At 38.1% G+C, this 57,671-nt stretch carries 46 protein-coding genes and 1 tRNA gene (1 of these 47 running past the window's edge); 42 read left to right on the top strand and 5 right to left on the bottom strand.

Annotation, left to right across the window (positions count from 1 at the left end; translation table 11 throughout):
- The 7 genes from yabN to ASE01S_RS09040 form a co-directional block, all read left to right on the top strand.
- Positions 1-49, top strand: the final stretch of a protein-coding gene (yabN, locus tag ASE01S_RS09070) for a bifunctional methyltransferase/pyrophosphohydrolase YabN (protein WP_067841264.1). The gene continues 1,403 nt to the left of window position 1, outside the view; 49 of the gene's 1,452 nt are visible here — the last part of the coding sequence; its start codon lies beyond the left edge, outside the window; its stop codon occupies positions 47-49.
- Between the two features lie 18 nt (positions 50-67).
- A complete protein-coding gene (locus ASE01S_RS09065) occupies positions 68-343 on the top strand; it encodes an RNA-binding S4 domain-containing protein (protein ID WP_067841262.1) in 276 nt (91 codons plus the stop codon).
- Positions 344-401: 58 nt separating this feature from the next.
- Positions 402-704 (top strand): sporulation protein YabP, encoded by a 303-nt coding sequence (yabP, locus tag ASE01S_RS09060; protein WP_067841259.1) that lies wholly within the window; start codon positions 402-404, stop codon positions 702-704.
- Positions 701-1,270 (top strand): spore cortex biosynthesis protein YabQ, encoded by a 570-nt coding sequence (yabQ, locus tag ASE01S_RS09055; RefSeq protein ID WP_067841257.1) that lies wholly within the window; start codon positions 701-703, stop codon positions 1,268-1,270. The genes yabP and yabQ overlap by 4 nt, the downstream gene beginning before the upstream one ends.
- 20 nt (positions 1,271-1,290) lie before the next feature.
- Positions 1,291-1,671: an FtsB family cell division protein gene (locus ASE01S_RS09050; RefSeq protein ID WP_067841255.1), complete on the top strand. Its 381-nt coding sequence runs from the start codon at positions 1,291-1,293 to the stop codon at positions 1,669-1,671.
- A 77-nt stretch (positions 1,672-1,748) separates the two neighbouring features.
- The gene (locus ASE01S_RS09045) at positions 1,749-2,159 is read left to right on the top strand and encodes a S1 domain-containing RNA-binding protein (protein ID WP_067841253.1); all 411 of its coding nucleotides are present in this window, start codon (positions 1,749-1,751) and stop codon (positions 2,157-2,159) included.
- Between the two features lie 432 nt (positions 2,160-2,591).
- Positions 2,592-3,119 (top strand): hypothetical protein, encoded by a 528-nt coding sequence (locus ASE01S_RS09040; protein WP_067841251.1) that lies wholly within the window; start codon positions 2,592-2,594, stop codon positions 3,117-3,119.
- A gap of 115 nt (positions 3,120-3,234) precedes the next feature.
- Here ASE01S_RS09040 and ASE01S_RS09035 read toward each other — a convergent pair whose 3' ends face one another.
- The 3 genes from ASE01S_RS09035 to ASE01S_RS09025 all read right to left on the bottom strand — a co-directional run bounded on the left by ASE01S_RS09035 (position 3,235) and on the right by ASE01S_RS09025 (position 7,536).
- A complete protein-coding gene (locus ASE01S_RS09035; protein WP_067841249.1) occupies positions 3,235-4,215 on the bottom strand; it encodes a polyprenyl synthetase family protein in 981 nt (326 codons plus the stop codon).
- A 20-nt stretch (positions 4,216-4,235) separates the two neighbouring features.
- Positions 4,236-4,772 (bottom strand): Gx transporter family protein, encoded by a 537-nt coding sequence (locus tag ASE01S_RS09030; protein ID WP_067841246.1) that lies wholly within the window; start codon positions 4,770-4,772, stop codon positions 4,236-4,238.
- Between the two features lie 901 nt (positions 4,773-5,673).
- The gene (locus ASE01S_RS09025) at positions 5,674-7,536 is read right to left on the bottom strand and encodes an FAD-dependent oxidoreductase (RefSeq protein ID WP_067841244.1); all 1,863 of its coding nucleotides are present in this window, start codon (positions 7,534-7,536) and stop codon (positions 5,674-5,676) included.
- Positions 7,537-8,113: 577 nt separating this feature from the next.
- Here ASE01S_RS09025 and ASE01S_RS09020 point away from each other — a divergent pair.
- Genes ASE01S_RS09020 through ASE01S_RS09000 form a run of 5 tightly spaced genes read left to right on the top strand, consistent with a single transcriptional unit; the run spans position 8,114 to position 12,618 of the window.
- The gene (locus tag ASE01S_RS09020; protein ID WP_067841242.1) at positions 8,114-9,160 is read left to right on the top strand and encodes an FAD:protein FMN transferase; all 1,047 of its coding nucleotides are present in this window, start codon (positions 8,114-8,116) and stop codon (positions 9,158-9,160) included.
- A gap of 9 nt (positions 9,161-9,169) precedes the next feature.
- Complete coding sequence (menA, locus tag ASE01S_RS09015; RefSeq protein WP_067841240.1) at positions 9,170-10,111, top strand: 1,4-dihydroxy-2-naphthoate polyprenyltransferase; 942 nt, start codon at positions 9,170-9,172, stop codon at positions 10,109-10,111.
- 19 nt (positions 10,112-10,130) lie between these two features.
- Positions 10,131-10,946, top strand: a complete 816-nt coding sequence (locus ASE01S_RS09010; protein ID WP_067841238.1) for an energy-coupling factor transporter ATPase — start codon at positions 10,131-10,133, stop codon at positions 10,944-10,946.
- Positions 10,937-11,794: an energy-coupling factor transporter ATPase gene (locus ASE01S_RS09005; protein WP_067841236.1), complete on the top strand. Its 858-nt coding sequence runs from the start codon at positions 10,937-10,939 to the stop codon at positions 11,792-11,794. Before ASE01S_RS09010 ends, ASE01S_RS09005 begins: the two co-directional genes overlap by 10 nt.
- Positions 11,791-12,618 (top strand): energy-coupling factor transporter transmembrane component T family protein, encoded by an 828-nt coding sequence (locus ASE01S_RS09000; protein WP_067841234.1) that lies wholly within the window; start codon positions 11,791-11,793, stop codon positions 12,616-12,618. The genes ASE01S_RS09005 and ASE01S_RS09000 overlap by 4 nt, the downstream gene beginning before the upstream one ends.
- 552 nt (positions 12,619-13,170) lie before the next feature.
- Here the strand turns inward: ASE01S_RS09000 and ASE01S_RS08995 are convergent.
- Entirely contained in the window at positions 13,171-13,836 is a 666-nt protein-coding gene (locus ASE01S_RS08995; protein ID WP_169793103.1) for a hypothetical protein, read from the bottom strand.
- Positions 13,837-14,167: 331 nt separating this feature from the next.
- Positions 14,168-14,244, bottom strand: a tRNA-Met gene (locus ASE01S_RS08990).
- A 669-nt stretch (positions 14,245-14,913) separates the two neighbouring features.
- Between ASE01S_RS08990 and ASE01S_RS08985 the strand changes: the two genes are divergently transcribed.
- From ASE01S_RS08985 to lysS, 30 genes are all read left to right on the top strand, one after another.
- Positions 14,914-16,635 (top strand): glycoside hydrolase family 35 protein, encoded by a 1,722-nt coding sequence (locus tag ASE01S_RS08985; RefSeq protein ID WP_067841230.1) that lies wholly within the window; start codon positions 14,914-14,916, stop codon positions 16,633-16,635.
- Positions 16,636-17,966: 1,331 nt separating this feature from the next.
- Positions 17,967-20,897, top strand: coding sequence for an extracellular solute-binding protein (locus ASE01S_RS08980; protein WP_169793102.1), 2,931 nt, complete (start codon positions 17,967-17,969; stop codon positions 20,895-20,897).
- A gap of 17 nt (positions 20,898-20,914) precedes the next feature.
- Positions 20,915-21,799 (top strand): carbohydrate ABC transporter permease, encoded by an 885-nt coding sequence (locus tag ASE01S_RS08975; protein ID WP_067841225.1) that lies wholly within the window; start codon positions 20,915-20,917, stop codon positions 21,797-21,799.
- Positions 21,800-21,814: 15 nt separating this feature from the next.
- Complete coding sequence (locus ASE01S_RS08970; protein WP_067841223.1) at positions 21,815-22,684, top strand: carbohydrate ABC transporter permease; 870 nt, start codon at positions 21,815-21,817, stop codon at positions 22,682-22,684.
- Positions 22,685-22,692: 8 nt separating this feature from the next.
- Positions 22,693-24,735, top strand: coding sequence for a hypothetical protein (locus tag ASE01S_RS08965; protein ID WP_067841221.1), 2,043 nt, complete (start codon positions 22,693-22,695; stop codon positions 24,733-24,735).
- Positions 24,722-27,091 (top strand): DUF5696 domain-containing protein, encoded by a 2,370-nt coding sequence (locus tag ASE01S_RS08960; RefSeq protein WP_067841219.1) that lies wholly within the window; start codon positions 24,722-24,724, stop codon positions 27,089-27,091. The genes ASE01S_RS08965 and ASE01S_RS08960 overlap by 14 nt, the downstream gene beginning before the upstream one ends.
- A complete protein-coding gene (locus ASE01S_RS08955) occupies positions 27,088-27,942 on the top strand; it encodes a carbohydrate ABC transporter permease (RefSeq protein ID WP_067841216.1) in 855 nt (284 codons plus the stop codon). Before ASE01S_RS08960 ends, ASE01S_RS08955 begins: the two co-directional genes overlap by 4 nt.
- A gap of 15 nt (positions 27,943-27,957) precedes the next feature.
- On the top strand, positions 27,958-28,959 hold the full coding sequence (locus ASE01S_RS08950) for a carbohydrate ABC transporter permease (protein WP_245630351.1): 1,002 nt from the start codon (positions 27,958-27,960) through the stop codon (positions 28,957-28,959).
- Positions 28,960-29,004: 45 nt separating this feature from the next.
- Positions 29,005-30,468, top strand: a complete 1,464-nt coding sequence (locus ASE01S_RS08945) for an ABC transporter substrate-binding protein (protein WP_067841214.1) — start codon at positions 29,005-29,007, stop codon at positions 30,466-30,468.
- Between the two features lie 578 nt (positions 30,469-31,046).
- Positions 31,047-32,540: a glycoside hydrolase gene (locus ASE01S_RS08940; RefSeq protein WP_067841212.1), complete on the top strand. Its 1,494-nt coding sequence runs from the start codon at positions 31,047-31,049 to the stop codon at positions 32,538-32,540.
- 65 nt (positions 32,541-32,605) lie between these two features.
- Positions 32,606-34,378, top strand: a complete 1,773-nt coding sequence (locus ASE01S_RS08935; protein ID WP_083512074.1) for a glycoside hydrolase family 43 protein — start codon at positions 32,606-32,608, stop codon at positions 34,376-34,378.
- Between the two features lie 27 nt (positions 34,379-34,405).
- Positions 34,406-35,554: a glycoside hydrolase family 43 protein gene (locus ASE01S_RS08930; protein ID WP_067841207.1), complete on the top strand. Its 1,149-nt coding sequence runs from the start codon at positions 34,406-34,408 to the stop codon at positions 35,552-35,554.
- A gap of 54 nt (positions 35,555-35,608) precedes the next feature.
- On the top strand, positions 35,609-37,978 hold the full coding sequence (locus ASE01S_RS08925) for a glycoside hydrolase family 2 TIM barrel-domain containing protein (RefSeq protein ID WP_067841205.1): 2,370 nt from the start codon (positions 35,609-35,611) through the stop codon (positions 37,976-37,978).
- A 495-nt stretch (positions 37,979-38,473) separates the two neighbouring features.
- Positions 38,474-39,652 carry a hypothetical protein gene (locus ASE01S_RS08920; RefSeq protein WP_067841202.1) on the top strand — a complete coding sequence of 393 codons (1,179 nt, stop codon included), beginning with the start codon at positions 38,474-38,476 and terminating at the stop codon, positions 39,650-39,652.
- Between the two features lie 657 nt (positions 39,653-40,309).
- Entirely contained in the window at positions 40,310-42,727 is a 2,418-nt protein-coding gene (gene spoIIE, locus ASE01S_RS08915) for a stage II sporulation protein E (protein ID WP_169793104.1), read from the top strand.
- Between the two features lie 102 nt (positions 42,728-42,829).
- Entirely contained in the window at positions 42,830-43,567 is a 738-nt protein-coding gene (locus ASE01S_RS08910) for a vWA domain-containing protein (RefSeq protein ID WP_067841197.1), read from the top strand.
- Entirely contained in the window at positions 43,533-44,465 is a 933-nt protein-coding gene (prkT, locus tag ASE01S_RS08905) for a serine/threonine protein kinase PrkT (RefSeq protein ID WP_067841195.1), read from the top strand. Before ASE01S_RS08910 ends, prkT begins: the two co-directional genes overlap by 35 nt.
- Positions 44,466-44,551: 86 nt before the next feature.
- Positions 44,552-45,952 (top strand): tRNA lysidine(34) synthetase TilS, encoded by a 1,401-nt coding sequence (tilS, locus tag ASE01S_RS08900; protein ID WP_067841193.1) that lies wholly within the window; start codon positions 44,552-44,554, stop codon positions 45,950-45,952.
- Positions 45,953-45,962: 10 nt separating this feature from the next.
- Entirely contained in the window at positions 45,963-46,505 is a 543-nt protein-coding gene (gene hpt / locus ASE01S_RS08895) for a hypoxanthine phosphoribosyltransferase (RefSeq protein WP_067841191.1), read from the top strand.
- Positions 46,506-46,660: 155 nt separating this feature from the next.
- Positions 46,661-48,628, top strand: coding sequence for an ATP-dependent zinc metalloprotease FtsH (gene ftsH / locus ASE01S_RS08890; protein ID WP_067841188.1), 1,968 nt, complete (start codon positions 46,661-46,663; stop codon positions 48,626-48,628).
- Positions 48,629-48,847: 219 nt separating this feature from the next.
- Positions 48,848-49,615 (top strand): type III pantothenate kinase, encoded by a 768-nt coding sequence (locus ASE01S_RS08885; protein WP_067841186.1) that lies wholly within the window; start codon positions 48,848-48,850, stop codon positions 49,613-49,615.
- A gap of 16 nt (positions 49,616-49,631) precedes the next feature.
- On the top strand, positions 49,632-50,516 hold the full coding sequence (hslO, locus tag ASE01S_RS08880) for an Hsp33 family molecular chaperone HslO (RefSeq protein ID WP_067841183.1): 885 nt from the start codon (positions 49,632-49,634) through the stop codon (positions 50,514-50,516).
- The gene (locus ASE01S_RS08875) at positions 50,513-51,427 is read left to right on the top strand and encodes a peptidylprolyl isomerase (protein ID WP_067841180.1); all 915 of its coding nucleotides are present in this window, start codon (positions 50,513-50,515) and stop codon (positions 51,425-51,427) included. Before hslO ends, ASE01S_RS08875 begins: the two co-directional genes overlap by 4 nt.
- 67 nt (positions 51,428-51,494) lie before the next feature.
- Positions 51,495-52,418 carry a cysteine synthase A gene (gene cysK / locus ASE01S_RS08870; RefSeq protein WP_067841178.1) on the top strand — a complete coding sequence of 308 codons (924 nt, stop codon included), beginning with the start codon at positions 51,495-51,497 and terminating at the stop codon, positions 52,416-52,418.
- A 134-nt stretch (positions 52,419-52,552) separates the two neighbouring features.
- Complete coding sequence (gene folP / locus ASE01S_RS08865) at positions 52,553-53,380, top strand: dihydropteroate synthase (protein ID WP_067841342.1); 828 nt, start codon at positions 52,553-52,555, stop codon at positions 53,378-53,380.
- Positions 53,380-53,745 (top strand): dihydroneopterin aldolase, encoded by a 366-nt coding sequence (gene folB / locus ASE01S_RS08860; RefSeq protein ID WP_067841175.1) that lies wholly within the window; start codon positions 53,380-53,382, stop codon positions 53,743-53,745. The genes folP and folB overlap by 1 nt, the downstream gene beginning before the upstream one ends.
- Positions 53,742-54,254: a 2-amino-4-hydroxy-6-hydroxymethyldihydropteridine diphosphokinase gene (gene folK / locus ASE01S_RS08855; protein WP_067841173.1), complete on the top strand. Its 513-nt coding sequence runs from the start codon at positions 53,742-53,744 to the stop codon at positions 54,252-54,254. Before folB ends, folK begins: the two co-directional genes overlap by 4 nt.
- A complete protein-coding gene (locus tag ASE01S_RS08850) occupies positions 54,224-54,454 on the top strand; it encodes a helix-turn-helix domain-containing protein (RefSeq protein ID WP_067841171.1) in 231 nt (76 codons plus the stop codon). The genes folK and ASE01S_RS08850 overlap by 31 nt, the downstream gene beginning before the upstream one ends.
- A 2-nt stretch (positions 54,455-54,456) precedes the next feature.
- Entirely contained in the window at positions 54,457-55,440 is a 984-nt protein-coding gene (dusB, locus tag ASE01S_RS08845) for a tRNA dihydrouridine synthase DusB (protein WP_067841169.1), read from the top strand.
- A 468-nt stretch (positions 55,441-55,908) separates the two neighbouring features.
- A complete protein-coding gene (lysS, locus tag ASE01S_RS08840) occupies positions 55,909-57,396 on the top strand; it encodes a lysine--tRNA ligase (protein ID WP_067841167.1) in 1,488 nt (495 codons plus the stop codon).
- Positions 57,397-57,671: the final 275 nt, after the last annotated feature.

The raw sequence follows: 57,671 nt of genomic DNA, 5'->3' as shown, positions 1-57,671 counted from the left end.
ATTAGAAGAGTTGGATCAGATTTGGGAAGAAGCAAAAAGATTCGAATGAGAAAAGAGGTTAATATAAATGCGATTAGATAAGTTTTTAAAAGTTTCTCGATTAATAAAAAGAAGGACACTGGCCAAGGAAGTGGCTGACCAAGGTCGGATAACCATTAATGGAAATCAAGCTAAGGCTGCAACTAATGTTGCGGTTGATGATCAATTGACTATTCAATTTGGCCAAAAATTATTAACAATCAAAGTAGAGTCTTTAAAAGAAACCGTTCGTAAAGATGAAGCGAATACACTTTATACGATTATTAAAGAAGAACAGATTAAAAATTCAGATTCAATGATTTAATAGGTTCTAAAATGTTCCCTCCTCACATATCCTACTAATGATTAAAGGAGGGGCTAGAATGAAACAAGAATTAAACCACTATTCAAATACTTCGACGCAAGTAGAGCATGAAATTAAAGTTCGTAATAGAAGAATGATTGATATTACAGGTGTTAAAGAGGTTGACAGCTTCGATAATGAAGAATTTTTACTAGAGACAGTCCAAGGATATCTCATGATTAGAGGAGAGAATCTGCAGATTAAAACGTTAGACGTTGCACAAGGCAGGGTTGAGATTAAAGGTAAGCTTGTCGATTTTTCTTATTTAGATGACCACAATCATAATCAAACGAAAAGCTTTTTTGGAAAACTATTTAAATGAGCATTGATACACAGCTGTTATCTTTCCTTATCATGAGCGTTGTGGGCATTTACCTTGGCTGTATGTTTGATACCAATGAACGTATCGTTAAAGCTATTAAAGAGAAAAAGCTGTTATGTTTACCTTTTCAATTCATGTTTTGGCTAGCTCAAGGCTTTATTGCCTTTTATATTCTAGTAAAAATAAATGGTGGACAAGTTCATTTGTACTTTATCCTATCATTAGTGGCTGGTTTTTTACTCTATAATTTGTTATTTCGAAGGCTTTATCAGCAACTTCTAGAGGGTATGATAACACTAGTAAAGTATATCGTTAGGCTAATTAGCCAATTAGTCTATTTTATTCTAATTAAACCGATTATGTTGCTTTATAAGCTAATCATGTTTATTTTGGGTTTGATCCTAGCAGCTGTAAATGGGCTAATTCGACTGATACTAAGACTAATTACCTGGTTTTTTAAGTGTATTTGGGCTTTGTTACCTAAAAACACGAAAAAATACTTAGTTTCAATAGCAGGACTTTATAGTAAAATAGAGAATATTATAGTAAAACGTTTTAAGAGATAAGTTAAGGAGGTTATCCAACAATGGAAAGTCAGCAGCGGAAAGTAACACGACTTCAATCATCATATATGAATAAATATGATGCGCATATGGAAAGACAACAAAAAAGAAAAAGACTTTTACGTAGACGTCTGATATGTTTTGCTGTTATTGCTGTGATAACCTTCTTTAGTTTGTTTACTTTTCATATGAAGCAACGTGCGTTACATGCAGAGAAACAAGCAGAGTATGAGGAGAAACAGACAGAAATAGCTGCCTTAAGAGCTGAAGAAGCTTCCTTATTAGAAGAAATTAGCCTATTAGAAGACGAAGCATACGTTCTGCAAATTGCCAAGACGAATTACTTTTTCACTGAAGAAGGTGAAATTGTCTTTAAACTGTTGGATGAGGCTCCTGCTTATTGACATTGCTTTTATCGCTTAGCTATAATATAGGGGAGTAGTATATCTTTTTTTAAATTCTAAGGAGGAGCATTTTTTTTATGTCAATTGATGTAGGCAGCAAGTTGCAGGGAAAGGTAACCGGTATTACAAATTTTGGAGCTTTTATCGAGCTACCGGAAGGAAAGACCGGACTGGTTCATATTAGTGAAGTTGCCGATAACTATGTTAAAGATATTAACGAACATCTTACTGTTGGAGATGAAGTGACGGTTAAAGTCATTAATGTTGAGCAAGACGGGAAAATAGGCTTATCGATTAAAAAAGCTAAGGAGACGCCTAACCAAAGTCGTCGTAAGCCCAATACTAGCCAACCAAAGGGCAGTCGCGAACGAACTGAGAACTTTGAAGCAAAGATGAATCGTTTTCTAAAAGATTCTGAAGATCGCTTAGCTTCTTTACGCAAACACACCGAATCCAAACGTGGAGGTAGAGGTGCTAGAAAAGGCTGATTTGCTGCCAGATTATATGCTAAAATTGCAACTAAGCCAATGCTTTTGAACTTTTAATGATATTATTTTATATAATCGTATGGAAAGCTACTGAATGAGTTATACTTAAACCAGTAGCTTTTTTGGGCTTTTTAGCTTTTATCATATTGTGGTGTCTTTCTATTAACCAAACATGCTAAGGGGATATTATACCACTATATATTGATAGAGTGATCCTTTGCACAGAATAAGGATAAGTCAGTCCAAACCACTGTATGGTAGTTTTAAAAGTCATACTTGGGAATTACTTAGGATGAAAAGGCCATCAATATGACTATAATGTGAACAGGTTCACGAAATATTACACATTTATATACACTAAGTTTAGAAAATATGGTAAGATAACATTGTACGTGAATGTACAAACTTATGAAATATAGGGGGAAGACAACAGTGAAATTTAAATTGTTTTTAGCGATGATTTTAACCATTGGTCTGCTAGCTGCTTGTGGAGGAGCTAATGATACCGACAAAAGTGATGACAATGACGCTGATACAGTGACAGCTGCTTCATTCGCTGATGATGGCGAAGCATTAAAATTAGCAGCAAGTGAAAATGGAACTTGGATTATTATTCCTCAAAGTGATATGACGCTTGAAGAAGATTTAGTTGTGTCTGGAACATTCCATGATGGTGGAGAAGAGAGCGGAGATATCTATCGAAAAATTGCAGCCTACACACAAGATGATGATCGCAATATTGTTGATCAATGGAAAATAACCGTACCTCAGCTTGTTGTACAGAGCGAAAACTTGAACTTCCAAGGCGGAACCCTTGATGGTGATGTCTATGTTGAAGCTGATGGTTTCTTATTACATGAGACAGCAACTGTAACTGGAACTATTACTTTTGCCAATGCTGATTATCAAGCATCTGCGCAAATTGATGGTACAGTAGAAGGCGATGTAGTTGTAGAATAGTTGGACAATAAAAAAGCTACCTCATTTAAAAGTTATCCTTCATGTTAAAGAAGTCTAACATGGGAGACTGATTAAGGAGGTAGCCTTTTTTATTTTTAAGCTTAACTAACTCTCGTCACGAATTTCGCTTCAAGATATTAGCTATAATTTGATAGAGCTGCTCTTTATAATGACCATTTGGTAATTTATTTAATTCATTTATGGCTTTATGCGTATAGCGTTCTGCTATTTTTAATGCTTTGTTAATCCCGTCTTGTTTTTCAATAATCTGATAAAGCTGCTTAAGATCCTCAGAAGAAAAAGGGCGTTTCTTTTCTAATATTGGTAGGGCAGCTTTAGCATCACCTAACACCGCATAAATTAAAGGAAGTGTATAAATACCTTGTTGCACATCTGACATTACAGGCTTCCCTACAACTTGATAATCACCCTGATAATCCAAAATATCGTCGATAATTTGAAAAGCCATTCCAATATAGTGACCCATGTTCCAAGCATTACGTGCTTGACGCTTTGTTGCTTTACTTTCCACGGCACCTACATAGCAGCTTAAAGCAAAGAGTTGAGCTGTTTTACCGGAGATTCGTGACAGGTAGTTCTTCACACTATTCGGTGTTTGAAACCGTGAATGAAGCTGATCAAGTTCACCTGTTAGCAGTTTCTCCATACTTCTAGCGTTATACTCCAAATGTGCTAATGAATTTGAATGCTTTGAAAGTATCGTAAAGCAAACAGATAAAAGGTAATCACCAGCATAAATGGCAAACTTGTTGCCCTGTAGCGTTTGTAACGTTGCTTGTCCCCGCCGCGTCATGGCATCATCGATGACATCATCGTGAATAAGGGTAGCCATATGTAATGTTTCAAGTGCAGCTGCGATCGCAAGAGCCTTATCCTTATCTTGCGCAGGTCCTATTTCATGACATAGCAGTGAAAAGGCAGGTCTTAGAAGCTTTCCGCCTGAGTTAACAGCCTTTTTTAAAGTAGCCCGAATATCTTTGTCCTTGATTCTTATATGATTATCAATTAATAGTTTAACCCTTGGTAGATCTTCTTGTAAACTTGGGTAATCCCGCCACATTGGATGTATTTCCATAAGTGAAAACCTCTTTCGTTCTATATCTTTTCAACTGCTTGTAAATCCATGTAATAATACAGCTTTTCAACATGCGTAAGTAAGTAGTTGGCTGTAATTCCGATTGCGATACCTGTTAAAATACCAATGAGTGAAAGAATTGGGAGGTAAAGCATGACACTCCATGTCTGAGCAACCCAACTAGCAATTAAAAGCTGCCCGATATTATGTAAGACAGCACCAGTCGCACTGACACCAATTAAGCTAACTTTGCCAAAGCTAAGTTTTTTGATGGTAAGCATCCCGATAAAACTTAATAAGGATCCAGCGGCACTATATAAAAATGTTGAAATTGTACCACCTAATAAAGTAGCTAGGATAAGTCGAATCATAATTACTTTACTTGCATCTCTTACCCTAAGCGTATAGATTGCCATACAAGTAATAATGTTGGCGAGCCCAAGCTTTGCCCCGGGCGCAAAAAAGAATGGAGATGGGATTGCACGCTCAATTAAGCTAATAATAACAGCTTGGGCAGCAAGTAGTGCTATATAAACGAGTCGTTGATTTTTGGTCATCATAAGCCACCTCTGTTAACGTTAGGAGCTTCCTCTTGATCTCACGTATGCTAATGGCAGTGTGTATGCTATTGATAACTGCCGTGAACGAGATGAGCAATCGTGTTCCGAGTTTAGAGCGCCATTGGCTACACCACACTCAGAATCGATTGGAACACATTACTCCGAATCGTTCGGTTAAATTCTTTATTCTGTTAAACACTCACTTTTCAGATTACGCGACCAAATACACTGGTACCCTGAACTCAGCTAAAATTATTTGATAACGGATCTGATGTCTAGCATGTTACCGTCATTTAATCCATTCGTTAAATTTTCGAGTCAAAGACAGCAAAAGGTAAAAAAGAAACGATAATAAGTAATGCTATTAAAATCCAACTGTAAGCTTTTTTATATACGCCTTCATTTCTTATCTCCCTTTCAATGTCTTTATAATCTAGTCAAGGAGCCGATAAGTTAGGACTTGAATGTGAATCAAATGCGCTTTGGCGTATTTGGACGCAGATTTTATCGAGCCTGGCTGTGGCATCCGCCGGAGACTTAACTTTATTCTGTTCAGCCGGGTTTGAACCTCCATTGAACGGAATACAATTAAGCACCTCACCACTTAAAGAAGTGGGACACTACTGCAGAATGAAGTTAAAAGACTTGATTGATTACTAACAGTTAATTAATATGGGTAGATCATAACATAACCGCAAAATGAAGTCCTTATTCACAGCAGACAGCTAGTCACATCATTTGAAGGTATTGTCAGAAAAAAGAACGCAATGATCATGAAATCTGCGTTCACTCTAATAAAATGTATCCTCTTAATTCTTTATTATACTACGATGCACATAGGTATAAAAGAGGATAGCGACCTACCTTTTCAAAGAATAAATCGCTAACCCTCAAAATTTTATTTATCCTGATATATAGCCCGTTCTTTCCCGTACCACCAATTACCAAGCTTTTTCTGAATAAATGGTACTACCCAGTAATCAAGACCAAAGGTGCGACCAGAACCATTCATTAATGCAATTGAAGCAGGAAGTGCCCAGACTTTATCCCAGCCTAGCATGGCTGTTAAAGTAAACATTAATAGGAAGCCAACACTTGCTGCATTAGCAATCCAAGTGAAAAGACCAGCTATAATAGCAAGACCAATCGCAATTTCGATAAAAACCATCATTTTTTGCATAAAAAGTGCAATTTCAGGTGTTGGCATCATAATTTGCATAATCCATGAGAACCAGCCTGGCATTTCACTTAAGATTGGTGTTGCATATTCTGTGGCTCCCTCAGTAGCAGCAGATGTTGCATCTTGAAGCCAAGGGAAATCCATTTGAACGGTAGACGATAGTAACCAGGAGTCTTGGCCAATCCCTTTAAATAACTCACCAATATTAGATAGACTAGAGGTAGCTCTCTCCCAAATCTCATAACCCCATAGCTTAGATCCACCTTCAACTAACCAGAAACCACCGACAAAAATACGAAGTGGCAAACTCCATAGTACGTTCCCATAACGTGTTAAGAAATCACGGAAAATATTACGCTTATCTTTAGTATGGAAAAATTCGTGTTCAATATATTTAAACATATAATAGCCGCTACCAATACCAAAGAAATAATAAAGGTTAACCATGTGCTTAACAAAGTTAGCAAACCAGCCACTTAAGTGAAGCCCCATAAGATCAGCTACACCATAGCGTGCACCAATTGAGACCATTACACCGTGATACTTCCCTTTATAGGCAACTTTCTCCTCACCTTTAATATCAGCAATAATGTTCTTAGCAGCAGTTGTTCCTGTCTGCTCAGCTGCTTCAACAATTTGTGGTGTTGGTTTTCCAGGCTCTTCTTCAAAATAAGCGAGGTCTCCGACCACATAAACATTATCATATTGTTCAGATTCCATATATTGATTTACTTTTAGGCGACCGGCACGTGCTTGCTCCATTCCATATTCTTCAGTATCGGAATTAGCTTTAACCCCGCCAGTCCAAGCTAAAGTATAAGTTGGGATCGTTTCACCGCTCTTGAGTACAATTTCGTCAGGACGTACTTCTACGATTGGTGATTCTTTTAATACTTTAACCCCTTTTTTCAAGAGGTAGGCCTCTGCTTTATCTGCATCACGACGTTCTAACATGTTTAAAATGGTAGGCGCAGCTTCTACAACATAAAGCGTAATGTCCTCTGGGTCAATTTTGTTATTCTTTGCCAAACGTGCTTTCCATTCTATCATTTCACCTACAAGCTCAATCCCGGTGAAGCCAGAACCACAAATTACAAATGTAAGCATGGCACGACGTGTTGCTTGATCATGGACAGTTGCCGCTTTAGCTACAGTATTTTCAATGTGTTCTCGTAGTTTGACAGCATCTTCCCAAGACCATAGTGTAAAGGCGTGCTCTTTTACCCCTGGTGTACCAAAGTCATTTGGCTCACCACCCATACCTAAAATTAGGTAATCATAATCAAATTCACCATGTTCGGTTACGACTTTTTTGGTATCGTGATCGACATGTGTCACATTGTCTGTGATAAGTTTCACTTTTGTACGATTAAATAAACGACGTAAATCAAATTGGATGGCATCAGGTTCAACACGATGTGCAGCAACTTCGTGCAATTCAGTCATCATCGTGTGATAAGAATGTCTATCAATTAATGTAATCGAAACTGTGTCATCTTTTTTGAACTTTTTTGCTAGTTTTTTTGCAGCATGAACTCCAGCGTAACCAGCGCCAATGATGACGATATTTTTGTTTGCCATTTATGTTCACTCCCTTTTGATAGTCTAGAATACTTGAAATTTGAGATTTGTTGTGAATACTTGAACAACCGACTTCTATTGTAACCCTGTTTTTCATTCGTGTCTAGGGCTTTTTATAGATTATATATAAAAAAATCTCTAAAGTTTGAGCAAATTTTGAGCAAATTATCATACAAAAAAGTTCAATAAGTATTCACAACTAATAAGAAAACAGATAGAATAAGGTCTATAAACAATTTTCCGTCAAGTTTATCCCGTTTTAACAGATAGACAGGGTAATCATGCGATGATATACTCTTTTCAGAGTCATCCAATGTGAAGGTCTTCACATTTTGCGGAGCTAGATGTTTGTATTCTAGCAGATCATTAATTTGAACGACGATAAAGTGAAACTTCGTTCAGTGGGGGCTATTCCATCCCCCACTGAACGTTAGTTGAACCAATCGGGCCATTATTGGCTTTGGATCTCCCACTAGATTGACGTGTTCCCTTATTGTTAAAGTAGGAGTCTTATAGCCAGTTACACTGCGATAAAATTTGAATCTAACATGATTTTTTAAAAGAAAGGTTGTTAACGATGCGATTAAAAAATAAATGGTTTATAGCCGTAGTGGCACTGTTAGTTTTATCTGGGTGTTCATCTAACCAATCTGGACTGCTTGAATCGCCGTATCGTCAAACAGAGTTCTTGTTAGGAACTGTTGTTAATTTAAGTGTATACGATGAAGATAAAGAATATGTTATTGAATCTGCCATGTCTTTAATTGAAGAATTAGAACAAATAATAAGTGATGAGATAGCAAGTTCGGAAATATCAGAAATTAATCGTCAGGCAGGTATTGCTCCTGTACCAGTTTCAGAGGAGTTATATTATTTAATCGATAAAAGCCTAAACTATGGCAAGTTATCAGATGGTGGGTTTGATATTAGTGTGGGACCATTAACACATTTATGGCGAATTGGTCATGATGATGCGCGGAAACCTGATCAGGAGGAAATTGATCAAGCTATCGCCGTGATTGATTATGAGAAGGTGATCTTAAATCCTGAGGAACAGAGCGTGTATCTTGAGGAGCCGGATATGCAGCTGGATCTAGGGGCAATAGCTAAGGGATATATTACTGATCAAGTCAATGCACTATTTGAAGAAGAAGGTGTCACCTCCGCGATTATCGATCTAGGGGGCAATATTTATGTTAAGGGGAATCGTCCGTCTGGAGAAGAGTGGACAGTGGGGGTTCAAAATCCTTTCTTAGCACGGGGCGAATTAGTCGGTCGTATTCAAGCCACAAATAAATCTGTCGTCACTTCAGGGATTTATGAGCGCTATGTCGAGGTTGATGGTATTAAATATCATCACTTGCTTGATCCGGATACAGGCTATCCATTTGATAATGAGATTGCAGGTGTTACAATTATTAGTGATTACTCGATAGACGGAGATGCCTTATCGACAGTCGTTTTTGCGAAAGGATTAGAGGCTGGAAAAACATTTATTGAATCACTCGATGATGTAGAAGCAGTTTTTGTCACTAGAGATCAAGAGATTATCCTAAGTTCTGGCTTAGTTGATACGTTTGAGCTGGTTAATGATAACTTTAAACTCGTTGATGTTGAAGGATAAGGTGAGCGTATGAATATCATATCTTTTTTAAAATTAGTTGAGATTCAAACAAAAATAGCCAGCCTATTTCCCTTTTTAATAGGTTTATTATTCGTTATCTATCGCTATCAATCTTTTAGTTTAGTTAATACCCTTATTTTCTTCTTTGCTATGCTTATTTTCGATTTAACAACAACTGCGATTAATAATTATATGGATTATCGCAAGGCTAGCTCAGATCTTTATCGTCAAGAACGCAATATAATTGGTCAAGCTCAAATTCCTGAACGTACGGTGATCATCACTATCTTAACCATGCTGATCACATCAACAGGGCTTGGAATCTGGCTAGTTGCGCGCACCGATTTATTTGTCCTATTAATCGGTATGCTATGCTTTGGTATTGGTATCTTTTATACCTTTGGTCCGATTCCGTTATCTAGAATGCCACTCGGAGAGGTCTTTTCTGGTGTTACAATGGGCTTCGGTATTGTGTTCTTGGCTGTTTATGTTAATGCATATGATCAGGGAATTGTTCAACTGACATGGGATGGACATATGATTCTATTTCAGGCTAATCTATTGTTATTATTAGAGATTGCACTCGTTTCCGTTCCATCAATTTTTACAATTGCTAACCTGATGCTAGCTAACAATATATGTGACTTAGAAGAGGATATTGTCAACCATCGCTTTACACTACCCTATTATATAGGAAAGAAAAATGCCGTTATCCTATTTAATGCACTTTATTTTCTATCATTTGTCGCATTGATTCTAGCAGTTGCTTTACGCCTACTTCCGATAATGCTGTTAATCGCTTTACTGATTGTCTACCCTGTTTATCGGCAGGTAAAGTTGTTCAATAAGAAACAGGTTAAAGCAGAGACATTTTCGGTTGCTATAAAAAACTTAGTATTAGTGAATGGTTCTGTGGTAATTATGCTGATAATTTCTTTATTACTTATTTAATGGATAGGGGGCAGATAGCATGGACAATCCTCCAATGTTATGTGTCGATCAGGTCACGTATCGTTATCATGTAACGAAAAGTCACTATGCGTTATCAGATATATCGTTTACAGTGAACGCTGGTGAATGGTTAGCGGTTATTGGTAACAATGGTTCAGGTAAATCAACTTTGGCTCGATTAATCGTTGGCTTGGCCGAGCCGGAAAGTGGTTCGATTTTAATTAATGGCAAGAGGTTAACCGAACGTACTAAGTGGCAATTAAGACAACGAATAGGCATTGTATTGCAAAATCCTGATAATCAATTCATAGGTACGACTGTTCAAGATGATGTGGCATTTGCTTTAGAAAACCTAAACATAGACGATCATGAGATGCAAGAAAGGGTCTTTCGAGCATTAAGGCTTGTTCATATGTATGAGCTTCGAGAAAAAGACCCCTCTCAATTATCGGGGGGACAAAAGCAACGGGTTGCGATTGCCGGTGTCTTAGCATTAGAGCCTGATTTAATGATCTTTGATGAAGCTTTTGTTATGCTTGATCCGAAGAGTAGACGCGAGTTGTTAGCTTTATTAAGAGAACTTCAAGCAAAGCTGGGCTTAACGATTATCTCTATAACCCATGATCGTTCAGAGGCTGCGCAAGCAGATCAGGTTATTGTTCTGAAGGATGGTGTACTTATTGACCATGGCCCTCCTGCTGTGATTTTTGAGGCTCATCCGGACTTTACCCCGCCTTTTGCTGAACAGTTGAAGCGAAAACTAATTGAGCTAGGTGGGTCGATGCCTGATGCGTATATGTCCGAAAAAGAATTGGTGGACTGGTTATGCAGGTGAATTTTAGATCAGTTAAAGCCGACTATCAGTTGGGGCCAATCCGCGCAAGAAATATTATTGATGATGTCACGTTTAGCTTAGAGTCCGGATCGTTTACAGCGGTGATTGGAAGAACGGGAGCAGGGAAGTCTAGTCTATTAAAGCTAATGAACGGCCTGCTTTTACCAGCTAAAGGAGAAGTAAGCATAGGGGAATTGGAGCTTAGCCAACAAGCCAATAAGAAAGTTATCAATCAAATCCGTAAGCGAGTGGGCATGGTTTTCCAATTTCCCGAACACCAGCTCTTCGCCGAAACAGTTGGCAAAGACATTGCTTTTGGACCGAGAAACTTTGGTTTAAATGAACAAGAAACGAAAAAAGCCGTTCAAGAAAGCATTCGGTTAGTTGGCTTAGATCCAGACATACTTGAACGCTCACCCTTTTCTTTATCTGGTGGTCAGCAACGTCGCGTTGCGATCGCGGGCATCTTAGCAACAAATCCTGATGTGCTTATTCTTGATGAGCCTGGAGCAGGATTAGACCCTGAGGGTAAACAAAAAATATTAACGATGATTAAAACGTTACATGTACAAAAGAGGTTAACGACCGTTTTGGTTACACATGACATGAATGATGTGGCGACATATGCAGATGACGTGCTCTTGATCGATCAGGGAAAGCTAGTATGTCATCAACCCGTTCGCACCTTTTTTCAAGATAATCATCTAACCTCAGCTTGGCATATTGATTTACCAGAACCTTTGAGATTACAACGTAAAATTGAACGGGCTAAAAATATGACCTTCAAGCAAACCTGCCTAACCTTAGATGAATTATCACAAATGCTTATAAGGGAGGGCTTGGTATGAATAAGCTAATATTAGGACGTTATTTCCCAGGCAATTCTGTCTTACACCAATTAGATCCTCGTGCTAAGCTAATGGCAGCCCTCTATTTTATTGGTTTATTATTTTATGTGGAGAATGGTCAAGGCTACCTTTATTTATTTATTTTCACACTTATGATGATGCGGCTTTCAAGAGTAGCATTAATGACCTATATTAGAGGCGTTAAGCCGTTAATTTGGTTAATCTTATTTGCTACCTGCCTGCGCGTTCTTTTTACAGGTGGCGGAACGGTATATTTTAATATGGGCCCATTTATTATTTCCAGCTTTGGGCTGCTAACAGGGATTTACACCTTTAGTCGCTTTGTTATGATCATCTTTGTTTCTACAATTGTTACCTTAACGACTAAGCCAATTGATTTGACTGATGCGATAAGCTTCCTATTACATCCACTTAAGTATGTCAAGATTCCAGTAGAGGATTTTGTCCTAATGCTGACGATTGCTTTAAGATTTATTCCCAATCTGCTAGATGAAACACAGAAAGTGATGGATGCGCAACGGGCACGAGGAACGGTGTTTGGAGAAGGGAATTTGCTTCAACAGATGAAAAAGCTTGTTCCGATCATATTACCTTTGTTTGCAAGTTCATTAAATCGGGCAGAGGCAATGGCTGATGTGATGGAGGTTAAGGGCTATCAATCAGGAAAAAAACGTTCCAGCTTTCGCCAATTATCTTGGTCTCGCCGAGATAGCCTATGTCTAATGGGGATGGTAGTGTTAACCTTAGGCTTACATGTTTTAAATGAAGTGAACGTATTGTTATTAATAGCTTCTATTTATTAAAAGCTGGAGTGTCTGGGTAGTGTGTATTTTTTCGCTTCTTTAAAAAAAACAACTTTAGAACAATAAAAAAGAGCCACATTTTATTTGTTTTGGCTCTTTTTTATCGCAGTGTAACTGTCTGGGGCTGCGATTACTCACCCCATCGAAGGGCTTTTGTAAGACTCCCACTTCAAGAAATAACGGAACACGTCATGTCTAAGTTGGAGAGCCAACAGCCAGTAACGGCCCGATGGGTTTAACTCACGTTCAGTGGAGGAGAGAGGTAGCTGACTAAGTTCGCGATGTCGCGTCGTAATGTCTGCACGAGCACATCCTATCCGTCGAGACCCCCGCTGAACGAAGTTTCACTTTATTGTTTACCTTTTTCTTTTAACTCTAACAAAATTAAATAAAGTAAAGTAATATTGGTACAAATGATAGTACTCACGATTAATGTCATCATAATGTCTCCACCTAAACTGAGAGGTAAAACTATAGGTAGTAACCAATACAACCCAAGCGTTATAACTATACAAATGATGATTAAAGGTAAAATAATTTTAACCCTCTCCCCTACCAAGATAATGTTTCAGATGTTGTTCTTAAGTTTTTCCCTCCACCAGAATAGGATACAGAAAAGATACCAATACTTACACTATATGATAGATTACCACTAGAAGTAGTATCATTTCCATAACTCAAAATAATTCGTTTATCTACCTTGCTTTTTTTACTTTTTGCTTTAAAATGAGCATGCCCTTCATAATGTTTGTGGTTAGTCTTTCCATGATTCTGCGGTATTTGAAACCTGTGTCCTGAATAACTAGAAGACGATGGTCTATCATAATAAAACTTATCGGTAATACCAGGTGTAGCATTTACCATATGAATATTCAATCCAACATTACCAGCTACCGTTGTCCAATTATTATTATCCAACACAAAAGAAAATGTATCATTTCTTAATCTATTTTTTGTTTTCCAAATAAAACTCGGATAGATAGAATACGTTCCATCACTGTTTTTAAACCCCGAAACTTTTAACTGCAATTGACTTTTTGGAATAGAAAATAAAGATATATCACCATCATTTTCTTCAGGTAGATACACATCTTCTTCTGTATACCCATCAAAAACTGCATCTTCATCAACAGTATTGAAAATCTCCAGCTTACCAAAATACGTTAAATTCTCAATTGTACCTGAAGGCATACCCAGATCAAGCAAAAAACTATCCATCTCTGATTCTGATGGTAATGAATCGTCCTCATTGGCAGATACAGTGCTAATACCCTCCAATATTATTTTTATCTTACGTTTTATATGATTCGATAAAGGAGGTACATTTCCCTTTTTCTTTTGAGAAAAAATCCCACATTTTTTTTAAAATGTTAACAATATATTGACCAACTGCTTCTTAACTTCTTGCTTCCGTCCGTATTCTCTTTTCTGTTGCTAGGCTAGCTAATCAGTTTAAAATCATAAATCCACTCTACGGATTATTAAAAAAGAGAGAGAAGCAGATGCTTCTCTCTCTTTAAATATAATTATGTACATGGTTTGGTCATAATGGTAGCGGCGGAGGGGATCGAACCCCCGACCTCACGGGTATGAACCGTACGCTCTCGCCAGCTGAGCTACACCGCCAAAATCAAAATATTAAAGTCACAAGTGATATAATACAATAGCCAGAGCGTGGTGTCAATCCTTTTTTTATATTATCTTAGACGAGTTAATAGGTAGGTTCGACTAAAACCTTGGCATAAGGTGATATCATTAAAAACAATCATATAGTGCTGTAATAGTCGCATGTTTATCGTCAATTAATCAATCCCATTAACATTCTATGAAAGCAGAGAGGTTTTAAGCATATGGCCTTTCTAGAGAGACTATCTGAAATAAATAGATGAAGTCTGTTTAAACACAAGCGAAATGGTTGAAGTATTCGTTGACACGTTCGTTTACTAAAACAGTTCAACTTTAAATGGTCGGATAAACAAGGTATGATCAAAAATATTTGAAATTAATTTCTTTCACTAACAAGTCTGAATGCGTTTACTTTTTAGTTAAATTTACTTGACTAAAATAGTAATAACAATTAAAATCAACATGTGTAAGGATTGTTAAATAGTTCTTGAATCAGTACATTATGGGGGAATAAACGTCAAAAAAGCCTTTGCTTTACTAAATATTATTTGTTTTTGAGCTAAAATTACTAAAAGATCAATCGCATAGCAAAGGGAAAACGATGGAAATCTCCTAAGTTTATTTGGTTAAAAATTGAAAAGAGTATGTATGATCTAGAGGAGGGACGACATGCTTACAGTAAATAATGGTAAGTTTTATTTGGAAGGTCAACCATTCCAGATATTATCAGGAGCGATACATTATTTCCGGACAGTGCCTGAGCATTGGGAAGATAGACTGCTCAAATTAAAAGCTTTAGGATTAAATACGGTTGAGACATATATACCTTGGAATCTTCACGAACCGAAAAAAGGAGAATTTTATTTTTCTGGTTTAGCAGATGTTGAAGCGTTCATTGCATTGGCACAAAGCTTAGACTTATATGTTATTTTAAGACCATCACCTTTCATATGTGCAGAGTGGGAAATGGGCGGATTACCAGCATGGTTGCTTAAGGATAAAGGGGCCATTTTAAGAAGTAGTCATCCTGTTTTTTTGAAGCATGTTGAAGAATATTTTGATGTTTTATTACCAAAGTTTGAACGGTATCTATATCAACATGGTGGTCCGGTCATTGCTATGCAAATTGAAAATGAGTATGGTGCATATGGGAATGACCTGGAATATTTAAGTTTTTTAAAAAATCAATATAAAAAGCATCATTTAGATACTTTCTTATTTACTTCGGATGGACCAGAGTTTATTGAACAAGGTTCTTTACCTGATGTAACCACAACCGTGAATTTTGGTTCAAGAGTAGATGAAGCGTTCGGGAAGCTTAAGAAATTTAAACCAAACTCACCTAAAATGGTTATGGAATTTTGGATAGGCTGGTTTGACCATTGGAATGGAAAGCATCACACACGTAGTGCCAGCGATGCTGCTGAAGTTTTTAAAGATTTAATGAAGACAAAAAGCTCTGTAAACTTTTATATGTTTCACGGCGGTACAAATTTTGGCTTTATGAATGGTGCGAATTACTATGATCTTTATTATCCAACGATCACAAGCTATGATTATGATGCTTTATTAACGGAGAATGGTGAGATAACAGAAAAATATAAAGCGATTAAAAAAGTATTAAGTAATTATATCGATGTTCCGGATGATTATAAAAGTAAAATCACAACACATACGTATGGTGATGTTGAGTTAACAGAGTCAACGAGTTTGTTTGATGTTTTGAGTGATTGTAGTAAAAAGGTTAACTCTATTACTCCGCTATCAATGGAAGAGCTTGATCACCCATATGGTTATACGCTTTATCGGACAACAGTTAATCGCCAAGGAGAGTTGTCGTTTAATTCCGACGCTATTCGTGATCGATCCTATATCTACATCAATGGTGAATATGTATTAACCACATATATAAATGATCAGAACAAGGAATTAAAATTAAATTTCACGGAAGAGAGTAATGTTCTAGAAATCCTTGTGGAAAATATGGGACGGGCAAATTATGGTGAACATTTAAGTGATAAAAAAGGGATGGTTAAAAATATTTGGTTAGGTCAGCAGTACTGGTTTAATTGGGAAATGTATTTAATCAATACAGATCATTTACCAAAGGAGTTTGTTTCGAAGGATAGCCGGTTCCCTAAATTCTACCGTGGCTTCATAGAAGTAGAGGATGCCTGTGATACTTTTGTCGACGTTGAGGGATTTGGTAAGGGGAATGTATTTATTAATGGATTTAACTTAGGAAGGTACTGGAATACAGCTGGTCCCCAAAAAAGATTATATCTACCAGGGCCATTGTTGAAAAAGGGTAAAAATGAGATCGTTATCTTGGAATTAGAAGGGACAAACACAAATAGAGTTAAGTTAGTAGATAAGCCTAAATTGGGCTAACGATCCAAGTTTAATTTTAAGCGGTTCTAAAATGTCATGGCTTGATGGCGTTTAGAGCTGCTTTTTTTGATGTTGCTCTATTGTCTGTTGTGACCGAAATTCTTTATTCTATATGGCTCGTTAACAGCTGTTTTATAAGATGTTTATATTTTAATAGTTAAAGCCTTGCTTTCAAATGTTATGTATTTCAAAATCAAATGAGCCTTACACATTTTCATCCATATTTTACCAATATTCGCACGATGAATTTGCACTGAAAATCTGTGGCTTTCACTGAAGGGGCTCTAACTTTATCCACTGAGGTTTGAGCCCCACTGAATGGAAGGGAAATAGACGTTCATCTCCATTCATAGAAGTAGGAGGCTTCTGCTGGATGGAGGTAAACAAACATGAAATGATAAACAAAAGAGATTGATAGTTAAGTCCTGTATGTTTAATGGTATTTACTACTAATTATATTTAATTTTATTACTAAAAATTAAGTGTTTAACATTGTAATTAATCTAATCAACTAGAGATACTAATAGTTTAAGGTAGATTTGAAAAGCCCAATTGGTTCAACTAACGTTCAGTGGGTGAGAGAGGAAGTTGATTAAACGTCTGCACTAGCACAGCCTATGCATCGAAACCCCCACTGAATGAAGTTTTATTTTATATGGCAATTTCAACAATAGTTAAAGGCTAGTTAATTTTACCCTAAAAAAGATTGACAATAAAGAGGGTGTTATATATAATTTTAGTTACAAAGATAAAATTTAAGTAAAATATTTACTCTGCTTGTATGTTTATGATAATTGTTGGGATAATTAAGTGCCTCTCCGCGGGCTCTTGGCAAGGTATGTAAGCGTACAAGATCTACTTAGTGGAAGATTAATTGTACACTGTGGTAGTGTCCTTACGACGCAAAAGGAATGTAAAGTTTAACCAACCTTATCCTATAAGGAAATGACCTTAGCTGCTCGTCCCAACGAAAAGACGCGCTGATGGCTAAGGAACTAAGATAAAGAAGATTATTTTTTGTGGACTTTACGTGAAAGTAAAGATCCCACCCTGATACGACTCATTAACAACACGGTCCATCCTGTTGGAAAACCCCTCATTATACAAACAGTCATAAACTAACCTCGTATAATGTTTGTTTTTCATACAGAATTGAAGTTATGAAATTCTCTCACACGACAAGTATTTCAGATTAAAGTTGCGAGAGATGGAATTAGCTTTTACTTGGTAAAATAGCCACAATTATGTTAGCGCTTACTTTATTGCGAAAAGGGGATTTCTGATCTTACCAATAAGAAGATGTGCATAGAAAAATTGTAGAGGTGATGAGTTTGCGGATTATTAATTATAGAAAAGTATTTCTAATGATCTTGTTTAATATGTTAGTCGGCTCGTCTATCTTCCTACCGTCACTTAGTGCTGATGAGGAAGACTTGGAAATGACCGATGCTGAATCGATTGATTTGGATGACATTATTTCAAGTACGGATCATGAAAGGTCTGATCGCTATTCAACCTATATTAGTGGAACAGAATCAGAGCATTATCAAGGTGAACCGATTCGATTTGAAGATATGACTGAACTTAGCTCTGATGGTCATACCACTTATGAGGGAGAGGATGTCATTTATGTCGGTCAAGATGAAACAGTCAACTTCACGATTGAAGCACCAGAGACGGCCTATTACTATATCGGATTTGACTACAAAATCGAAGGCCATAATGTTTTGCCGTCACAATTGGAAATGCGTGTCAACGGTGCAATCCCTTTCTATGAGGCACGTAATTTAGTTTTTGAAAGTAGTTGGGAAAATCCTGAAACCTTCCAAACTGATAAATATGGCAATGAAATTATTCCGCAGCCAATCAAATCAGATACATGGGAATTTAAGTATTTAATTGATTCCGGTTACCGTCTTAGCTCTCCATTACTTGTAAAACTCAATCAAGGTAACAATGAAATTGAGTTAGTCATTTCAGAGGGTAATCTCGTTATACGAACGATAGAATTAAGTGGTAAGCAAATCTTACCTGAATTTGAACCAATCGAAATGACAGGTAATCAGTATATCGAGGTGGAAGCAGCAAATGATTTGGTCAAACGTAACAACTCTTCAATTCGCGCCAATGCTTCCTATAACGTCAACCTAATACCATATAGCGATCATAAGCGTGTGCTTAATCATATTGATGCCGATTCTTTTAATTCAGCGGGGGATAAAATTTATTATGATGTAGAAGTAGATCAACCCGGCTATTATTATTTGGGAATTCACTATCAACAAAAGTCTAAAGTTGACTTCCCCATCTTTATGAATATCGAAATCAATGGCAGAGTACCTTATCAAGCATTACAAAATCACCCATTTTTGTATCAGTCGACATTTGTCCACTATACACTAGCGAATGATCAGGAACAGCCGATTCCAATCTACTTAGAAGAAGGGGTCAATACGGTTGCTTTTCAAATCGCAATTGAGCCCCTAAAAGAGACGATGGAGCAAATTGAACGTTTGACAAGTGAAATTCAGAACCTTTCTTTAGAGCTAACAAACTTAGTTGGGCCAGATGTTGATCGGCACCGTGATATCAATGTGGAGGATTATATTCCAGGTGTAACGGATCTTATGTTATCTTGGGCTGATGAAATGGCCGATATTTATGAAGAAATGAAAGCGTTTAACCCAAATAAGGATACAGTCGGTGCATTTTCTGGATTAAAAATTGCAGAGGAACAATTAAGGAGCTTAGCAGAAGAAGTTAAAAAATTGGCTCAGCGAAAAGATGAGCTGTCGACGGGAGGAAATTCTGTTACTGCATACTTAAGTAACCTAATGCAAGATATAAATGATAGCGGCATTGCGATCGATCGATTTTACCTTTATCAGGATGAAGCAGATATCCCTAAGAATGCAGGTATGTTTGCTAGAGCCTGGGGAAGCATTAAACGGTTTATCAATACCTTCGGTGAGCAAGATTATGAAGTGAATAATATTAATAAAGAGCATTTACAAGTTTGGGTCAATCGTCCCCGACAATACATTGAGATTATTCAACGATTAATTGACGAGACCTTTACTGCCGAAACAGGTGTGAAGGTGGATATATCCATTATGCCTGATCAAAACAAACTGATTCTTGCTAATGCAGCAGGTGATGCACCTGATGTCGCCTTAGGTGTGAATTATGCTATGCCGTTTGAAATTGGGATTCGGGGAGCTTTACAAGACTTAACGTTATTTGATGATTATGAAGAAGTTGTCAGTCATTATTCGCCAGGGATGCTTGTCCCGGCAACGATTCAAGACGGTGTTTATGCGATCCCGGACACGATGAATTTTTGGATCATGTTTTACCGGAAAGATATTTTAGCGGATATGGGATTAGACATTCCTGACACCATCTTTGATGTTCGCACATACTTACCTGAACTGCAAAGAAGAGGAATGAATTTCTTCTATCCAACGGCAGGGATGGGAGGAATGAAGACCTTTGCTGGTACAATGCCATTAATTTACCAAAGTGGAGGACAATTGTATGGCGATACGATTCATCGAACGGAGTTAAATAATAACGATACGATTGAGGGAATGCGGTTATTAACCGAGTTGTTTTCTATTTATAACGTCCCTTACGACGTCCCGAGCTTTTATCAGCAATTCCGTGATGGATCCATTCCAATTGGGATTTCCGATTATCACATGTATAACTTAATTTTAAATGCGGCTCCGGAAATTGCGAATGTATGGGATGTTGCTCTTGTCCCGGGAATTGAAAATGAAATGGGTGAAGTTGAACGTTGGTCAACCGGAGGGGCAGAAAGTAACATCATGTTCAGCGATACAGATAAAACCGAAGAAGCTTGGGAATTTTTGAAATGGTGGTCATCTACTGAGACTCAAGTCGCCTTTGGAAACACCCTTCAGACGACTTATGGTCCAGAGTATATGTGGAATACAGCAAATTTATCTGCCTATTCAGAGTTACCGTGGCCGCACAGTCACAAGGCAACGATTCTTGATCAAGCCAAATGGATTGCTGAAGTGCCACGTGCTCCGGGGAGTTATTTGCTTGAGCGTGAGTTAAGTAATGCCTATAACTCTGTCGTTCTGGATGGAGAAAATTTAAGGACAGCGATTGATTTAGCGAGTAAGCGTGTCAATCGAGAAACAGAGAGAAAGCTGGAGGAGTTTGGGTTTATGAAAGATGGCGAGGTCATCGAGCACTATCCGAATCCAGAATTTTCACTTTTAGAAGAGTAACGAAGGGGGATCAAGTGATGCGAGACAATCATAAAAATGCTTATCTGTTCTTACTACCGTATATCTTACTGTTTACGTTGTTTATCATCGTACCAGTTTTAATGGCGATCTTCCTATCGTTTACAAACTTTAACACGATTGAAACCCCTGAGTTTGTTGGGTTCTTAAATTATATTAACCTGTTAACACAGGATGAAATATTTATGCAATACGTTTTACCGAACACCGTTTTATTCGCTGTTATTGTCGGACCAGGGGGCTATGTTTTATCTTTTCTCCTAGCCTGGGTATTGGCTCAATTGCCAAAATTACCGAGAACCATCTTTGCACTAATCTTTTATTCACCATCCATGACTGCCGGGATAGCGATGGCCGTTGTATGGAGAGTTATTTTTAGTGGTAATCAGTCTGGTTATTTTAACAACCTTTTAATGCAGGTAGGTCTAATTACTGAACCGATTATTTGGTTACAGGATACACGTTTTATTTTACCGATCATGATTGTGGTTGCGTTATGGAGTAGTATGGGTGTCGGTTTCCTGGCGATGATATCTGGCGTTCTTAATGTTGACGAGACCTTATATGAGGCTGGAGCCATTGATGGGATAAAAAATAGATTCCAAGAGTTAATCTATATTACGATCCCTTCAATGAAACCGCAAATGCTATTTGGTGCTGTTATGGCGATCGTAGGTACTTTCTCAGCCGGTGCGATCGGTGTTCAGTTAACAGGTGCCAATCCAACACCTGGATATGCCGGTCAACTGATGGTAAATCACGTTGAAGATTATGGTTTTATTCGGTTTGAAATGGGCTATGCAGCAGCCTTGTCTGTTGTACTATTACTGATTATTTACTTGTTTGCCTATATAGCGAAAAAACTATTCAGTGAAGAAGCATAAGAAAGGAAGGTTGAGATGGCACTTAGAAATAGTGGCGTTAACCCAAGAGGGTTTCACCGAAGCCAATTAAAGTTTTATATCTTTTTAATTCCGTTTGCGGTTTTTATGGCACTACCCATCATTTTTATTTTTAATCACGCGTTTAAGCCACTTGATGAACTTTATGCATTTCCACCAAGATTCTTTGTGGTTAATCCAACGTTTGAGAATTTCCGGAATTTGTACCAACTAGCGGAGTCATCAGGAATACCGCTATCGCGTTATCTATTTAATAGCATTTTTGTCACAGTTATTGTTGTTTTTCTTTCTATTGCTTTATCGACCTTAGCAGGATATGCCTTATCGAAGAAAAGATTTGTAGGCAAGAAAGCTCTATTAGAAATCAATAATACAGCCTTAATGTTTGTTCCGATCGCTGTTATGATTCCGCGTTTCTTAACGATTTCGTTTATTGGGGTCGAAGATTCGTATTTCGCTCATATTCTACCACTTATTGCAATGCCGGTTGGTCTGTTCTTAATCAAGCAATTTATTGATCAAGTCCCTGATTCATTAATAGAAGCCGCCGTGATTGACGGTGCCAGTGATCTAAAGATTTATTGGCGAGTGATCTTACCATTGATCAGGCCAGCAATTGCAACAGCAGCCATATTAGCCTTCCAGTTAGTCTGGAATGACTTAGAAACCTCAACCCTATATACAACCAGTGAAAATATGAGAACATTGGCCTTCTTTATGAATACGCTTGCAGCACAAACGAACGTTGTGGTGGGTCAAGGGATGGCAGCCGTCGCCTCTCTTATTATGTTTGTGCCAAACCTAATTTTATTTATCATCTTACAAAGTAAAGTGATGAATACCATGGCACACTCGGGATTAAAGTAGGTGTTAACATGAAAATGATTAATCGGATAAGTCTCATTTTACTTTCTATTTTTCTACTTTTTGTATCGACGGCACAAATTGTAGAGGCAACTACGGCATATAAAACATTTACAGAAGACGGTTATGGTCGTTATGTAGAAACGCAAACGGCTTATACAGTCACCGACACGATAGTTAGGTTTGATGATGAGCTGTTTTCTCAAGCTCAGGATATGAAAGTTGGCGAAGATGGCCTACTCTATATCGCGGATACAGGGAATGGCCGTATTCTAGTCGGTGATCGATTTGGAAACTTTGAACGGAGTATTGGTGATGAAGAGTTAAGTAAACCAACTGGTATTTTTCTCTCTCATGATCAAAAAGTTTATGTTGCGGATGAAACAAATGCAAAAATCTTTGTCTACACATTAGAAGGAGAATTACTGCAAGAATTTGGTCGGCCAGAAAGTCTTTTGTTTGGAGAATCAGCAAACTTTATTCCATTAAAGGTTGCCGTTGATCAACGCGATAATATCTATATTATCTCACGCGGGAATTCTAATGGAATCATTCAGATTAATGCTAATACGGGTCAATTTCTCGGTTATTTTGCCCCGAATCAAACGGCTGTCACACCATTGACTATATTTAGAAGGGCCATTTTTACTGAGGAGCAATTAAGTCGTATGATTGATATCGTTCCACCGACGTCAACCAATATCAATATTGATGAAAAAGGCTTAGTTTACTCTGTCTCACAAGGTGATCGCGTTGAAGCAGTCCGCAAGTTAAACGTAGCTGGTCAAAATATAATCGAAACTCAGGTTGCAGATGACTTCCCAGCAGCGATTGAAGTAGGCTCCTTAGATAATATTTTTGTTGGAAGTGAAGACGGTTTCATTTATGAATACACGAGTGAGGGAAATCTCCTCTTTGTATTTGGTGGCCAGGATGATGGCCGACAACGGGTGGGTTTATTTAGACGCCTATCTGCAATCGCTGTTGATGAACAGGATCGTATTTACGCACTAGATCAAGACCGTAATCAAATTCAATTGTTTCAACCAACTGAATTTGCTAATCTCGTTCACCAATCTTTAGAGCTTTATCAAAATGGCGATTATGAAGCAAGTAAAGGCCCATGGGAAGAAGTCATTCGTTTAAATAGTTTATTTGACTTTGCCTATCTTGGTCTAGGAGAAGCCTACTTCAAAGATGAAGAATACAATGAAGCTTTAGACGCTTTCCGTCAAGCTAAATATCAAGAGGGCTATTCTGATGCCTATTGGGAAGTTCGTAATGTATGGATGAGAGAAAACATCATGACTTTAATCTTTGTCATTATCGGTCTAGTTATCTTTTTTAAAGGACTTGGGTGGCTGGAACGTAAGAAAGGGTATAGGAAACGATTGGCTGATCAAATCAACAGCCGTTACCAATTGAAATTCTTACGAGATGTGATCTGGATTAAAAACATGATTAGACATCCAATTAATACGTTTTACGGTATTCAGTACGAAAATAAAGGGAGTACCTGGTCAGCGGGATTTTGGTTATTTATACTCTATGCTCTATTTATATTAGATAAATACTTCACTGGATTTATTTTTAGATACGTGCGAGACGGTGAGTATTCCTTGTTCATGGATTCAGTACTGTTTTTGGCGGTTGCCGTTTTAGTGATCGGATCAAATTATTTGATAACGACCATTAACGATGGCGAAGGGAAATTAAAGCATGTTTTTATCGGCTTTATCTACGCCTTTGCACCATTCTTTATATTTAAACCTTTTACGATTTTAATTAGTAATTATTTAACGTTAAATGAAGTGTATTTATTAAATTTGGCAAATACAATCATTTATGCTTGGGTAGCCATTTTAATCTTTGTCATGATTAAAGAGATAAACGACTATACCATTCGAGAGACGTTTAAAATTATATTTATCACACTATTTATGATTTTAATTGCCATTTTGTTCATCTTTATTATTTATATTTTAATTGTACAAATGCTCCAGTTTATTGTCTCAGTGTTCAATGAGGGGGTTTATCGCATTGAAAACCATTAAAATTAGAACAATCATAAAAGCGATTGTGTTTCTTAGCTTGCTGAGTGGGTTTATCTACTTCTTATTGTCTGGTGACGAGGAAGACATGGACATTACCGGACCAGATACACCGGTTATCGATGCCCCCTCAGAAGAGGAAGAGGAGCCAGATGAAGATGAAACCGAGCTTCCACCGATAGAAGAGCCTCCACAAGTCGAATTAGATGACGACGAATTACAAGAATTATTAGATGACCAGAAAGAACGGGATCTTGTCATTGAATCGAAGCGTTCTTCTATTGAAGAGCATGATTACCTGATAGAGAACGATGATTATGAGCTCTACTTAAAAGAAGAAAATTTGTCACTTATTTTAAGGGAAAAAAATACCGGAGCGGTTATGTATTCAACCGTTGAAGAACCTGTTGGTAGTAATGAAACATGGCAGAACTTTATGCGCTCAGGGATCATCATTGAATATATTGTTGGAACGAATATTGTCACGAATCGGGCAGATATGTATTCACAAGATCCAGAAAAAACGGTGACGAAAACGAGTGATGGATTTCAAGCAGAGATTTATTATCCAGAGCTGGAAATCGGTTTTGAAGTTAAGGTTAGCCTAACGGATCAAGGGATTACGGTTGATATTCCACAGGATTCAATTATTGAAGAGAATGATCGCTATCAAATGGCAAGTATTTATGTCTATCCTTTTCTCGGTCATACCTTGTTAGGGGGGAGAGAGGGCTATATGTTTATCCCGGATGGATCAGGTGCGCTAATTTATCTAGATGATAAGGATGGAAAGTTTTCACAGCCCTATTCAGCCATGGTGTATGGGGAAAATGCGGGCATTGACGATCCTTATGTACTCTCATTATTCAACAGAATGAATCCGTTTAATCAGCCAGAGAAAATTCTCGCTCCAGTCTTTGGCATGGTTCATACCGATAATCAATTTGGTTTCCTTGGCATTATTGAAGAAGGGGAATTTAGCGCCAGATTAGAGGCTTACCCAAATGGAGCGATCCTTCCTTACAACTGGATTACAGCAAAATTTATTTATCGACAAGTTTATAACCAGCCTACTAGTCAGGATACCGGAACGATGGTTGTTCGGCAGCGCGATCGAAATGAGTTTGACATTAAAGTGCATTATCATTTTGTTGCTGAAGAGGAAGCAAATTATATCGGGCTTGCATCTGCCTATCGCGAGTATTTGTTAGATAGCGAATTACTTACAGCGAAAGAGGATAAATTTCATTTAAGAGTTGATCTTCTCGGAGCGGAAATTGAACAGGGTTTATTAGTCAAAAGCGATGTCCCAATGACGACGTTTAGTCAAGCCTATGGTATTTTGACAGACATCAAAGCAAAAGGGGCCGAAAATATTCTGTCTATTTACAAAGGTTGGAATCAAAAAGGCTATCATGGTGGATTACCGATCCGCTCATTCAATCCAAATTCATCTTTGTCAGATGGTAGATCGATCAATCAATTAATTGATCAGTTAGAAGAGGAACAGATCAATCTCTTTCTTTATCATGATGCCCTTCGAATGAATACGGAGGAGTTGGGTTTCACTCAGCATAAGGTCATGAAAAAATTCAATAAACGAACTTATAATGAAGCGGTGTTTGGCAAGGTGTATAAAGAATTTAATTATCTACATCCACAATCCACCGTAAACATAATGGAAGAGATGCATCAAAAATATAAAGAAGAAGATATCGAAAGGCTTGTGATTAGCGGGATATCAAATACACTGTTCTCTTATAGTGAAGGCAATCAAGAATTTGATCGCATCTCAACCAAAAATTACTATCAGCCATTAATTGAGTCCTATGCCGATACGTTTAATTTATTATTGGAGCAGCCTTTTGCTTATCTTTGGGATCAAACAGATGCGATGGTAGATGTTCCGACACGCTCTTCAAACTATATATTTGTGGATGAAGACATTCCATTTATTGCATTAACACTAAAAGGTATTGTTCCCATTTACGCGGAGTATGTAAATTTTCAGGCGAATCAAGAAGACTTTTTCTTACAGATGGTTGAACAAGGCTTTAACCCGTCATTCCTGATCACGCATGAGAGTCCGGCTAATTTAATCAATACAAATTCTTCACATATTTATAGCTCACAGTATGAGCGCTATGAAGACATGATTCAAACATACTATCGCGATTTATCAGATGTATATATTCAAACGGCTGGTTCGGTTATTGTCGATTATCAGCGCCAAGGTCCAACGACGAAAGTCAGCTATGCCAATGGTGTAGATGTTTACGTCAACTATGCGGACCAACCGCAAACGATCGACGGCTTCCAAATCGATTCAAAGTCGTATCAGGTGGTGAACAACCGATGAAGATCAAACGAGAAACCATATACGGATATGTATTTATACTACCTTGGTTAATCGGTTTTTTAGGCTTAGTTTTTTATCCGATGATTCAATCCTTTTATTTTAGCCTAAATGATATGCGGATTACTCCACAAGGGTTGCGCTTTGTCTATACAGGCTTTAATAACTATTTGAATGTGTGGCTCCAGGATATGTTTTTCATTCAGGAATTATTAGCATTCTCTGTCGACACACTGATTCGAATACCTGTCATCGTTGTTTTCGCCTTGATTATCGCGATGCTGTTAAATCAGGATGTTAAATTTAAAGGCTTATTTAGAACCATCTTTTTCTTACCTGTGATCGTTGCAAGTGGCCCTGTAATCAATCAATTGGTTGATCAAGGAGCCACGGCTATACCGATGCTTGATCAAGATGTGATTATGAGTTTATTAAACGCTATATTTCCAGTCTGGTTTGCAAGTGTTTTAAGTGATTTATTTAATCAAATCATTACGATTCTTTGGTACTCAGGGGTTCAGATTCTATTGTTTTTAGCCGCCTTACAGAAGATTGATCCAAATTTATACGAGGCTGCTAAAATTGATGGCGGTTCAAGTTGGGAATGCTTTTGGAAAATTACATTACCTACGATTAAACCCTTAATCTTGATTAATTTAGTTTATACGCTCGTCTCATTAGCGAATAGTGGGCAAAACCCAATTATAGTACTTATTTATCAGAACATGTTTAATGCTACCCGCGGTTACGGATTTGCTTCTGCAATGGCATGGATGTACGCCATTATTGTTGGATTCATGTTGTTGATGATTTACTTAGTGTTTAGAGAGAAAAAATCGAAGAGATTTTCTTAAGGGAGGGGGACAACTGTGTCAATTAAAAGCGCAACACGTCTAATGGTGGTTCTAAAAAACGATCAAATGCCGTTTAAAGTTAAAGCAGAGATAATCAAAAAAAAGGTAGAGCGCTTTCTTTTCGGCTTTAATGATCGAAAAGGATTCCTGCTTAAATTTGTCATTTATTCACTCTTGCTAGGAATTGGCTTTGTTTATCTGTATCCGATGCTTTATATGTTTGTAACTAGTATGCAATCATTAGGTGATTTGCTGGATATGTCGATTAATTGGATCCCGTCTTCCTTTTACATTGATAATTACCGACAGGCTTACTCAGTATTGAATGTACGCCCTGCCTTATTGGGAAGTATGCAAATTGCTTTCTTTCCAACGCTTTTACAGGTGGCCATTGCATCTATTGTCGGATATGGTTTTGCTCGCTTTGAATTTCCCTTGAAAAAGGTCTGGTTTGGCTTAATGATTTTCAGCTTTGTCATACCACCACAAATATTAATGATGCCTAAGTATCGTTTGTTTAGTGATTTAGGGTTAACTGGTTCGCTAAGTGCCTTTACAATCCCAGCTCTTCTCGGCCAAGGGTTAAATAGTACAATTTTTATTTTAATCTTTTACCAATTTTTCAGACAGACACCCAAATCACTTTATGAAGCAGCTGAAGTAGATGGAGCGAATCAAATCGTTAGCTTTTTCAAAATAGCTGTACCGATGGCCATTCCCGCTTTTATTGTTTCATTTCTATTTTCATTTGTTTGGTATTGGAATGAAACGTATTTAACGACACTTTATTTAACAAGTTCTTCAACAGATATAAGCACAATATTGATTCAATTGCAGCAATTCGAAACTAGCTATGAATCACTATACCCAGCGACTGAAGCAAGCCCGAATCGAATAAATGAAGGGATACGAATGGCAGGAACAGTAATTAGTATCCTCCCATTATTAATTACTTATTTCTTTTTGCAGCGCTACTTTGTGGAAAGTGTCGACAATACAGGTATTACCGGTGAATAATCACCGTAATTTAAAATTAATCAAATGAAACGGGGGAAGAAAAAAATGAAAAGAAATGCAATGTTTAGTCTCTTGTTTGTTGTATTAGCAATGTTTTTGTTGGTAGCTGGCTGTTCATCAGATGATGGTTCGACAGGTGGATCTACAGAAAATGACAATAATACTGGGGAAGGGGATAGTGGAGAAGAACATGATGATTCTGGTCTACCACCGATGACTGATGAAGAGATTACACTTACATTTGGCTCATGGCTAACTGGGGAAATGAATACCTACTTAGCAGAAAAATTCATGGAAAAGTACCCGAATATAAAGGTAGAAGTAATAGAGGCATCTGGTGATTTAGGTTGGAATGATTTTTTAACTAACTTAGCTAGTGATGGAGATTTGCCAGATGTATTTTGGTATAACGGTAATTTAGATGTTGCTATTCGAAATATGTGGTTAGGTGATTTTACTGAATACTTTGAGGCAGATCCCGAAACAGACCGATTGTTAGATACCCTAGTTGATGTGGGATACTTTGACGGGGAAAGAAAATTAGCGGCTGCAAGTGCACAATTCCCATTTGCGGTTTTCCTAGATGAAAATTTATTTGAGCAACAAAATGTAGAGATGCCATCTCCAGATTGGACATACAGTGAAATGTTAGACTTAATTGAAGAGATGACAATTCCCGAGCAAGGTATTTATGGCGTTAATATGGGCACGAATCTAGTTACAATGGCACCGATTGTTAATGAGGATGCCTATGGCGAATTTGGTTGGGATGGCGAACGATTTGATATGACCGGAGAATGGGCAGATTCAGTAACAAAACGTGCTGAATTCGTTCGTAATGGTAATCATGCTCCCTTTGGAGGTACAGACGAAGCTGAGGCGGCATTTGGCGATAGAGATATATGGGCAGCAGAGACTGGAAAAGTAGCGATTCACTTTGATGCATTTTGGACAATTGGCCAGTTTAAACTGGATGCCTTTACTGATAAAGGAATAAATTTTGTTCCGTATCCAGTGCCGAGAGGGGATAATGCGGAAACATTAAATAAGCCAGCATATGTTGACCTATCATCCATTTCACCGGTTACTGAGCATCCACGTGAAGCTTATGAACTAATGAAATTCATGGGTTGGGGACGTGAAGGATGGGAACATAGATTGGAAGCTTTTAGATCATTAACGTATGATAATGGTGAGCGAGTCTTTAATCATCCAGAGGGTCTGCCTCTATTAAAAGACGAAGAATTGTGGGAGGAACTTCGCAAGTTATTACCAGAAGGCCATTATTATGACGATTATTTAGAAAGAGTAAAACACCCTATCTCATTAGGGGGCAGGGTTCTTCCAGGTTTTGATTGGTTTTTAGATGAGGTCTATTTTGGTGGAGAGTATGGCAATGTAGAAGATGCTGTTATGAATGGTGAAGTCAATGCCCATGATGTAGCTGGAGAGCTTACTGACTTATTAAATTCATACCATCAAAAGTCATTAGACGAATTATTCTATTAAATAACAGTTAATCATTCAATATGAAGAAAGGCGCCTCAATCTTATATTTATTGAGGTGCCTTTATACAAGTATTTGCGTCCAGAATTTATCGAACGAAGCTCGATAAATTCCTTCTGAAAATCTGTGGCATTCTCTAGAGGCTATAACTTTATCGCCGTGTAACGGGCTGGGGCTGCGATTACTCGCCCCATCGTAGGGCTTTTGTAAGACTCCACTTCAAGAAATAAGGGAGCACGTCATGTCTAAGTGGGAGATCCAAGAGCCAGTAACGGCCCGATTGGTTCAACTAACGTTCAGTGGGTTTTGCCTCCATACAAATAGGCCATTGATCTCACCACTTATAGAAGTGGAAGAATTCTGCTGAATGAAGTTAAATAATTGATGACAGAGTAATCATAACAATCTGCCTCTATTAATAAAATAAAAGTTATGATAGCATTAAAAAAGCTATAGAACATCTGTGACTTAATCCCTTTAAGAACGCCGTAGAATGATTGGTCTTGTCTTATAGAACTATGTTTTTGAGAAGGATATTGTGACTTAACATGTTTTGACTTAATATCAATAAGGAGTAGATATGAATACTTATCAAATTAATGTAGATTTATCTCAAACATTTCAATCAATTGAGGGCTTTGGCGCATCGGGCGCATGGTCATTAGATCGGGTTGGGTCCGAATGGACTGAAGAAAATAAGAATAAGCTTGCCGATTTGCTATTTTCGAATGAAAGAGGAATTGGCTTATCGATGTGGCGCTTCAATATAGGAGCAGGCAGTATTGAAACGGATCAGGAAATAATTAAAGATCCATGGAGAAGAGCAGAGTGTTTTAAGGCAGGTAAGGATCAAGCTTATGATTGGTCTAAACAACAGGGTCAACAATGGTTTCTCCGTGCTGCAAGAGCAAGGGGGGTTGAACGGTTTATAGCTTTTGTCAATAGCCCGCCGGTTTGGATGACTAAAAATGGGCATGGACAACCAGATCAATTTGTCGGTAGTACCAACTTGCGAGCAGAGTGTATCACTGATTTTGTTGAATTTCTCGCTGATGTTTTAGAGCATTTCCAGCAAATGAATCTACCGTTTCAGTATATTAGTCCAATTAATGAACCAACATGGAGCTGGGATTTAGCCAATCAAGAAGGTAACCGGTATAATAATACAGATATTAAAGCTGTTTTGAAAGCGCTTAACGATGAACGAGTTAAACGGAGACTAGATGTGGAGATTGATGCGGCAGAAGCTGTAGAATATTTAGCATTACTCGATGATGACTTATATGCTAAGTTTATCAAGAATGACTCTACTTACCGTGGAGGAAATTCAGCTGGTTCCAACGGGGAATACAGACAATATATTAAAACACTTCTTGGCGATCCCGAAATGAGAGAAATAATCGGTAATAAAGTGAGTGCTCATGCCTATTGGTCTGACCACTTTGCAGGCGACGAGCGGTTAGTCCAGTTAAGGAGATATGTTCGAGAAAATTTAAAAAGGTATCACTCTGACGCTAAGCTATGGATGTCTGAGTATTGTGTGTTGAATGAAAATGGACCAGGTAGAGACTTATCGATGGAAACAGCACTAAGTATTGCTCGCCTTATTCATTTTGATTTAGTTGAAACAGAAGTGACATCATGGCAATGGTGGCTTGCTTTATCCCCGTATGACTATAAAGATGGATTAATTTACACGGACTATTTAAATAATGGTGACCAACAAACAATTATAACGAGTAAGACTTTATGGGCGCTAGGAAACTATAGTCGCTTTATAAGACCGGGAAGTGTAAGAATTAATCTGCAAGGTGCGGATAATAAAGATCGGCTAATGGGCTCAGCCTATTATAATAAAGATGAGGACCAATTATCTATTGTATTTATTAACTATAGTTATGATGATGAAAAAGTAAAAATGGTGCTAAATAACCTATCAAAGAGAATAGATCTTCTAACATTAAAAGCCTATGTGACATCAGAAACCCAAGACTTATCTGAGCTAGAAATCAAAGACGCTCAGAGTGTGGTTGATATTCCAGCTAGATCTGTTGTTACTTTAGTATATTGTTAAATCTATTACCAATTGATAACAAAAATCGCTTAATGTAATGGATGACTAAGAAAGGGAGTGAGGCAATGTCGGCCTATTTATTTGTTCACTTTACTGGTGAAGAAAGAAATGGCGAGCAAGTCTATTTTAGTGTTAGTCAAGATGGGTTGCACTTTCAAGATCTTAATCAAGGGCTTCCTGTTTTGTACTCGAATATTGGTGAAGAAGGTGTTCGGGATCCTTTTTTAATTCGTGATCCAAACAAAGAGAAGTTCTATTTAATTGCGACTGATTTGAGAATCGAAAAGGGCTTAGGTTGGTCACATGCCCAAAATCATGGTAGTCGTGACATTATTATTTGGGAATCCAATGATTTGATTTATTGGGATGGACCAAGAGCCGTAACAGTTGGTCTAGCTGAAGCGGGTAATGTCTGGGCTCCGGAAGCTATTTACGATGAAAAGGAAGGTGCTTTTCTCGTTTTTTGGGCTTCGAAAGTTGAAGATAAACACCAGATGTATGCCGCATATACGCAAGACTTCAAAGTATTCGGAAATCCTTTCATCTTTCTAACTAAGGAAAGCGATGTGATTGATAGTACAGTGGCTTATGATAAAGGGTATTACTATCGGTTCACAAAGGATGAAACAGATAGTCGAATCCTTATGGAGCGTTCAAAAGCTTTAACCGGTGATTATGAAACGATCTATTCTCCAGTTCTTGCTGAGTTAGCTGGTGTGGAAGGGCCCCAAATCTATCAGTTATCTGATGGAAAGACTTGGTGTCTAATTGTTGACCAGTTTGCAGAAGGAAAAGGGTATATGATTTTACAAACAACCGATTTGTCTAGTGGGGAATTTAAAGTGCTTAGCTTGGCAGACTATCATTTCGGTCAAACAAAAAAACGTCATGGTAGTGTTTTACCGATTACGGATCAAGAATACCAACGCCTTCTTCACTACTATGATCAAAAAAACCCTGTTTTATCAGGACTTTATGCCGACCCAGATTTAGTTTGCTTTGATGGTCGATATTATTTATACCCGACGACGGATGGCTTTCCTGGCTGGTCTGGTGATAGCTTTTCTGTCTTTACATCAAGAGATTTGCAACAGTTTGAAAATGCAGGAGAAATTATTAATCTGACAACAGAACAGGTTCCATGGGCAGTAGGGAATGCATGGGCACCATGTATCACAAAGCGAAATGGGACATATTACTACTATTTTTGTGGCAAACGGCCTGATGGTCAATCTTGTATCGGGATGGCACAAAGCCATTCACCAACAGGTCCGTTTATTGCTGAAAAAGAGCCCATTTTAACACCTGAAATGATCAAACAGTACGACTTAGACATGGCACAAATGATTGATCCATCTATATATGAAGAAGATGGTAGTTACTATATCCTTTTTGGTAACGGGAACACTGGAGCTATTGCTAAGCTAACCAATGACATGACAGCTATCCACCAAGATACAATCCAGACGTTAATTGGTCTAGAGGACTTCCGTGAAGCAGTTACTGTATTAAAACGTGATGGTATCTATCATTTTACATGGTCATGTGATGATACCGGTAATGAAAACTATCATGTCAATTATGGAATATCATATAATCTATTTGGACCGATTGAGTTTATATATGCTATTTTAACTAAAAATCCAGCAAAGGATATTCTAGGAACTGGACATCATAGTATTTTAAAATTACCTAATCAAGATAAGTATTATATTGCTTATCACCGGTTTGGGACACCGTTAAGTCAGTACCCAGATGGTAAAGGGTTTCATAGAGAAATTTGTATTTCACCACTTGATTTTGATCAAAACGGTTTGATTCGCCCGGTTATTGTCTAGCCGGTCTAATAGAGGGAGGTTTAAGAGATGAGTAGAGTTGAGAAGGAGCAGTTAGTACAAAATGAAAGTTTAACATCAGAAAAGACGGCTTACTTATGGGCTTATTTTACTGGTGAAGGAGAGGGCGCTGAACAAATTAGTCTAGCAGTATCACAAGGAAATGATGCATTATCTTGGTACAACTTGAATCAAGGCAAACCATTATTTGTCTCACAGGAGGGTGAGAGAGGTTTCCGTGATCCATTTATTATACGGTCGCATGATGGAAAAAGATTCTATTTACTTGCAACAGATTTGAAAATAGCTGGCAGACGTGGACGTGGCTTTCACACTGCTCAAATTGATGGTTCACGCTATATTGAGATTTTTGAGTCTGAGGATTTGGTACATTGGTCTAAACAACGCCATGTCCGGGTTTCTTCTGTATTTGCAGGTAATACTTGGGCACCTAAGGCGTTTTGGGATAAGGAACGTCAATGTTATGTCGTATTCTGGGCATCAAATCTCTATCCAACAGATAATGTTCAAGATCGAACAGATGTAACGTATAATCGAATGGTTTATGTCACGACAAAAGACTTTCATCAGTTCTCTGAGCCTGAAGTTTGGGTAGACGTTGATCGTGGCATTGGAAAAGGAACCATTGATGCGGTTGTCGCTTATGAAAATGGAGTGTACTATCGTTTTATGAAAGAAGAAGAGAGTATGACCATTCGTTTAGATCGCTCTACTGATCTATTAGCCCAAGTAATGGGCAAGAATTACGCAGATAAAGAGGGCTCCCTTAATCAGTGGGTAACTCTAAAGGAAGGTGTAGCTAACGGCTTACCTAATGGAGAGGGTAACATTTTTACTGGTGGTGAGGGCCCTTGTATTTTCCCGGCGAACCGCGGTGATATTAATGGTTATCGTTGGTATCTATTTATTGATCAACCAAACTATCATGGTGGACCTAACCATTATATAGGTTTTGCAAGTGATGATATTAGTGATGGTGACAGCTGGGTTAGTGTGGCTGATAAGTTGCGAGTGCAGCTTCCAGAAAATCAGGATGGTGGCAAACCCCGTCATGGTTCGATCATTTCGATCACACAAGCAGAATATGAACGAGTTTTGTCGGCGTATGCACCACATCTATTAAGCAATAAATACTCAAATATAAAAGGTGAATTATGACAACTTTTTTTAGAAATGCTACCCAATTCGGCTAGCAAGAGGGGAGATTTATTGATGAATATCGGGAGGTTTATCCAACCTTTAGATTTTAATTGGAAGTTTTTTAAGGGCGAACAACCTAACGCTTGGCTAAAGGGTTATAACGATAAACATTGGCGCAATGTTACGCTACCACATGACTGGTCTGTAGAAGAGCCTTTTTCAAAAGAGCATTCCAGTGGTACAGGTTACCTTCCAGGAGGAACAGGTTGGTATAGGAATAATTTCACGTTTCCTCAAGAAAGAAAAAATAGTAGAGTTTATCTAACATTTAATGGTGTCTATAACAATGCTCAAGTTTGGTGTAATAGTTACTATTTGGGCAAGCGTCCCTATGGTTATAGTACATTTTCATATGATATAACAGATTTTGTTTATGATAGGCAAGAAAATACTATCGCTGTTCGAGTCGATCACAAGCAAACGGCCGACTCACGTTGGTATACCGGCTCAGGGATTTATCGTAATGTCTATGTGACGGTTACGAACGCTATTCATATTGATCAATATGGTGTTTTTTCGAAGACGATAGCGGCAGACGAAACACGTGCAACAATTGAAGTTGATGTGGCTTACTTAAATGAATCAAGTGACCAGGCCAACATTGAGATTGTTAATTGCATCAAGGATTTTAGTGGAGATGTGCACGGGCAAGTAAGTACGCTTGAAGAAATTGAACCAGGAAAACGGTCTAAACTTAGCCAGACTTTAACGATAGAAGAGCCTAAATTGTGGTCACCTGATTGCCCAGCACTTTATCGGTTAGAGACTTTATTAATCCAAGATGGAGTTATAATAGACTGCCTTCATACCACTATTGGTATAAGAACATTTGCCTTTTCAGCAAAAGAGGGTTTCTTTTTAAATGGAGAGAATATAAAAATGAAAGGTGTCTGTGTTCACCATGATGCGGGTGGACTAGGAGCAGCTGTACCCAAAAAAGTGTGGCAACGGCGACTAAAGTTGCTTAAGGAAATGGGATGTAATGCGATCAGAATGAGCCATAATCCGCCTGATCCACCTTTACTAGATTTATGTGATGAGCTTGGCTTCCTAGTCATTGATGAAGCATTTGATGAATGGGAAGGAGTCAAAAACAAGTGGTCTAAGGGGCACAATGTTTATCCGCCTAAGCATTATGGCTATTACGAGGAGTTCCCCCAATGGGGTGAAATTGACTTAAAGGATATGGTGTTACGTGACCGAAATCATCCATCGATTGTAATGTGGAGCATTGGAAATGAAATTGATTATCCGAATGACCCTTATTGCCACCCATATTTTAAAACAATGACCGGAAATAACGACAAAAATAAACCTGCTGAAGAAAGAAAGTATGATCCGACAAAGCCAAATGCTGAACGTCTTGTTAAGATTTCGAAGCGGTTAGTTGGTTATGTGAAAGAAGTTGATCCGACTCGACCTGTTACAGCGGCCTTAGCCTTTCCGGAGTTATCTAATATAACTGGATTAGCTGATACATTAGATGTTGTCGGTTACAACTATAAAGAACATCTATACCAACAAGATCATCAGCAGTATCCAGACCGTATTATAATAGGAAGTGAAAATAGTGCTGGACTATCATCGTGGTTAGCAGTACAGGAAAATGATTTTATTTCTTCACAATTTATCTGGGTAGGTTTTGACTTTTTAGGAGAAGCTCATGGCTGGCCGATTAGGGCATCACAAGCTGGCTTGCTTGATTTAGCAGGTTTTAAAAAGACGGGGTATTACCATCGCCAAAGCTTGTGGAGCAGCGAGCCAATGGTGCATGTAACGGTAAGGCCATCTGATCAGTCTAGCGATGCACCACATTGGAATTGGAACGACCATCAAACACTTCAAGTGCTATGTTTCACAAATTGCCAAACAGCTGAATTATTTGTTAATGGAAAATCTTTAGGGGATAAAGAAGTCACACGAATGGGGGAGTACTTGATTTGGGATGTTAAATACGAAGCAGGTGTGATTTTGGTTAAGGCTATAGACCAAACAGGTCAAGTACACCTAAAAGAATTAAAAACAACATCAAAACCTAAAACATTATTGGCACAGGTTGACAGAAATGAATTAGTGGCAAACGGGTTAGATATTGCCCACATTGAGATTCAAGCTGTTGATCAAGCTGGTCATCCAGTTTATCAAGCTAACAACTATGTCAAGCTATCTGTCAACGGACCAGCAGAGGTTATCGGCCTAGAGAATGGCGATGTTCAAGATTTAGATCCGTATTTTAGCAAAGAAAGAAAGCTATACAACGGAAAGCTACTGGCCTATATTAGATCAAAGCAGGAAGTAAGCAGTGACATTATCATAACAGCAGAAGCTGATGGCTTGGAGCCAGTAGAAATTAGTATAACCAGTGTAAATGCAGGAAATTAAGCTAACGTTAATGAGGCTAAAGTTTTATTTGGTTAGGAGTTCCTAATTCCCCTTATTGTTGACAAAAAATATGGATGAAGGGTATTCTTCGGTTAGATAACTTATGTCTTGCAACAAGTCCTTCTCTGAAACATTTAGCTTGTTTCTAGTTTGTAAGTGGAAGGTTTAGGCGGAGTAGAGTGACTGTTAAAAGATGCTAACTAGGCTTTTAACAGTCATTTTTATGGGCTTTGAAAACTCTTGGTTATGACGGGAGTTCCATAGTGCTTCTAGCTCGGTGAAAAAATCCTCTCTTCATGGTATTTCTACAACAGTTTTTATATTCTTTATTTTAATAATACTCTGAGTATAATAGGTTTAAGTAAACAACTGCCTCCTATTGATGGAAGATAATGATGAAAACGCACTAACCCTATGGCCCTATTGACATCAACTTTAATAGATTGTAGTATTGAAGACGTTTTTCACATGTAGAACCGATGGGAGAGATAATGAATGAAGAGGGTTTTAAATGTTTGTAGCATGGTTTTTCTAATGGTGTTTATCCTTGTAGCTTGCGGCGGCGAAAACAGTAAAGACAATGCTGAGCCGAATGGAAAGGGTGAGAACCCTACAAGTGATTCCAGTGATATTACACCTGAAGCAGAGGGGTCTGTTAGCCAATTTAAAGAAGTGGAATCGTTTAAACTAGAAGGGGCAGTCACAAATATAAATTTCAATATGAATGCAGAAGGAGATATATTGTACTGGGGAGAAAACAATGGTGGTCTAGGGGATGATATAAGACGCAACGTATGGGTAAACGGAGAAGTAAAAGAACTTGATATGGATGTGTACCCTCAATCCTCTTTTTTAACTCCAGCAGGCGATATCATCTCAAAAGAAGTCGATAGAGAAGCACCAGAAGGGGAAAGGCACACAATCATTGAGTATGATCCGAGAACAAATGAAGAAAAAAGGATTCCTTCAGGTATTGAAGATATTATTACCCTACTTCCAAGTCATGGAACGTATATACAGGATCCAAACTTTTATATACATACGGAAACAAGTCCAAATCGGGATGATGAAAGTAGAACCATTTATTGGGATATGGAGAAAAATGAAATAAGTAATTTAAGTTTCCTGCAGGATATTAAAGATGAAGTTGGAGAAATAACATCTTATGTGCATTACTTTTTAAATTCCGATGGTTCAAAGGTTTACGGAACAGCAATGAATGCGGGTGTTTTCTCACATGACGTAGAATCTGGCGAAACAAGAAGGTTAATGGAGACGGATAATATCATGGCTCATGGTAAATATACGAACATGTTGACACCTGATGATAAATATCTTATCTATGCTACGAATGATCCAGATGCCAGTGAAATAATTATTACTTATCATGCATTAGATGTTGAAACAGAAGAAACAATTGAACTTGGTAATGGTGCAAGAGTATTTACTCTGGCGGATGGCAATGTAATAATTGTCGATGGAAATGATGTGAACTTATACAGTTTTGAGAAAGAAGCGTTAGAAACCATCCATACCATTGATTTAGAGGAAAACCAGAAGATTGATAATGTTACAGTAAGTATGGATGGAAGTACCATTGCATATGGATATCGCACAAAAAATGACGGTGACGAAGGAACGACGTTCGAGATGAGCATTTGGTCTAACAAATAATTTATGATGAGGCTGGGACATTAGCTTCAAATAATTAAAAATGGTCCTGCTTACGGATTTTTCGTAAACAGGACCATTTTTTCTTGGGTATTTGTTTAGGTTCTACAATTTTGTTTTGTTTTTGGCAATAAATTCTCTTAATTTCACTGCCAATAATGCAAATCACAATTCATTGTGTACTTTGGATTTTCCTCGTACGGGTGAATTAAAAGACTTTAGTAATAATTAACTTACCTCATTCTAAAAAGTATTGTGTGCTAGAAAAGCTATTGATTACTAATAACCTTTCTAGCACATTTTTTCATTTCATAAAGTTAATAAAAACGTGTGTAAATCAAATATTTCTCTGTTTTTAGTGTTGGGCGCTTGTCTCGTCCATGACGGAAGTCTTAATCCAGATGATCGGGACGCTATGTACCGTTAGAAAAACACAATTGGCCTGGTTGAACAAAGGCCCGCAAGACAGAATAATTGGGACTATAGCCAAACATTAGGGTTCAGTTATGATGACTTTTGATTATCTAATAGATTTAGGTTTTTTGCTAGAAAGCGTCGAACGATTCTATTAAAGTAAACTGATATTTTGACAAATTATCCTGCCATTTTGTGATTAAATAGTCCACATACTAATAAAGAGGTGAAGGTATTGTGGGTATCATGACAGAAGTATATGCAGAAAAATCAAAATATCAATTAAAACCAAAATGGCTAAAGGGTTGTTATCAATTTATTAAACATCAGGATATCTCTTTATATTTAATTAGCTTTTTACTAGGTAGAGCGGTCATTTTAGGTGAGTTAATTCCTTTCTCCCTTGCTTACTTTGCAAGTGTTTGGGTGTTAAAAAAAGAAAGAGCACGACTCGTTTTTCTATTCTCTTTACTAGGAGCAGTTACGGTAAGCTTTTCATCATTAGTAGTTCTATCAATTAGCTACCTTTGTTTCGGGTTTTTTATTTCGCTAGGTTTATTTGTACATTCGAATAAACATTTACCCTACATACTTGCAACTTCGACGTTGCTTAGTCGTCTTGTTTTTACTAGTTTAACTAATCAATTCTCCAATTATGCTATTTTGATGGCTCTCACTGAAGCTTTATTGGCTGGTGTCTTGTTCTTGATTTTTATCCAAAGTACCCCATTGTTAAACCCCAAGCGTTATAAGCCTGTTTTGAAGAATGAAGAGATGATCTCTTTTGTGATCTTAGTTGCTTCTGTTCTGTGCGGGTTAACGGGTATGCAACTTGGAGGTGTTAGTTTAGAGCAAGTCTTCTCTCGTTACATTATCTTAATACTCGCCTTAATGGGTGGTCCAACAATAGGTGCGACTGTTGGTGTCATATTAGGTCTTATTTTAAGTCTTGTGAACGAAACCACACTAGCTCAATTAAGTCTATTAGCATTTAGTGGTCTTTTAGGCGGATTAATGAAAGATGGAGGGAAGCTTGGAGTTAGTGCCGGTTTAATCATTGGAACGTTTTTACTCGGAATTTATGGTCAAGGAGCGAGCAGCATCCTTTCCTCTGTCTTAGCGTCGATTGTAGCTATTATTGTTTTTTGGTTAACTCCTTCTCACGTAATCAAAGCATTAGCCCGTTATATTCCAGGGACAAATGAACAATTTGAGGAACAACAACAGTATTTACAAAAATTACGTGATGCAACGGCTAATCGGATTGAGCAATTTTCTGATGTCTTTGAGGCATTATCAAAAACATTTATTGGGAAGGTGGTTGAAGAGGTTGATCAAGTTCAGGAACAGCGAGAGATGGATGATTTTTTAAGTCATGTTACCGAGCAAACTTGTCAAACATGCTTCAAAAAGTCATGGTGCTGGTCGGAACGTTTTGACGACACCTATCAACATATGGCTAAAATGAAGCAAGAACTAATGAAAAATGGAAAAGTATCTCAAATAACGGAGGCCAAATTTAATCAGCACTGTATGAAAGCAAACAAAGTTGAAGCAGCGATAAAGGATCAGCTCTCATACTATAAAGCCAATCAACAGCTTAAAAGGCAGGTTGGTGAAAGTAGACGCTTTGTCGCTGACCAATTACTTGGTGTTTCTGAGGTTATGGACAATTTTGCAAAAGAAATTGTTCATGAAAGAGAGCATCATGATATTCAAGAGCAACAAATTGTAACAGCATTGACGTCGATTGGGATGGAGATCGAACAGCTAGATATTTATTCATTACGAAAAGGCGAAATTGATATTGAAATGACACTATCTGTCTATGAATATCATGATGAGGGAAACAAAGTGATTGCTCCGATACTTTCAGACATTTTGAAAGAAAATGTTGTTGTAGTAGAAGAGGAAATCTCACCAATGCCTAACGGCTATTGTTTCTTAATTTTTCGATCCGCTAAAAAATTTCAGCTCGAAATCGGTGTGGCCCATGCGGCGCAAGGTGGTGGATTTATCTCAGGTGATAGTTATTCCACTATGGAGTTGGTAGCAGGTAAATACGCACTAGCGATTAGTGACGGCATGGGTAACGGCAAAAGGGCACGTCAAGAAAGTATGCAAACCTTACATCTTTTGCAGCAAATTTTACAATCTGGGATTGATGAGCAGGTGGCGATTAAATCGATAAATTCTGTTTTGTCCTTACGGATGACCGATGAAATATTTTCAACACTTGATCTAGCTATGGTAGATTTACAGACTGCTACAGTTCAATTTTTGAAAATTGGTTCGACACCGAGCTTTATTAAGCGAGGCCATGTCGTTTTTTCCGTGGAATCCAGTAACCTACCGATTGGAATTGTAAAAGAGTTTGATGTAGAGGTTGTTGATCGACAATTAGAACATGGAGACATCCTCATTATGACCAGTGATGGTATATTTGAAGCACCTAAATTAATTGAAAATCAAGATATTTGGCTTAAGCGAATGGTTAAGCAATTAGAAACAAATGATCCGCAAGAAATTGCAGATCTATTATTGGAAGAGGTTGTTCGTCTATCAGCAGGGAAAATTGAAGATGATATGACTGTATTAGTGGCTAAAATCAAGCGCTACCAATCGAAATGGGCAACTGTACCTTATTATAAAGTATCTGAGTGATCCCTCTAAATGATCTGGCAATAAAATTATTAGTTTTATCGTATAAAAAAAAACGATTAAGACAAGAATGCTAATAGTCTATTTCAATAGGAGGGAAAGGAAATGAAGGCAGGGAAGCTGAAACAAATCCTTTTAATTACAGATGGATGTTCTAACCAAGGCGAGGACCCATCTTTAGTCGCAACATTAATTCGTGAGCAAGGGATTACAGTAAATGTCATCGGTGTATTAGACCGAGATGATGAAGAATCAGATAGTTTAACGGAAGTAGAAGAGATAGCAACTGCTGGTGGAGGGGTTAGCCAAATAGTGTATCCACAAGTGCTTACTCAAACCGTACAAGCTGTTACAAAGCAGGCTATGACTCAAACCTTGCAGGGTGTAGTCAATCAAGAGTTACAACAAATTTTAGGTCGAGATCAAACAATCGAAGAGCTTCCTCCGGAGCAGCGAGGAGAGGTAATGGAAGTTGTCGAAGATTTGACTGAAACCTGTGATATGCAATTGCTGGTACTTGTAGATACGAGTGCTAGTATGCAAAAGAAATTGGAGACGGTAAAAGAAGCCTTGCTTGATTTATCAATAAGTATGAATGCTAGAGTTGGAAATAATAAATATGCAATCTATGCTTTTCCAGGTAGAAAAAAGGCAACAGAAAAAATATTAGATTGGTCATCACAGCTTGATAAGCTATCAACTGTATTTCCGAAGCTAACCAGTGGAGGTGTAACCCCAACAGGACCAGCCTTGAGGGAGGCCCTTCATCAATTTAGCCAATCGGGTTTACTAAGGAGTTTAAAAAGACATGCTGAATCAGAGCAAAGCGGCTTTGGCTTATAAATTAAGTCCAGGGATGCTAATAAAGGGAAAGTGGCATTGTCATCATTACCAAATTCATAAATTATTAGGTAAAGGGGCTATTGGAGCAGTCTACCTAGCCAAACAGGATGATAAGAAAATGGTTGCGTTGAAAATAAGTGATAAAACAGCCTCAATCTCGTCCGAAATTAATGTTCTGAAAAAACTAGCAAAGGTCCAAGGTGATGTCCCTGGGCCTTCTTTGTTCGAGGTAGATGACTGGGTTGATCCAATGGGCTATTGCTACCCCTTTTATACAATGGAGTATGTCCGTGGTGATACGCTTGACAGTTTCCTGAAAAAAAGAGGTAGTAGCTGGCTAGGACCGCTCTATATGCAGTTATTGGAAGAGCTAGACCGATTACATCAAGCTGGCTATGTCATGGGAGATCTAAAATTAGCTAATGTTATTGTTACCAGTAATCCTGTTCGGTTACGATTTATTGATGTCGGAGGTATCACCCCAATTGGGCGAGCGGTAAAAGAGTATACTGAGTTTTATGATCGTGGTCATTGGCAGTGTGGGGACAGGCGAGCAGAACCCAAATATGATTTATTTGCTTTAGCGATGATGGCCTTAAATTATGCCTATCCTCACCAATTTAGCAAATCAGCTCAACCTAAACGCGAACTATTATTAAGGTTAAAGCGAGCTAATAGCTTAAAGCCATATCAAGGCATCTTGGAAAATGCTTTATTAGGACGTTATGAAACGTGTCAACAGATGCGCAAAGCGATTCAAAAAGAGTTAGTATCACAAAAAATTCAAAAACAGAATCGATCCGTTGGTCATAACCAAAATCAAGATATTCATTGGCTGGAACCTTTTATTCTGTCAGTGGTTAGTTTTATCCTTTTTATCCTTGCGACTTTCTATTAGCGTTGCTATTTGGTACGATATTATTGACTTGTTGCTAAGTGTTACGTAACGAATCTTAATATAGCTTGATAAAGAGGTTTTGCCCAATGTTAGAGAAATATGTCGATACATTTGTACAGCAATACAATTTAATTACAGCTAATAGCAAGGTGCTAATTGGGGTATCGGGTGGTCCTGATTCCATGGCCTTATTACATTATTTACTTGCTAGACGAGACAGCTGGCAACTAGACCTTGTCGTTGTGACAATTGATCATGGTTTGCGCGGAGAAGAGTCGGAGCAGGATGTCGATTATGTTAAAGCCTATTGCAACCAACATCGTGTACCAGTGGAAAACCATTATGTGGACGTTAAGTCCTTTAAGCAACAGCATAAGTGTGGCACGCAAGAAGCAGCACGGATGCTACGTTATCAAGTGTTTAGCCGGCTTATGGTCAAACACCAAGCAAAATACCTTGCGTTAGCTCACCACAGCGATGACCAAACGGAAACGGTTTACATGCGGATAACACGTGGTTCACAACCCGAGGCGCTAGCTGGTATAAAGCAGTCCCGCCCTTTTGCTTCGGGTTATATCGTGCGACCATTCTTGTCGATCACAAAAGAAATGATTGAACATTATCTAGAGGAAAACGGCATTACACCTCGGAGGGATCCATCCAATCAAGAAGATACGTATACTCGTAATTATTTTCGCTTGCACATTTTACCCCATCTAAAGCAGGTAAATCCAAATTTAAATCAATCGATCCGCTATTTAACGGATAATATCGAAAAGGATAGTGATTATTTAAATGAGCAGGCCAAATTAGTGAGTGATTCTGTACTGAATTATCAGAATTCTCCTAAACAAGTGACGTGTTCAATAATTGAATTGAAAAAGCACCATCCTGCTTTACAAAGAAGAGTGTTTCATCTAATATTAAACTATCTATATGACAATTTGCCGAGTGGTCTGCACTATCGGCATGACCAACAGTTTTTTGATCTACTTGATAGCGATCGCGCGAATATGGCAATTGATCTACCTAAACGACTAAAAATGATCAAGCATTACGAAAGTCTGACTATTGGTTTTGAACAGTCCGCTTCGCCATACTGTTATGCCTTGAATATTCCTGGTGTGACAGCGATACCAAGCGACAAAAACATGATTGCAGAAATTATTTACAATCCGACAACTCTATCATCTGATCAATATACCTTTTATATACCGTTAAAGGATAACCAAGTGCCGGCATTCTATGTTCGCACACGTCTTCCGGGAGATCGGATATATTTAGCGGGCATTAATGGTCGGAAAAAGCTAAAGTCTATTTTTATTGATAAGAAAATACCTTTACATAAGCGTGAGGAATGGCCAATACTAGTTGATCAGTATGGTGAGGTTTTTTGGGTCATAGGCCTAATCAAAAAAAGCTTTAATCAAGATTTATCCAGTGGTCAATATATTAAATTGACTTACCAACCACAGAAGATGCTTTAGGAGGATAAGGATGCATAACGACATCGAAAAAATATTGGTTACCGAGGAAGACATACAAGAGAAATGTAAAGAGCTAGGACAGCAACTTGCTAAAGAATATCAGGATAGGTTCCCGTTGGCAATAGGCGTGTTAAAGGGTGCGCTACCATTTATGTCTGATATTCTGCGTCATATGGATACATACTTAGAGATGGATTTCATGGATGTATCAAGCTATGGTGGTGGAATGAGTTCATCTGGAGAGGTTAAAATAGAAAAGGACTTAAACACTAAGGTTGAAGGGCGTGACTTATTAATTATTGAAGATATTATTGATAGTGGGTTAACACTAAGCTATTTAGTTGATTTATTTAAATACCGAAAAGCTCGCTCGATAAAGATTGTGACGCTACTTGATAAACCTGAAGGCCGTACAGTTGACATAAAGGCGGATATTGTTGGTTTCAAAGTACCTAATGAATTTGTTGTCGGTTATGGGTTAGACTATCAAGAAAAGTATCGAAACCTCCCATACATTGGTGTGCTAAAGCCCCATGTTTACGGTGGTGAGTAATTAACACGCCAAATTTTCAACAAAAAATCAACAAATTTTAAATAAAGTAACTAAAGTCATTTTATTATGGAAATACTGAGGGCGAGTTAGTTGTCAGCATTGTTTTTTCTATGGTACGATGTACTATAGTTTTCTCGTTTGGGAGGAGGAAAGTGATGAATCGAATAGCACGTAATTTGATCTTTTATTTTGTCATATTTCTGGCATTGCTTTTTCTAATGCAACTAATTACTGGACAAAATAATCAAACACAACAATTTAAGTTAAATGAATTTGTAGAGGCTTTAAATGATGGAGAAATTCGACAATTAGAAATGCGTCCATCTAACGGTGTCATTCGTATCACCGGTCAACTAGAAGATGGAGAAAAAACGAATTTTATTACAAATATCCCGGATAACCCGGATATTGTCAGAGATATTACATCGCAAGCCGCTGAGCAAGGAATTATAAGAATTGAAGAAGAAGAGCAACCGAGTATGTGGCTTACCTTCTTTATGTCAATTGCCCCGTTCATCATTGTCATCGTGATTTTCTTGTTCTTAATGAATCAATCACAAGGTGGAGGAAACCGAGTGATGAATTTTGGTAAGAGCAAGGCGAAGATGTATAACGAGGAGAAAAGAAAGGTTCGCTTTAAGGATGTTGCAGGAGCTGATGAAGAAAAGCAAGAGCTTGTAGAAGTCGTTGATTTTCTTAAAGACCCTCGCAAATTTGCTGCTATTGGTGCAAAAATCCCCAAAGGTGTTCTATTAGTAGGACCTCCAGGTACAGGTAAGACATTGCTAGCGCGAGCAGTAGCTGGTGAGGCAGGCGTGCCGTTTTTCTCGATTAGTGGTTCTGATTTTGTAGAGATGTTTGTTGGGGTTGGTGCATCGCGAGTTAGAGATCTATTTGATAATGCTAAGAAAAATGCCCCGTGCATCATTTTTATTGATGAAATTGATGCAGTTGGTCGTCAACGTGGCGCTGGTGTAGGTGGTGGTCACGACGAGCGTGAACAGACCTTGAACCAGTTACTGGTGGAAATGGATGGCTTCGGGGAGAATGAAGGTATTATTATTATTGCGGCCACAAACCGGCCTGACATATTAGACCCAGCTTTATTACGTCCGGGTCGATTTGATCGCCAAATAACAGTTGATCGTCCAGATTTAAAAGGTCGTGAAGATGTGCTTCGTGTGCATGCAAGAAATAAACCTCTTGCAGAAGATGTTAGTCTTAAGACTATCGCCATGCGAACACCAGGATTTTCTGGTGCCGATTTAGAGAACCTCTTAAACGAAGCTGCTCTTGTTGCGGCAAGAAGTGATAAGAAGCAAGTTGATATGGAAGATGTCGATGAGGCAATCGACCGAGTGATTGCAGGGCCAGCCAAGAAAAGTCGGGTTATTTCTGACAAAGAGCGAAATATTGTAGCCTATCACGAAAGTGGGCATACCATCATTGGAATGGTACTAGATGAAGCAGATATGGTGCACAAGGTAACGATTATCCCAAGAGGCCAGGCGGGTGGCTATGCTGTCATGCTTCCAAAGGAAGATCGATACTTTATGACCAAGCCAGAGCTACTTGATAAGATCACAGGATTGCTAGGAGGTCGTGTGGCAGAAGAGGTTATTTTTGGCGAGGTTAGTACAGGTGCTCACAATGATTTTCAGCGCGCGACAAATATTGCTCGAAAGATGGTCACAGAGTATGGGATGAGTGATAAGATCGGCCCGCTTCAATTTAGTGGTGGAAGTGGTCAAGTCTTTTTAGGTCGTGATATGCAAAATGAAGCAAATTACAGTGATGCTATTGCATATGAGATTGATCAAGAAATGCAAAACTTTATTAATCAATGTTATGCACGTGCTAAAGAGATCCTTACCGAAAACAGGGATAAATTGGAGTTAATTGCTAAGACACTTTTAGAAGTGGAAACATTAGATGCGCATCAAATTAAATCTTTGTTTGAAAAAGGTGTCTTACCTCAGGCTGAGGATGAGCAGGAAACTGAGCGAACACAAACCATAGAAGAATCTGATGATGTAAAGGTCAACATTCAAGGTAAAGCCGACAGTCAAGTAGAACCTAAGCCTTTAGATGAAGACACAGCATTAGAAGATGATAACATTTAAATAAAGTATAAATAAGTGAAGACCAGTGGAAATCCTTATTCAAGGGGCCTACTGGTCTTTTCTACAATTAAATAGTGATGGAGGTTGAAGGCCCCATCCAGATGGACCGTGCGTCTTATATGGTTTATCCGATAAATAACCCAACGCTAATAAGTTTGCATATAGTAAAAAAAACATTAAAATAGAAATGATTAAAATGTCAAAAAAGTGGTGATATTCATGTTATTTGTACTTGATGTAGGGAATACCAATACTGTACTCGGATTATTTAAACAAGATCAATTGGTATACCAATGGAGAATTAATACGGATCGCAATAAGACGGAAGACGAAATGGCTATGTTAATTAAGTCGTTATTCGATTATGAGTCGATCTCTTTTGAGATGGTAGATGCAATTATCATTTCTTCAGTTGTGCCTACTTTAATGTATGCTCTGGAGACGATGGCCGAGAAATACTTTAATAAAAAGGCAATTATTGTAGGAGATTACCCTATAGAGGCTTATTTACAAATGAAATATCCAAATCCAAATGAGCTAGGTGCTGATCGGATTGTTAATGCTGTTGGAGCAATTAAAGAATACGGTGGTCCATTAATCATTATTGATTTTGGAACGGCAACGACGTATTGTTATATTGATGAGACACATGCTTATGTAGGAGGTGCGATTACTCCTGGTGTTAAAATATCGCTAGATGCACTTTATGACCATGCAGCAAAACTGCCAAAGGTTGAAATAACACAACCTCAAAGTGTAATTGGGCGCTCTACCATAACGGCAATGCAATCAGGTGTTTATTTTGGCTATGTTGGACAAGTTGATGAAATCGTCAGACGAATAAAAAGGGAAAGTGGTCAAAATCCAACTGTTATCGCTACCGGGGGGTTAGCAAATTTAATCGCCCATGAATCGAGTACAATTAATATTGTTGATCCTGCATTAACGTTAAAGGGATTGGCCGAAATTTATCGAAAAGTTAACTAAGAAGGGGTTCATGACAGTGAAAGATTACTTAATAAAAGCTACAGCATTTGAAGGTACGATTCGCGCTTATGCGATAAAGTCTACTACAACAGTTGAAGAGGCTAGACGCCGTCATGATACGTGGGCTACTGCCTCAGCTGCGTTGGGACGTACCTTGACCATTGCGACTATGATGGGTGCTATGCTAAAGGGTGAAGACAAATTAACCGTTAAACTGGAGGGTGATGGTCCGACTGGGCCAATTGTGGCAGATGCCAATGCCAAGGGTCAAGTCCGTGCTTATATTACACACCCTCATGTCGACTTTGAGTTAAATAGCCAAGGAAAGCTGGATGTAGCGCGTGCGGTTGGTACGAACGGGAGTCTTAGTGTTGTCAAAGATCTTGGCTTGAAGGAACACTTCACTGGGCAAGTACCGATTGTTTCAGGCGAAGTAAGCGAGGATTTTACATATTACTTTGCTACTTCTGAGCAAGTTCCATCTGCTGTAGGGGCTGGCGTACTTGTTAATCCCGATCACTCGATATTGGCTGCCGGAGGTTTTATCGTTCAGGTAATGCCTGGGGCATCAGACGAAACGATAACAAAGCTTGAACAACGTATTAAAGCCATTCCGCCGATATCCACATTAATTCAAGAGGGAAAGAATCCTGAAGATATTTTAACAGAGCTTTTTGAAGAGAATCATTTAAAGGTACTCGATAAGATGCCGGTAGAATTCCATTGCTCTTGCTCACTAGAGCGAATTAAAAACGCGATTCGAGGTTTAGGTAATGAAGAAATTAATGAGATGATTGAGCAGGATGGAGGAGCAGAGGCGACATGTCATTTTTGTAATGAACATTACCATCTTGACACTGAAGAATTGGCAGAGCTTAAACAGACTGGAGATCTCCAATGAGACTTAGGAAGAATACCAAAAGGTTATTAGTCTTAATCATCATATTACTGGTCAGTACCAACTTCTTTACCTTTTTGTTGTCACGGAGTCAGAATGGAGCGAATAAAAAAAATTCCTTGCCCGATGATCATATTGATCTAAATAAACCAGTAGCTGTTATTGATAATGAAGAAATCTATTATCCGGAATGGATGGAGTATTTAGAAAAACAATATGGTGAAGAAGGTCTTAAGGAAATGATTAATCAAAAGGTTGTTACTAAATTAGCAGAGCAAGAAGGCTTAGAAGTCGAGTCAGAAATTATCGATCTAGAGGTTGCACTACTTTCTACACTAGCTGGTCAATTGCCTAAAGAAAGAGTAGAGCAAGTAGAAGAGGAATGGCGTGAAACAATCGAGTATCGTTTGTTGACTGAAAGGCTGCTGACTCGTGATATCGAGATTCAAGAGGAGGAAATTCAGTCTTATTACAATGTATATCAATCTGAGTACGAGTTTGTTACACGGGTTGAATTATCTCATATTGTAGTAGAAGATCAAGCTACAGCAGATAGAGTGTATCAAGAATTAGAAGAAGGTGCTGATTTTGCTGCACTTGCTCGTGAATATACTATTGACCAAGACTCTTTAATCAATGGAGGCTACCTCGGTTTCTTTACTGAAGCTAGCAGTTTTTTGCCAGCAGGCTATTTTGATCAAGCCAGCTCATTAGATGACTATCAGTATAGTCAGCCATTTCAATCAGATCAAGGGGTTGTTATCCTTTATCTACATCGACATATTCCAGAGGTAAAGTTATCTTATGAACAATCAAGGGAGCATATTAGGACAAAATTAGCTATTGAACAAATCGAAGGATCGCCATCAGCAAAAAAATTATGGAATCAACTAGATGTTGACTGGATATATTGACAAAGAAGATGATTTACCATATAGTTGAATTAAACTAATAAGAATAGTCGGGATTAGGAGTGATCAAATGAAAGTGGCAAAATCGATAGCTGAATTAATTGGTCAGACGCCAATTGTAAAGCTTAACCGTTTAACAGGGCCTGAAGATGCTGAGTTGTACGCCAAATTAGAGTTTATGAATCCAGGTAGTTCAGTTAAGGATCGGATTGCACTTGCGATGATTGAAGCAGCTGAAGAAAGCGGAGAATTAAAAGAAGGCGATACGATAATAGAGCCGACTAGTGGGAATACTGGGATTGGAATCGCATTAGTAGCTGCTATTAAAGGTTATCGAGCAATTTTGGTCATGCCAGATACCATGAGCTTAGAAAGAAGAAATTTACTCAGAGCTTATGGAGCTGAACTTATATTAACCCCGGGGTCTGAAGGGATGAAGGGTGCGATTAAGAAAGCTGAGGATTTAAAACAACAGCATGGCTATTTCATGCCACAACAATTTCAAAATGAGGCAAACCCTATTATCCATGAGCGAACTACAGGGAAAGAAATTGTCGAGCAGATGGGTGACCAGTTAGATGCCTTTGTGGCAGGGATTGGAACTGGTGGTACAATAACTGGAGCGGGAAAAGTTTTAAGAGAACACTTTAAGGATATAAAAGTTTATGCAGTCGAACCGAAGGATTCTCCGATATTATCTGGTGGAGAACCTGGACCGCATAAAATACAAGGAATTGGTGCCGGCTTTGTTCCGAAAATATTAGATACGAACATATATGATGAAGTGATTACGGTATCGAATGAAGCTGCTTATGATACAGCAAGAAAAGCAGCTAAAGCCGAAGGGTTACTTGGTGGTGTATCCTCTGGTGCAGCTATTTTTGCAGCACTGCAGGTAGCCAAAGACTTAGGTAAAGGCAAGAAGGTATTAGCAGTCATTCCGAGTAATGGAGAACGTTACTTATCGACACCGCTTTATCAATTTGAAGAATAGGATACAATTTGGAACAGTTCTCATGTTTAAGATATGGGGACTGTTTTTTCATGCCCCTACAAGAAATAATTAAAATAGATCGTTCAATTACTATATTTGGTGTTAAAATAAAAGAAAAGCAAGGGGAAATCATTGTGAATCGAATAATTAGGACGAAACATGGAGATCTTGATTTGACTCAAAAAACAGTCGTTATGGGAATACTTAATGTGACGCCAGATTCATTTTCTGACGGTGGTCGTTATAATAATATAGAAAATGCCGTTGAACAGGCGAGAAAAATGGTAGCTGACGGGGCGGATATTATTGATATAGGTGGTGAATCCACTCGGCCGGGTTATACACCTATAGATGGAGAGGAAGAACTTAGCCGTGTGCTACCCATTATTGAAAAAGTTCGCGAGGCTGTATCTGTTCCGATTTCGATTGATACATTTAAAGCTAGAACGGCTGAAGCTGCAATAGAAGCAGGAGCAGATATTATTAATGATATTTGGGGAGCGCAGTATCAACCGGAAATAGCTAAGGTAGCTGCCGATAAGCAAGTACCGATTATTTTAATGCATAACAGACAAGAACATAAATACAATAATTTAATCGATGATATTAAAACAGACTTGTTAAAGAGTGTTAATATAGCGATTAAGCAAGGGGTAAAGAAAGAACAGATTATCCTTGACCCTGGAATTGGATTTGCTAAATCGGCAAACGAAAATTTAGCAGTTATTCAAAGTTTGAATCAATTAAGGTTAGATTATCCAGTTTTATTAGGAGCTTCAAGAAAATCATTAATTGGAAAGATATTAGACTTGCCAATTGACCAACGTGATGAGGCAACCGGAGCTATCACAGCATATAGCATCACAAAAGGTGTCGCTGATATCGTTCGCGTGCACAATGTAGCTTTAAACGTTCGGATTGCAAGGATGACAGATGTACTAGTTGGAAAGGGCGATAATTGATGGACAAAATCATATTAAATGAACTGGCTTTTTATGGCTATCATGGTGCTTTAAAAGCTGAAAATGAGCTAGGACAATCATTTATTGTTGACTTAGTTTTATCGATAGACTTAAAAAAAGCTGGCCAGACAGATGACTTAAACTATACCATTCACTATGGTGAAGTATATACATTAGTAAAAGAAATTGTTGAAGGTGAACATAAAGCGTTAATAGAATCGGTAGCTGAACAAATCGCTCAAACATTATTTGAGCATTATAAAAGCTTGCAAGCTTGTACAGTTCGAGTTACCAAGCCCAACCCCCCTATCCCTGGACACTATAATTCGGTGGCTATAGAGATTTTTCGGGAGCGTTCCGAATGAATAGAGCATATATTGCGCTTGGTTCGAATATTTCACCCAGATCGCAGTACTTAGAACAAGCTGTGCAGTTACTCTCTGAGTGTACAAATATCGAAATAATAAATAAGTCCTCAATTTACCATACTGAACCGATGGGGTATGTAGACCAAAACAATTTTTTGAATCAGGTGATTTCAATTGATACAAGCTTGTCCTCTTTTGATCTGCTCACTGTTTGTCAAAATATTGAGAATGATTTAGGGAGAAAAAGAGAAATTAGGTGGGGCCCGAGAACACTTGATCTTGACATTTTGCTATATAATCATGAAAATATGATAACAGAGCAGTTAATTCTTCCGCACCCACGTATGCATGAAAGAGCATTTGTTTTAGTCCCTTTAGCTGAATTGGCCCCGGATCTCGTTATACCGGGTATTAACGAAACGGTAAGAGAAAAGCTTTTGTATATACCTAGTGAAGAGAAGAGAGGCGTTGTTAAGTGGATCAAGAAAGATGGGGTAGAAGAATAAAGGCTTATCGAAAGCTGAAAGGTTATACACAGATCGAGTTTTCAGATGCAATTGGAATCTCGCTATCCATAGTAGGTGAAGTAGAACGCGGTAAGCGTGAACCTTCAAAAGAGTTTTTAGAGAAAACAATCGAAGTTTTGGGGGTATCGCTATCGGAACTTGATCCCCCTCTTCGCGATAACAAAGCAAAAGGGGAATAGAGATGTTTCAGATTGGAGATGTTACGATACCGAATCGGGTAGTATTAGCACCGATGGCAGGGGTCAGCAATTGGGCCTTTCGATTAACGGTCAAAGAATTTGGTGCGGGTTTGGTTTGTGCAGAGATGGTAAGTGATAAGGGAATTATCAATCAAAACAAAAGAACTTTAGATATGCTTTATATAGATGAAGCAGAGAAGCCGATGAGTTTGCAGATATTTGGCGGAGAAAAAAGGTCAATGATAGAAGCCGCTCAATTTGTAGATCAACACACAAATGCAGATATAATTGATATTAATATGGGGTGTCCCGTACCCAAAATTACTAAGTGCGATGCAGGTTCTAAATGGTTGTTACAGCCAGAGAAAATCTATGAATTAGTCTCTGCTGTGGCAGCTGCAGTAGACAAGCCAGTAACAGTAAAGATGCGAAAAGGCTGGGATCATGACAGTGTTTATGCCATCGAGAATGCTAAAGCGGCTGAAGAGGCTGGAGCTAAGGGGCTTACTTTACACGGCCGTACTAGAGAACAAATGTACGAGGGCTTGGCAGATTGGGAAATTGTTAAAGAGGTAAAGGACAGGGTTAGCATTCCTGTTATCGGAAATGGAGACATTGACTCACCAGAAGTAGCTAAACAGAGATTAGAGGAGACCGGTATAGACGCAGTTATGATTGGGAGAGCGGCCTTAGGGAATCCGTGGATTATGTACCGTATTGTTCAATATCTTGAAAATGGTGTCCTAATAGAAGAGCCTTCTCCACAAGAAAAGATAAGAGTATGTTTGCTACACGCTGATCGGCTCATTAAGATAAAATCCGAAAAGGTTGCCATTATGGAGATGCGAAAACATACAGCATGGTATTTGAAGGGCATGAGTGGTAACGGTAAGATAAGAAGAGCTATAAATGAAGTTGAAACACGTGACCAGCTCGAGGAACTTTTAAATGAGTATGTCCAGCTATCGCAAATGTACGCTATTTAAAACTTAGAGTTGACACTGTTCTTTCATTTTCTTATACTAGCTTAGAAATACGAGTGATAGGGCAAAAAGACTTTGAGCGGGGCAAGCTTAGGCTTGCCTGTGATATTACCGGGCAAATGTTGTTGGCAACGTTTAACTTCATTCAGCTGAAGTCTCTCGTTTGAGTGGAGTAAGGTAAATGCCTATTCGTACTCTATTCAGTACGGTACAATCTAGGCTGAATCAAGTTAAAGCCTCCGGCGGATGCCACAGCTTTTCAGTGGAATTTTATTTAAGTAGAGCTCGATAAAATCTGGATGCAAATACGCCAAGGTGCATTTGGTCTATATAAGGATTATTTGAAGTTTTTATGCGTCAGTAGATCTGCTCTTGATCTTTTGATGTAAGGACCTGTGTTAATGGTCCTAACCTTCTTGGTCTGTTAATCTATTGTTTTATAATTAAAATAAACTTGGGGAGTGTTTCAATATGTCGGAAGAATTAAATGATCACATGCGAGTGCGTCGGGACAAGCTTAACGCCATTCGAGAAAAAGGCTATGATCCATTTGGTGATAAATTTGAACGGACCCACTTAGCCTCGGAATTAATTGCTTCTTATGAACAATTTTCAAAAGACGAGCTAGAAGAAAAGGCAGTTCAAACCACGGTAGCTGGACGGATTATGACGAAACGCGGAAAGGGAAAAGCAGGTTTTTCTCATATACAAGATTTAAGTGGTCAAATACAGTTGTATATCCGAAAAGATAAAGTAGGAGAAGAAGCCTATGAGCTTTTTAACACAGCTGATTTAGGTGATATTGTTGGAGTAAGTGGAACTGTATTTAAAACAAATGTAGGTGAATTATCGATTAAAGCCAATGAATTTCACCTTCTAACGAAATCGCTACGACCACTTCCGGAGAAATTTCATGGCTTAAAAGATGTAGAGCAACGTTATCGCCAACGTTATCTTGATTTAATTACAAACCATGAGAGTAAAGAAACATTTATCATGCGCAGTAAAATTATTCAGTCAATGCGTCGCTATCTTGACAAGGCAGGCTTCTTAGAGGTAGAGACACCAATGATGCATAGTATTCCTGGCGGTGCATCTGCAAGACCTTTTATTACTCATCATAATGCCCTCGATATTCCACTCTATATGCGAATTGCGATAGAGCTTCACCTTAAACGGTTGATTGTTGGCGGAATGGAAAGAGTTTATGAAATTGGTCGAGTGTTTAGAAATGAAGGGGTCTCTACACGACATAATCCAGAATTCACGATGCTCGAGCTTTATAAGGCTTACGCTGATTATCATGATATTATGAACTTAGTAGAGAATATGGTCGCCCATATTGCTGAAGAAGTAACAGGATCAACCACTGTTACATATGGTGATGACCAAATAGATTTAAAGCCAGCTTGGAAGAGAGTTCATATGGTAGACGTAATCAAAGAATATACTGGCGTTGATTTTTGGGAAAAAATGAGTGATGAAGAAGCTAAAGCTTTAGCTAAAGAGCATGGTATTGAGATTCAGGACAATATGACGTTTGGACATATCGTAAACGAGTTTTTTGAACAGCGTGTAGAAGAACATCTTGTACAGCCCACTTTTGTATACGGTCATCCTGTAGAAATCTCACCATTAGCAAAGAAAAATAAAGATGACAGCCGATTCACTGATCGCTTTGAATTATTTATCGTTCGTCGTGAGCATGCTAATGCTTTCTCAGAGCTAAATGATCCTATTGATCAACGAGAGCGGTTTGAAGCTCAAGTGAAAGAAAAAGAGCAGGGTAATGATGAGGCGCATGAGATGGACGAAGATTTCTTAGAAGCACTTGAATATGGCATGCCACCAACAGGCGGTTTGGGTATAGGTATTGATCGCCTAGTAATGCTATTAACTAATGCACCTTCTATAAGAGATGTTTTATTGTTCCCTCAAATGCGTAATCGTGAATCTTAACATACTTTAACAAAGACTTCCATAATATAATGGAGGTCTTTTATTATTACTATTAGAATTGGATCAAAGCATGTTTTAATCCTGCTGTTTAAAGCAGCTGAGTTATGTAACAATTAAATAAAAAAACTATTGACTGTTAATTGGGAGCATGTTATATTTATCAAGTCGCCAAAATTCAATGAGGAATATAAGACGACGAATCAACTAAAAAAGTATTGACAATCGTTATTACTTTTTGTATAATATAAAGGCTGTCGTAATTAGTCAGCATGATT

Origin of the sequence: Amphibacillus sediminis NBRC 103570 (assembly GCF_001552275.1) — a bacterium.
Classification (GTDB): domain Bacteria; phylum Bacillota; class Bacilli; order Bacillales; family Amphibacillaceae; genus Amphibacillus_B; species Amphibacillus_B sediminis.
This window is presented reverse-complemented; position numbering and strand designations above follow the sequence as displayed.

What these genes read in the sequence shown, in the direction of transcription:
- ASE01S_RS09050 (WP_067841255.1), top strand. Translation starts at nt 1,291, where the DNA reads ATGGAAAGTCAGCAGCGGAAAGTAACACGACTTCAATCATCATATATG.
- menA (WP_067841240.1), top strand. Translation starts at nt 9,170, where the DNA reads ATGAATATCATATCTTTTTTAAAATTAGTTGAGATTCAAACAAAAATA.
- yabP (WP_067841259.1), top strand. Translation starts at nt 402, where the DNA reads ATGAAACAAGAATTAAACCACTATTCAAATACTTCGACGCAAGTAGAG.
- ASE01S_RS08935 (WP_083512074.1), top strand. Translation starts at nt 32,606, where the DNA reads ATGTCGGCCTATTTATTTGTTCACTTTACTGGTGAAGAAAGAAATGGC.
- ASE01S_RS08875 (WP_067841180.1), top strand. Translation starts at nt 50,513, where the DNA reads ATGAGACTTAGGAAGAATACCAAAAGGTTATTAGTCTTAATCATCATA.
- ASE01S_RS09000 (WP_067841234.1), top strand. Translation starts at nt 11,791, where the DNA reads ATGAATAAGCTAATATTAGGACGTTATTTCCCAGGCAATTCTGTCTTA.
- ASE01S_RS08920 (WP_067841202.1), top strand. Translation starts at nt 38,474, where the DNA reads ATGAAGAGGGTTTTAAATGTTTGTAGCATGGTTTTTCTAATGGTGTTT.
- ASE01S_RS09035 (WP_067841249.1), bottom strand. Translation starts at nt 4,215, where the DNA reads ATGGAAATACATCCAATGTGGCGGGATTACCCAAGTTTACAAGAAGAT.
- ASE01S_RS08955 (WP_067841216.1), top strand. Translation starts at nt 27,088, where the DNA reads ATGAAGATCAAACGAGAAACCATATACGGATATGTATTTATACTACCT.
- ASE01S_RS09065 (WP_067841262.1), top strand. Translation starts at nt 68, where the DNA reads ATGCGATTAGATAAGTTTTTAAAAGTTTCTCGATTAATAAAAAGAAGG.
- ASE01S_RS08965 (WP_067841221.1), top strand. Translation starts at nt 22,693, where the DNA reads ATGAAAATGATTAATCGGATAAGTCTCATTTTACTTTCTATTTTTCTA.
- yabQ (WP_067841257.1), top strand. Translation starts at nt 701, where the DNA reads ATGAGCATTGATACACAGCTGTTATCTTTCCTTATCATGAGCGTTGTG.
- ASE01S_RS09010 (WP_067841238.1), top strand. Translation starts at nt 10,131, where the DNA reads ATGGACAATCCTCCAATGTTATGTGTCGATCAGGTCACGTATCGTTAT.
- spoIIE (WP_169793104.1), top strand. Translation starts at nt 40,310, where the DNA reads ATGACAGAAGTATATGCAGAAAAATCAAAATATCAATTAAAACCAAAA.
- prkT (WP_067841195.1), top strand. Translation starts at nt 43,533, where the DNA reads ATGCTGAATCAGAGCAAAGCGGCTTTGGCTTATAAATTAAGTCCAGGG.
- folK (WP_067841173.1), top strand. Translation starts at nt 53,742, where the DNA reads ATGAATAGAGCATATATTGCGCTTGGTTCGAATATTTCACCCAGATCG.
- ASE01S_RS08940 (WP_067841212.1), top strand. Translation starts at nt 31,047, where the DNA reads ATGAATACTTATCAAATTAATGTAGATTTATCTCAAACATTTCAATCA.
- hpt (WP_067841191.1), top strand. Translation starts at nt 45,963, where the DNA reads ATGCATAACGACATCGAAAAAATATTGGTTACCGAGGAAGACATACAA.
- ASE01S_RS09020 (WP_067841242.1), top strand. Translation starts at nt 8,114, where the DNA reads ATGCGATTAAAAAATAAATGGTTTATAGCCGTAGTGGCACTGTTAGTT.
- ASE01S_RS09005 (WP_067841236.1), top strand. Translation starts at nt 10,937, where the DNA reads ATGCAGGTGAATTTTAGATCAGTTAAAGCCGACTATCAGTTGGGGCCA.
- ASE01S_RS09025 (WP_067841244.1), bottom strand. Translation starts at nt 7,536, where the DNA reads ATGGCAAACAAAAATATCGTCATCATTGGCGCTGGTTACGCTGGAGTT.
- ASE01S_RS08985 (WP_067841230.1), top strand. Translation starts at nt 14,914, where the DNA reads ATGCTTACAGTAAATAATGGTAAGTTTTATTTGGAAGGTCAACCATTC.
- ASE01S_RS09030 (WP_067841246.1), bottom strand. Translation starts at nt 4,772, where the DNA reads ATGACCAAAAATCAACGACTCGTTTATATAGCACTACTTGCTGCCCAA.
- ASE01S_RS08945 (WP_067841214.1), top strand. Translation starts at nt 29,005, where the DNA reads ATGAAAAGAAATGCAATGTTTAGTCTCTTGTTTGTTGTATTAGCAATG.
- ASE01S_RS08925 (WP_067841205.1), top strand. Translation starts at nt 35,609, where the DNA reads ATGAATATCGGGAGGTTTATCCAACCTTTAGATTTTAATTGGAAGTTT.
- cysK (WP_067841178.1), top strand. Translation starts at nt 51,495, where the DNA reads ATGAAAGTGGCAAAATCGATAGCTGAATTAATTGGTCAGACGCCAATT.
- tilS (WP_067841193.1), top strand. Translation starts at nt 44,552, where the DNA reads ATGTTAGAGAAATATGTCGATACATTTGTACAGCAATACAATTTAATT.
- ASE01S_RS08970 (WP_067841223.1), top strand. Translation starts at nt 21,815, where the DNA reads ATGGCACTTAGAAATAGTGGCGTTAACCCAAGAGGGTTTCACCGAAGC.
- ftsH (WP_067841188.1), top strand. Translation starts at nt 46,661, where the DNA reads ATGAATCGAATAGCACGTAATTTGATCTTTTATTTTGTCATATTTCTG.
- ASE01S_RS08885 (WP_067841186.1), top strand. Translation starts at nt 48,848, where the DNA reads ATGTTATTTGTACTTGATGTAGGGAATACCAATACTGTACTCGGATTA.
- lysS (WP_067841167.1), top strand. Translation starts at nt 55,909, where the DNA reads ATGTCGGAAGAATTAAATGATCACATGCGAGTGCGTCGGGACAAGCTT.
- dusB (WP_067841169.1), top strand. Translation starts at nt 54,457, where the DNA reads ATGTTTCAGATTGGAGATGTTACGATACCGAATCGGGTAGTATTAGCA.
- ASE01S_RS09045 (WP_067841253.1), top strand. Translation starts at nt 1,749, where the DNA reads ATGTCAATTGATGTAGGCAGCAAGTTGCAGGGAAAGGTAACCGGTATT.
- ASE01S_RS08910 (WP_067841197.1), top strand. Translation starts at nt 42,830, where the DNA reads ATGAAGGCAGGGAAGCTGAAACAAATCCTTTTAATTACAGATGGATGT.
- ASE01S_RS08975 (WP_067841225.1), top strand. Translation starts at nt 20,915, where the DNA reads ATGCGAGACAATCATAAAAATGCTTATCTGTTCTTACTACCGTATATC.
- folB (WP_067841175.1), top strand. Translation starts at nt 53,380, where the DNA reads ATGGACAAAATCATATTAAATGAACTGGCTTTTTATGGCTATCATGGT.
- ASE01S_RS08995 (WP_169793103.1), bottom strand. Translation starts at nt 13,836, where the DNA reads ATGGATAGTTTTTTGCTTGATCTGGGTATGCCTTCAGGTACAATTGAG.
- ASE01S_RS08930 (WP_067841207.1), top strand. Translation starts at nt 34,406, where the DNA reads ATGAGTAGAGTTGAGAAGGAGCAGTTAGTACAAAATGAAAGTTTAACA.